The organism is Oculatella sp. LEGE 06141 (assembly GCF_015207605.1).
Classification (GTDB): Bacteria; Cyanobacteriota; Cyanobacteriia; order Elainellales; family Elainellaceae; genus Oculatella.
The window spans coordinates 1-57,671 of sequence record NZ_JADEWO010000036.1; the positions used below are offsets into that span (position 1 = coordinate 1).

At 51.4% G+C, this 57,671-nt stretch carries 50 protein-coding genes (1 of these 50 running past the window's edge); 28 read left to right on the forward strand and 22 right to left on the reverse strand.

Going from position 1 to position 57,671, the window contains the following annotated elements; all coding sequences use genetic code 11:
* A partial coding sequence (gene carB / locus IQ268_RS21125; RefSeq protein WP_193883441.1) for a carbamoyl-phosphate synthase large subunit occupies positions 1-2,154 on the forward strand: 2,154 nt, incomplete at its 5' end.
* A 121-nt stretch (positions 2,155-2,275) separates the two neighbouring features.
* Here the strand turns inward: carB and IQ268_RS21130 are convergent.
* Together IQ268_RS21130 and IQ268_RS21135 are read right to left on the reverse strand one after the other, a co-directional pair.
* On the reverse strand, positions 2,276-2,785 hold the full coding sequence (locus IQ268_RS21130; protein WP_193883443.1) for a hypothetical protein: 510 nt from the start codon (positions 2,783-2,785) through the stop codon (positions 2,276-2,278).
* 94 nt (positions 2,786-2,879) lie between these two features.
* Entirely contained in the window at positions 2,880-3,035 is a 156-nt protein-coding gene (locus IQ268_RS21135) for a hypothetical protein (protein ID WP_193883545.1), read from the reverse strand.
* Positions 3,036-3,079: 44 nt separating this feature from the next.
* Here IQ268_RS21135 and aat point away from each other — a divergent pair, with 44 nt between their 5' ends.
* The gene (gene aat, locus IQ268_RS21140) at positions 3,080-3,655 is read left to right on the forward strand and encodes a leucyl/phenylalanyl-tRNA--protein transferase (RefSeq protein ID WP_228035595.1); all 576 of its coding nucleotides are present in this window, start codon (positions 3,080-3,082) and stop codon (positions 3,653-3,655) included.
* 93 nt (positions 3,656-3,748) lie between these two features.
* Here the strand turns inward: aat and IQ268_RS21145 are convergent, their stop codons facing one another.
* A complete protein-coding gene (locus IQ268_RS21145) occupies positions 3,749-4,651 on the reverse strand; it encodes an ABC transporter permease (RefSeq protein ID WP_193883446.1) in 903 nt (300 codons plus the stop codon).
* A gap of 279 nt (positions 4,652-4,930) precedes the next feature.
* Between IQ268_RS21145 and def the strand changes: the two genes are divergently transcribed.
* The 3 genes from def (at position 4,931) to IQ268_RS21160 (ending at position 7,239) form a co-directional block, all read left to right on the forward strand.
* Positions 4,931-5,491, forward strand: coding sequence for a peptide deformylase (def, locus tag IQ268_RS21150; protein ID WP_193883448.1), 561 nt, complete (start codon positions 4,931-4,933; stop codon positions 5,489-5,491).
* A gap of 18 nt (positions 5,492-5,509) precedes the next feature.
* Positions 5,510-5,704 (forward strand): hypothetical protein, encoded by a 195-nt coding sequence (locus IQ268_RS21155; protein ID WP_193883450.1) that lies wholly within the window; start codon positions 5,510-5,512, stop codon positions 5,702-5,704.
* Positions 5,705-5,862: 158 nt separating this feature from the next.
* Positions 5,863-7,239 (forward strand): PrsW family glutamic-type intramembrane protease, encoded by a 1,377-nt coding sequence (locus IQ268_RS21160; protein ID WP_193883451.1) that lies wholly within the window; start codon positions 5,863-5,865, stop codon positions 7,237-7,239.
* A 46-nt stretch (positions 7,240-7,285) separates the two neighbouring features.
* Here IQ268_RS21160 and IQ268_RS21165 read toward each other — a convergent pair whose 3' ends face one another.
* The 4 genes from IQ268_RS21165 to IQ268_RS21180 form a co-directional block, all read right to left on the reverse strand.
* On the reverse strand, positions 7,286-7,915 hold the full coding sequence (locus IQ268_RS21165; protein ID WP_193883452.1) for a hypothetical protein: 630 nt from the start codon (positions 7,913-7,915) through the stop codon (positions 7,286-7,288).
* A gap of 106 nt (positions 7,916-8,021) precedes the next feature.
* Entirely contained in the window at positions 8,022-9,623 is a 1,602-nt protein-coding gene (locus IQ268_RS21170; protein ID WP_193883453.1) for a CHAT domain-containing protein, read from the reverse strand.
* A 115-nt stretch (positions 9,624-9,738) separates the two neighbouring features.
* A complete protein-coding gene (locus IQ268_RS21175) occupies positions 9,739-12,210 on the reverse strand; it encodes a protein phosphatase 2C domain-containing protein (RefSeq protein ID WP_228035596.1) in 2,472 nt (823 codons plus the stop codon).
* A gap of 277 nt (positions 12,211-12,487) precedes the next feature.
* The gene (locus tag IQ268_RS21180; RefSeq protein ID WP_193883455.1) at positions 12,488-12,832 is read right to left on the reverse strand and encodes an NAD(P)H-quinone oxidoreductase subunit M; all 345 of its coding nucleotides are present in this window, start codon (positions 12,830-12,832) and stop codon (positions 12,488-12,490) included.
* Between the two features lie 244 nt (positions 12,833-13,076).
* On the opposite strand from IQ268_RS21180, the gene IQ268_RS21185 reads away from it, so the two are divergent.
* The 4 genes from IQ268_RS21185 (at position 13,077) to IQ268_RS21200 (ending at position 19,201) form a co-directional block, all read left to right on the forward strand.
* The gene (locus tag IQ268_RS21185; RefSeq protein WP_193883457.1) at positions 13,077-13,301 is read left to right on the forward strand and encodes a hypothetical protein; all 225 of its coding nucleotides are present in this window, start codon (positions 13,077-13,079) and stop codon (positions 13,299-13,301) included.
* A 296-nt stretch (positions 13,302-13,597) separates the two neighbouring features.
* On the forward strand, positions 13,598-14,332 hold the full coding sequence (locus tag IQ268_RS21190) for a DUF4230 domain-containing protein (RefSeq protein WP_193883459.1): 735 nt from the start codon (positions 13,598-13,600) through the stop codon (positions 14,330-14,332).
* Positions 14,333-15,190: 858 nt separating this feature from the next.
* Complete coding sequence (locus tag IQ268_RS21195) at positions 15,191-18,133, forward strand: ELWxxDGT repeat protein (RefSeq protein ID WP_193883461.1); 2,943 nt, start codon at positions 15,191-15,193, stop codon at positions 18,131-18,133.
* Positions 18,134-18,415: 282 nt separating this feature from the next.
* Positions 18,416-19,201 (forward strand): CAP domain-containing protein, encoded by a 786-nt coding sequence (locus tag IQ268_RS21200; protein ID WP_193883463.1) that lies wholly within the window; start codon positions 18,416-18,418, stop codon positions 19,199-19,201.
* A 68-nt stretch (positions 19,202-19,269) separates the two neighbouring features.
* On the opposite strand, the gene IQ268_RS21205 is transcribed toward IQ268_RS21200, so the two are convergent.
* Positions 19,270-21,063 (reverse strand): hypothetical protein, encoded by a 1,794-nt coding sequence (locus IQ268_RS21205; RefSeq protein ID WP_193883465.1) that lies wholly within the window; start codon positions 21,061-21,063, stop codon positions 19,270-19,272.
* 492 nt (positions 21,064-21,555) lie between these two features.
* Positions 21,556-22,596 carry a polysaccharide pyruvyl transferase CsaB gene (gene csaB, locus IQ268_RS21210; RefSeq protein WP_193883467.1) on the reverse strand — a complete coding sequence of 347 codons (1,041 nt, stop codon included), beginning with the start codon at positions 22,594-22,596 and terminating at the stop codon, positions 21,556-21,558.
* A 202-nt stretch (positions 22,597-22,798) separates the two neighbouring features.
* Here csaB and IQ268_RS21215 point away from each other — a divergent pair, with 202 nt between their 5' ends.
* From IQ268_RS21215 to IQ268_RS21255, 9 genes are all read left to right on the forward strand, one after another.
* Complete coding sequence (locus IQ268_RS21215) at positions 22,799-23,152, forward strand: DUF2499 domain-containing protein (protein ID WP_193883469.1); 354 nt, start codon at positions 22,799-22,801, stop codon at positions 23,150-23,152.
* Between the two features lie 101 nt (positions 23,153-23,253).
* Positions 23,254-23,565 carry a DUF3593 domain-containing protein gene (locus IQ268_RS21220; RefSeq protein WP_193883471.1) on the forward strand — a complete coding sequence of 104 codons (312 nt, stop codon included), beginning with the start codon at positions 23,254-23,256 and terminating at the stop codon, positions 23,563-23,565.
* Positions 23,566-24,120: 555 nt separating this feature from the next.
* Positions 24,121-26,130 carry a serine/threonine-protein kinase gene (locus IQ268_RS21225; RefSeq protein ID WP_193883473.1) on the forward strand — a complete coding sequence of 670 codons (2,010 nt, stop codon included), beginning with the start codon at positions 24,121-24,123 and terminating at the stop codon, positions 26,128-26,130.
* Between the two features lie 120 nt (positions 26,131-26,250).
* The gene (locus IQ268_RS21230; protein WP_193883475.1) at positions 26,251-27,408 is read left to right on the forward strand and encodes a DUF58 domain-containing protein; all 1,158 of its coding nucleotides are present in this window, start codon (positions 26,251-26,253) and stop codon (positions 27,406-27,408) included.
* 52 nt (positions 27,409-27,460) lie between these two features.
* Positions 27,461-27,889 (forward strand): DUF309 domain-containing protein, encoded by a 429-nt coding sequence (locus tag IQ268_RS21235; RefSeq protein ID WP_193883477.1) that lies wholly within the window; start codon positions 27,461-27,463, stop codon positions 27,887-27,889.
* Positions 27,890-28,119: 230 nt separating this feature from the next.
* On the forward strand, positions 28,120-28,668 hold the full coding sequence (locus IQ268_RS21240; RefSeq protein ID WP_193883539.1) for an LptA/OstA family protein: 549 nt from the start codon (positions 28,120-28,122) through the stop codon (positions 28,666-28,668).
* Positions 28,669-28,808: 140 nt separating this feature from the next.
* A complete protein-coding gene (gene lptB / locus IQ268_RS21245) occupies positions 28,809-29,537 on the forward strand; it encodes an LPS export ABC transporter ATP-binding protein (protein WP_193883479.1) in 729 nt (242 codons plus the stop codon).
* Positions 29,538-29,627: 90 nt separating this feature from the next.
* Positions 29,628-30,743: an LptF/LptG family permease gene (locus IQ268_RS21250; RefSeq protein ID WP_228035599.1), complete on the forward strand. Its 1,116-nt coding sequence runs from the start codon at positions 29,628-29,630 to the stop codon at positions 30,741-30,743.
* Between the two features lie 123 nt (positions 30,744-30,866).
* Positions 30,867-32,027, forward strand: coding sequence for a hypothetical protein (locus IQ268_RS21255; protein WP_193883481.1), 1,161 nt, complete (start codon positions 30,867-30,869; stop codon positions 32,025-32,027).
* A 117-nt stretch (positions 32,028-32,144) separates the two neighbouring features.
* Here the strand turns inward: IQ268_RS21255 and IQ268_RS21260 are convergent, their stop codons facing one another.
* A complete protein-coding gene (locus tag IQ268_RS21260; protein WP_193883482.1) occupies positions 32,145-33,563 on the reverse strand; it encodes an NADP-dependent isocitrate dehydrogenase in 1,419 nt (472 codons plus the stop codon).
* 562 nt (positions 33,564-34,125) lie between these two features.
* On the opposite strand from IQ268_RS21260, the gene IQ268_RS21265 reads away from it, so the two are divergent.
* The 3 genes from IQ268_RS21265 (at position 34,126) to IQ268_RS21275 (ending at position 36,352) form a co-directional block, all read left to right on the forward strand.
* Positions 34,126-34,794, forward strand: a complete 669-nt coding sequence (locus IQ268_RS21265; RefSeq protein WP_193883483.1) for a response regulator transcription factor — start codon at positions 34,126-34,128, stop codon at positions 34,792-34,794.
* Between the two features lie 146 nt (positions 34,795-34,940).
* Positions 34,941-35,504 carry an adenylyltransferase/cytidyltransferase family protein gene (locus IQ268_RS21270; RefSeq protein ID WP_193883484.1) on the forward strand — a complete coding sequence of 188 codons (564 nt, stop codon included), beginning with the start codon at positions 34,941-34,943 and terminating at the stop codon, positions 35,502-35,504.
* A 143-nt stretch (positions 35,505-35,647) separates the two neighbouring features.
* A complete protein-coding gene (locus tag IQ268_RS21275; protein WP_193883541.1) occupies positions 35,648-36,352 on the forward strand; it encodes a GUN4 domain-containing protein in 705 nt (234 codons plus the stop codon).
* Here the strand turns inward: IQ268_RS21275 and dtd are convergent.
* Together dtd and IQ268_RS21285 are read right to left on the reverse strand one after the other, a co-directional pair.
* Positions 36,349-36,801 carry a D-aminoacyl-tRNA deacylase gene (dtd, locus tag IQ268_RS21280; protein ID WP_193883485.1) on the reverse strand — a complete coding sequence of 151 codons (453 nt, stop codon included), beginning with the start codon at positions 36,799-36,801 and terminating at the stop codon, positions 36,349-36,351. The genes IQ268_RS21275 and dtd overlap by 4 nt on opposite strands.
* A gap of 168 nt (positions 36,802-36,969) precedes the next feature.
* Positions 36,970-38,124, reverse strand: a complete 1,155-nt coding sequence (locus tag IQ268_RS21285) for a GTP-binding protein (RefSeq protein ID WP_193883486.1) — start codon at positions 38,122-38,124, stop codon at positions 36,970-36,972.
* A gap of 287 nt (positions 38,125-38,411) precedes the next feature.
* Between IQ268_RS21285 and cysS the strand changes: the two genes are divergently transcribed.
* The gene (cysS, locus tag IQ268_RS21290) at positions 38,412-39,893 is read left to right on the forward strand and encodes a cysteine--tRNA ligase (RefSeq protein ID WP_193883488.1); all 1,482 of its coding nucleotides are present in this window, start codon (positions 38,412-38,414) and stop codon (positions 39,891-39,893) included.
* A 73-nt stretch (positions 39,894-39,966) separates the two neighbouring features.
* On the opposite strand, the gene IQ268_RS21295 is transcribed toward cysS, so the two are convergent.
* Positions 39,967-40,107 carry a hypothetical protein gene (locus IQ268_RS21295; RefSeq protein WP_193883489.1) on the reverse strand — a complete coding sequence of 47 codons (141 nt, stop codon included), beginning with the start codon at positions 40,105-40,107 and terminating at the stop codon, positions 39,967-39,969.
* 74 nt (positions 40,108-40,181) lie between these two features.
* Here IQ268_RS21295 and IQ268_RS21300 point away from each other — a divergent pair, with 74 nt between their 5' ends.
* The gene (locus tag IQ268_RS21300) at positions 40,182-40,460 is read left to right on the forward strand and encodes a Precorrin-3B methylase (RefSeq protein ID WP_193883490.1); all 279 of its coding nucleotides are present in this window, start codon (positions 40,182-40,184) and stop codon (positions 40,458-40,460) included.
* On the opposite strand, the gene IQ268_RS21305 is transcribed toward IQ268_RS21300, so the two are convergent.
* Positions 40,457-41,203 (reverse strand): sulfite exporter TauE/SafE family protein, encoded by a 747-nt coding sequence (locus IQ268_RS21305; RefSeq protein ID WP_193883491.1) that lies wholly within the window; start codon positions 41,201-41,203, stop codon positions 40,457-40,459. The genes IQ268_RS21300 and IQ268_RS21305 overlap by 4 nt on opposite strands.
* A gap of 240 nt (positions 41,204-41,443) precedes the next feature.
* Here IQ268_RS21305 and IQ268_RS21310 point away from each other — a divergent pair, with 240 nt between their 5' ends.
* Positions 41,444-41,965, forward strand: a complete 522-nt coding sequence (locus IQ268_RS21310) for a universal stress protein (protein ID WP_193883492.1) — start codon at positions 41,444-41,446, stop codon at positions 41,963-41,965.
* Between the two features lie 247 nt (positions 41,966-42,212).
* Positions 42,213-43,127: a DUF4142 domain-containing protein gene (locus IQ268_RS21315; protein WP_193883493.1), complete on the forward strand. Its 915-nt coding sequence runs from the start codon at positions 42,213-42,215 to the stop codon at positions 43,125-43,127.
* A gap of 151 nt (positions 43,128-43,278) precedes the next feature.
* On the opposite strand, the gene IQ268_RS21320 is transcribed toward IQ268_RS21315, so the two are convergent.
* From IQ268_RS21320 to IQ268_RS21330, 3 genes are all read right to left on the reverse strand, one after another.
* Positions 43,279-45,669, reverse strand: a complete 2,391-nt coding sequence (locus tag IQ268_RS21320) for a tetratricopeptide repeat protein (protein ID WP_228035601.1) — start codon at positions 45,667-45,669, stop codon at positions 43,279-43,281.
* 378 nt (positions 45,670-46,047) lie between these two features.
* Entirely contained in the window at positions 46,048-46,218 is a 171-nt protein-coding gene (gene psb34 / locus IQ268_RS21325) for a photosystem II assembly protein Psb34 (protein WP_193883495.1), read from the reverse strand.
* 618 nt (positions 46,219-46,836) lie between these two features.
* On the reverse strand, positions 46,837-47,229 hold the full coding sequence (locus IQ268_RS21330; protein WP_193883496.1) for an AbrB family transcriptional regulator: 393 nt from the start codon (positions 47,227-47,229) through the stop codon (positions 46,837-46,839).
* A gap of 444 nt (positions 47,230-47,673) precedes the next feature.
* Here IQ268_RS21330 and IQ268_RS21335 point away from each other — a divergent pair, with 444 nt between their 5' ends.
* The 3 genes from IQ268_RS21335 to rpmA all read left to right on the forward strand — a co-directional run bounded on the left by IQ268_RS21335 (position 47,674) and on the right by rpmA (position 49,418).
* Positions 47,674-48,117: an Rrf2 family transcriptional regulator gene (locus IQ268_RS21335; RefSeq protein WP_193883497.1), complete on the forward strand. Its 444-nt coding sequence runs from the start codon at positions 47,674-47,676 to the stop codon at positions 48,115-48,117.
* A gap of 574 nt (positions 48,118-48,691) precedes the next feature.
* A complete protein-coding gene (rplU, locus tag IQ268_RS21340; RefSeq protein ID WP_193883498.1) occupies positions 48,692-49,093 on the forward strand; it encodes a 50S ribosomal protein L21 in 402 nt (133 codons plus the stop codon).
* A 49-nt stretch (positions 49,094-49,142) separates the two neighbouring features.
* Positions 49,143-49,418, forward strand: a complete 276-nt coding sequence (rpmA, locus tag IQ268_RS21345; RefSeq protein ID WP_193883499.1) for a 50S ribosomal protein L27 — start codon at positions 49,143-49,145, stop codon at positions 49,416-49,418.
* Between the two features lie 112 nt (positions 49,419-49,530).
* On the opposite strand, the gene IQ268_RS21350 is transcribed toward rpmA, so the two are convergent.
* The 5 genes from IQ268_RS21350 to pfkB form a co-directional block, all read right to left on the reverse strand.
* A complete protein-coding gene (locus tag IQ268_RS21350; RefSeq protein ID WP_193883500.1) occupies positions 49,531-51,753 on the reverse strand; it encodes a BamA/TamA family outer membrane protein in 2,223 nt (740 codons plus the stop codon).
* Between the two features lie 326 nt (positions 51,754-52,079).
* Positions 52,080-53,294, reverse strand: a complete 1,215-nt coding sequence (locus tag IQ268_RS21355) for a glycosyltransferase (RefSeq protein ID WP_193883501.1) — start codon at positions 53,292-53,294, stop codon at positions 52,080-52,082.
* Between the two features lie 102 nt (positions 53,295-53,396).
* Positions 53,397-54,824 (reverse strand): 1-acyl-sn-glycerol-3-phosphate acyltransferase, encoded by a 1,428-nt coding sequence (locus IQ268_RS21360; protein ID WP_193883502.1) that lies wholly within the window; start codon positions 54,822-54,824, stop codon positions 53,397-53,399.
* Positions 54,825-55,019: 195 nt separating this feature from the next.
* Positions 55,020-56,825 carry a PTS fructose-like transporter subunit IIB gene (locus tag IQ268_RS21365; RefSeq protein ID WP_193883503.1) on the reverse strand — a complete coding sequence of 602 codons (1,806 nt, stop codon included), beginning with the start codon at positions 56,823-56,825 and terminating at the stop codon, positions 55,020-55,022.
* 90 nt (positions 56,826-56,915) lie between these two features.
* Positions 56,916-57,671: the 3' portion of a 1-phosphofructokinase gene (gene pfkB / locus IQ268_RS21370; protein ID WP_193883504.1), read on the reverse strand. It continues 216 nt past the right edge of the window; 756 of the gene's 972 nt are visible here — the last part of the coding sequence; the start codon falls outside the window, past its right edge — the gene reads right to left on this strand; the stop codon is at positions 56,916-56,918.

Genomic DNA, 57,671 nt, shown 5'->3' on the forward strand with positions numbered 1-57,671 from the left:
GGCTGGGGCTGTGACCGAGCCGAAAAGTTGCCCAGCCTGGAGCAAATCCGCTCCGGGCTGCGTACTGCTAATCCAGAGCGGATCTTTATGATTCGCCATGCTTTCCAGATGGGAATGGGAGTCGAGGAAGTGTACGAACTGACTTCGATCGACCCGTGGTTTCTGGACAAACTGGTTGAACTGATTGAAACCGAAAAGCTACTGAAACGGACTCCCCTGAAGAACCTGACCCAGGCACAGTTGATGATGGTAAAGCAGCAAGGGTTCAGCGATCGCCAAATTGCCTATGCTACAAAAACTCCCGAAGACGAGGTTCGTATCTACCGCAAACAGTTGGGTGTGTTGCCCAGCTACAAAACAGTCGATACCTGCGCCGCTGAGTTTGAAGCTTTCACGCCATACTACTATTCCACCTACGAGAGCAGCTTTGAATGCCTGCCGCTGGAACAAACCAGTTCGGCCAACCCGCTCCCGCCAGAACTGACGACTGAATCGGAAGTGCTGCCGTCTGAGAAGCGCAAGGTGATGATTTTAGGCGGTGGCCCTAACCGCATCGGGCAGGGGATTGAGTTTGACTATTGCTGTTGTCATGCGTCGTATGCGCTGCAAGCACAGGGGTATGAAACCATCATGGTCAACTCCAACCCGGAAACCGTATCGACCGATTATGATACAAGCGATCGCCTCTACTTTGAACCATTGACCAAAGAGGACGTGCTAAATATTCTGGAAGCTGAACAGCCAGAAGGGGTGATCATTCAATTTGGTGGGCAAACGCCGCTCAAGCTGGCTGTGCCGCTGCAAGAATATCTTGAACATCTGCAAAAGGAAGCAGGGATTAGAGATTGCCAGGACCAACCGCCCAATCTCCAATCCGCAGCCTCCACAACCCAGATTTGGGGTACCTCACCTGATTCGATTGACATCGCCGAGGATCGGGAACGATTTGAAAAAATTCTGCGCCAGTTAGAGATTCAACAGCCGCCCAACGGCCTTGCCCGCAGCTACGAAGAAGCGCTGCGCGTGGCTCAGCGCATCAGCTATCCGGTGGTGGTGCGTCCTAGCTACGTGCTGGGGGGGAGAGCGATGGAAATTGTCTATTCCGATGCCGATCTGGAACGCTATATGACCTATGCCGTTCAGGTTGAACCCGACCATCCAATTTTGATTGACAAGTTTCTAGAAGAAGCGATCGAAGTGGATGTCGATGCGATCGCTGACCATTCAGGACAGGTTGTAATTGGTGGCATCATGGAACACATCGAGCAAGCGGGAATTCACTCCGGCGACTCGGCCTGTTCCATTCCCACCATTTCTTTGACCACCTCGGCGCTAGACACCATTCGCATGTGGACAGTTCAACTGGCGAAAGCGCTCAAGGTTATCGGCTTGATGAACATTCAGTTTGCCGTTCAGGGGGAACAGGTCTACATCCTGGAGGCTAACCCGCGCGCCTCCCGAACGGTGCCCTTTGTCTCTAAAGCAACGGGGGTTGCCTTAGCCAAGATTGCGGCACGGGTCATGTCGGGCGAAACCCTGGAAGCGCTGGGGTTCACGCAGGAAATCATTCCCACCCATATCTCGGTCAAAGAAGCGGTCTTACCGTTTGAAAAGTTTCCCGGCACAGACACCATTTTGGGGCCAGAAATGCGCTCTACTGGGGAAGTAATGGGAATGGACACGGACTTTGGCAAAGCCTTTGCCAAGGCCGAGCTAGCCGCCTCTCAACGGCTGCCGCTAGAAGGAACGGTCTTCGTTTCCATGAACGATCGCGACAAAAAAGCGGCGGTTCCTGTGGTCAAAGACTTGATGGAGTTAGGTTTAAAGGTTGTTGCCACCTCTGGAACTCGCCAAACCTTGCGAGAACATGGGGTCGATGTTGAACTGGTGCTGAAACTACATGAAGGCCGCCCCCACATTGGCGACTGGATCAAGAATCAACGGATTCAACTGATTCTAAATACGCCCGTTGGTGCTGCTGCCCAGGTGGACGATCGCTCCATTCGACGGTTGGCGCTATCCTACAAAATTCCAACCATCACCACGATCGCAGGAGCCAAAGCAACGGCTGCCGCTATTCGATCGCTGCAATCCGAGCCGTTGGATGTAAAAGCCCTGCAAGACTACATCAAAGAAGCCGATTCGCCTGCTTAACCAGGCTTGCTGTAGTCGCAGGCAATGTCCTGTGTCAGCCAGAGCCTATAGCCAGGGTTGAGCCAGTCAAACGCAAGAGAAAAAAGCAGGGATGAGCATTCATCCCTGCCTGGTCTACCAGCTAACTAAAACAAACCTGTTTAAGAATGAAGGGCGCATTGGACTCAAACACAATCCGCATGATGCCGTCAGCAAATAGCTCTACCGGATGCTGGGGCAATAGGTTACTAACGGTTTTCTGGCTCAGCGTCGGTTGATGGCTACCTGCCATGCAACGGGTTAGCGGTCGGTGGTGGCGATCGCACGCTGTTATTTTGATCTGTCGTGCCCCCACAACAACAGCACCCACCCGGCGGCGCGGCTGACAAAAATACGCATGGATAGACGATCGGCCTGCCATCGGCATGACCACTAACGGACTGCACTCCTCAGCAAAGGCAGGATGAGACGGCTGCAAGGCGATCGCCCCGTCAAACCGAATGCCTAGCCCTCGATATTGGTCTCGAACATGCTCAAATGCAGTCAGGGTCGCAAAATCGGGGTAGATCAGCTCAGAGGAATCTGGCCGAAACGATAGCGCCTTTAAGACATTGGGCTGAGGTTCGCGCACTGATTCGCGCATCGGCAACATAGGGTGAACTCTCAACTCTCTATGTGGCTCTACAGGAAGCTTTTATTGATTTCCGCATTGACCACTACGATACCGGACACTTTTGTAAGTGGTCTCACTGGTTTGGGTGAATTGCAGGTTGTTTTACTTCATACCATTGCCAAAAGCGATGAGCAATTGGGCTTACAGGTTTTGCCGGAGTAATGCGGTAGGGTGATGATGGCAAGAACACCTGGCTCAATAGGGCGATGTTGCCCATTGGAAAAATCATCTACTCCTGAACCACAAATTCGCAACGGTGACCTCCATAAGCGTATGCAGTTTGATATTTCTACCATCGTGCAGGGGTATGCTCAAGGCTTTTTTTTGATGGCCGATGAGGATAGCAAAACCCTCAACTGGTACTCCAGCCGAGAACGAGCATTAATTCCGCTGGATGAACGGTTTCGCTATCCGCGATCGCTGCAACGGGTGTTAAACCAAAATCAGTTTGAAGTCGCGGTCAATCGAGACTTTGATGCCGTGGTAGCTGGATGTGCCGATCGCGAAACCACCTGGATCTCGCCAGAGCTAAAGGAGGTGTATAGCGCCTTGCATCACGCTGGCTATGCCTACAGTTTCGAAACCTGGCAGGGCGATCAACTGGCAGGCGGCATTTTGGGGCTGGTAATTGGCGCAGCCTTCATTGGCGAGTCGATGTTTTACCGCATTCCCGAAGGGTCGAAGGTGGCAATGGTGAAGCTGGTAGAACGGTTGCGATCGCGCCAATTTTTGTTCTTTGATGCTCAGCTCACCAATCCTCACCTGGAACGCTTTGGCGCTTACATTGTGTCCGATCGCGAGTATCGATCGCTGCTAAAACAAGCCCTGCGGCGATCCTGCTCCCTGTAGCCTATCCTGCTGCGACTGGCACAGGTCGCTGAATCAGTGAGAATTGGGTCAGATCCCGAGCGGTCGATTTGAGGATGAAATGGGCTGCAATTCCTAACGGGTGGCAAAGCGACGAACCGCGAACAAGCTGCCCATCAACCCAACTGAACTGCCCAGCAGCAGCAGTGTCAGGGGCAATAGGATCATTCGTTGGGTCGTCAATTGCATTCCAGTCGCCAAAAACTGAATAAAGTCGGGCTGCTGCGCGACCAGGCTGCCCATAAACTGCTGAATTCCAGTAATCAAGCCCCAGGAAATCAATGCACCTGCAATCCCAAAGGCAATCCCTTGCAGAATGAACGGCAGGTAAATCCAGGTGGTGGTTGCGCCAACCAGTTGCATCACTTCAATCTCGCGCCGCCGAGCCATCACAATCAAGCGGATGGTTGTTGTAATGACAGCAGTGGCGGTCAGCGTTAACACCGTCGTAATTCCAAAGCTAACCTGTTTCAAGCCCCGATTGAGTTGCGAAATGCGACGAACCGCTTCATCCACGTATTGCACTTCGTCAATACCCTGCACTGTTAAAAGTTTCTGCGCTAACGTCGGCACTTGCTCGGAAGAGGCCGCCTTGACCTTCAATTCATCGACCAGGGGATTGCCGTTTAGCTGCTCAGTCGCTCCCTGAATATCCGAAATACCCATATCGCGAACGAGTGCAGCCCATGCAGCTTCCTTTGTGACTGCCGTAACCGTTGTGACTCCAGGCATCGCCGTTATCATCGGTTGAAGGCTGCTGGCCTGTACGCCAGTATCAAGATAGACCGATACTTCTAGCTGGTTGCCAAACTGGGTCAGTAAACCCTCCATCTGCCAGGAGGCTTGCAGGCTGATGCCAAACAAAAACAGCAGCACGGTCACCGTACTCACGGCAGCCCAATTCATCCACCCACCCCGACGCAGACCTAGAAGGGTTTCTCGCAACAAATAATCTAGTTTTGTCAAGAATTGCAACATGTCACCCTCGCCCATCCAGCTTCTCGACATGCTAGCATCGGCGGCGGCATTCCGTAACAGACTCAGTGATTAGCCGCGATCGAGTTGTTGTAGCGCACGATTTCTGTCGTTTAAGCGGGCAGACCAAACGGACAGATCGAGCAGGTAGATAACAGGCAGATTAGAAGCAAGGGTTAATTTTACTGCACCAGTTTTGCGTTCTCGCAACGAAGATGGGCATGTTTTATTAAGATAGAAGTAGAGAAAGCGTAAGCTTAGCTGTCATTAGGATTACAGTCCATGCCCTCCCAAGTCGTAGTTGAGAAGAAAAAATTAGCGAAACCGCCGTTAAATCTGCATTATTTGGGCGATCGCGTGTTGCGCCAGCCTGCTAAACGGGTTGCCAAAGTAGATGAGGACATCCGGCAACTGGTGCGGAATATGCTGCAAACGATGTATAGCGAAGATGGGATTGGCTTAGCGGCTCCACAGGTGGGCATCCATAAACAGCTATTGGTGATTGATTGCGAGCCAGACAACGCCGCCACCCCACCGCTTGTGCTCATCAACCCCACTCTTTCCAATCCCAGCCGCGACCTGTGCGTAATCCAGGAAGGTTGCCTTAGCATTCCCGGCGTGTTTTTAGATGTAACTCGTCCTGAAGTGATCCAGGTTTCCTACAAGGATGAACAGGGTCGTCCCCAAAAAATGAGTGCCCAGGGGTTGCTTGCCCGTGTGATTCAGCATGAGGTTGACCACTTAAACGGTATTATGTTTGTCGATCGCGTTGACAACGCGCTGGCGCTCAATCAAGAGTTATCAAAGCATGGCTTCTCGGCTCAGGCCGTCAAACCCGTTTAGTAAAAAGCGAGATTAGACGTGACCCCAAAAAGTGGTGCTTTGTTGGGCGGTTCTTGTGTAACCGCGATCGCAGCCGTTGGCTCAATCTTTGAACTCTCGTCGGGCACGCCCCAGTTAGGAGGAACGCTGACTGGCGTTATCTTAGCGCTCAGCATCCCGCTGACGGCCATTCTCTTTTTTGCTGCCATTCAGGTTGCCAAAGCAGAGCAATAGCTCAAATCAATCGTCATTAACTCACCTGTTTGTGCAAACAGGTAGAGTAGTCTGTTTTTGGCAACTGTCTTCAGGAGTATTTGTCGCGGCTTAGGGTAACCGCCCCTTATAGTGGATGGAAGAGCTATTTCTGACCGTCTCACCACTGTGTCTTATTGATGACTGGGTCATTGCCTCGAATCGCATTTCTTCGGCAGGTTCCGCTGAATGACGCAGTTCAGCCAACTCTTCCCCCTTATCGCCTCACGACACAAACAGAGGTTCTAATTGGGCGTGACCCGTGTTGCCACATTCTGTTGGACTCTGACACCTACGGTCGCGTTTCACGGCAACACGCAAAAGTTTGCCCCATACCCACATCGGTGCTGGGTTGGCAGGTGTGCGATCTCAACAGTTCGAACGGCACCTATGTGAACGGACGACGCTTGCAGGGATGCCGCAGTTTGCAATCGGGCGATCGCATCATGCTAGCGCAAGACGGTCCCCAGTTTGTGTTTGAATGGCAATCCAGCACTCCTTATGCCGTTAGTGAAGCACCCTATGCCGCTTCCTCGGTCAATCCCAGGTCAACAGACTACTCGCAGTCGTTCAACCAGTCCAGATCGGCTGACGACATTACCCTGAGTCAGTTGTTTCCCATCCTGTCTACCGGCAGAGACCTGACGCGTAAGGCATACCTTGTGCCCGCCATCTTTACAGTGGCCTTTGTCGTGTCTATGTTCTTTGCCGTAGGCAATACGATTTTCTTTAATGTGCTGCTAGCAACTTACATTGCTGGAGCCGCTTACTATTTCGTTTACCAGCTCTGCGGTAAGCGAAAACCCTGGTGGATTTTGGTCAGTGCTGCTTTAGTCAGCGTATTGGTGCTAACCAGCCCATTGCTCAACGTCTTTTTGTTTGTTTTTCGAGACCTGCTGCCAGGAGCGGTGCCGCAAAAACAGGTTGACGTTAGCTTTCCCGTTTTGCTGATGCAAATGTTTTTTGGTGCTGGGTTGATGGAGGAGTTGCTCAAGGCTTTGCCCGTATTGCTGGCCTATGGCATTGGCACCCTGTTGCGATCGCCCTACCGCGAAATCATTGGAGTTTGGGAACCGTTAGACGGCATCTTGTTGGGCACCGCGTCGGCGGTTGGGTTTACCTTGCTCGAAACACTAGGACAATATGTTCCCAGCATTGTGAGCGATACAACCCTGCAAGCAGGCGAAGGGGCAGGAGAACTTGCCGGACTGCAACTATTAATTCCGCGTATTTTAGGCTCTATTGCAGGTCATATGGCCTATAGCGGGTATCTGGGATATTTCATTGGGCTGAGCGTACTAAAACCAGCAAAGCGATGGCGTATCTTGGGCATCGGTTATCTGACTTCAGCGAGCCTACATGCCCTCTGGAACGCGACTGGAATTTTGAGTTTTCTGGTATTAGCGGTCGTTGGGGTTCTATCCTACGCTTTCCTGGCGGCTGCCATCCTGAAAGCGAGAGCTTTATCGCCCACTCGTTCGCAAAACTTTGCAACTCGGTTTTCAAGGTTATCGTAACGGTGGCCTTTGATGACTAGAATCTACTGGCTAACATCTACCGGGTTTAGTCTACTGATTCAGAAGGCATTTGGGCCAGTGCGTAACGAGCGATCGCCAGGCTAAGGCGCGCCTGCTCAATTCCTGATAGCTCTGTCCAGGCTGCACATCGAACCGATCGCAGCGCCACTTCTAGCATTTCAGTTTCAGCACCGCGCATCGCGTAGGCAAATGGGCGAGCCAGTACCTGTAAATCGTCTTCACCCCAATTGGGTAAAGCATCTTGAACGCACCGCACCAGTTTGTCTGCCATCGTCAGATTTTCAGCAATCAACTGACGAGCACGCTGCACGATGCCATCCAGAAAGGGTTGTGGGACTTGAACCAAAAACTGTTCAAATAGGTCGGCACTCAACGCCTCTTTAACAGAATGTTCAACTGTAACTGTTGGCAGTACGGTAGCCCACAGGTTATCAAACTGTTGTGCCAATATCTGGCCTTGTTCCGTTAGTTCTCCCTCCGACCAGCCCGCTGCTATCACCTCCTGCTCTAAAGCAGCAAAGTAAGCGCTGGATTCCGGCTCGGCTGGATTCCAGGGATAGGGTTCAGGCTCTTGCTGAATAATGAGTTGCAACATTTCTAGTTCAGCCTGAGCCTGGAAATGGGAATGGGAAGAACGGATCGGATCGCTTGCCATCGATTTAGCTCCTGAGTGCACTGATAGACCTTGCTTGACATCGATAGCTACACTAGCGCGTCAGCCAGTTCCGCAATTGGTTTAAATTTACGTTCATTATCATGGTTTAACTCGACACAGTCGAACCGTCGATTACAAACTCTAACGCCTGACTGCGAGGATTGCCAAATTTAATCTGGGTTTTCGATCGCAGTGGCACTTCTTGATGATGCACCTTGTGCCATCCCCCTGGCCCCAAAATCCACGTGCCATAGCGAGATCGATCTCTCAGGAGATACATCGGTTCACTGTCTGCTTCAACGGAGGAGGCTCGGTAAAAGATTTCGGCATGTTCGCGAGATACGCCCGGTTCTCGCAACACCAGGTCATTGCCTTCTCGGCTGCCTACTCGCATCATGCCGCCACGAATCGACCAAATCTGATTGGGGGCGGCCATGGTTCGTAGAGAAGCGGCAGGGGTTTGATGTTCCAACCAGCTCGGCGAGATATCTGGAATTTCGGTGACTCCTTCTGTAATGGGTTTGATCAGCTCACCGTTGAATTCTGGATGCATGTAGAGGACGGGCAGCGTCCAGGCGGGTTGGTTGAATTTGTAGACCGTGAGCAGATGCTGCCGAGCGATCGCCACCGCTTCGTCAATGGGCGATCGCTCCGCCAGAGCCTGCACAAACACCTGAATAAAGTCGAGCGCTTCCTGGTCGGCGATCGTATCCCGCATAGCCAAAACGGAAGGCACACCGTGATGGATCAGCACTTCCGCCAAACTGCTGCGGGGAATGGCACGATGCTCTTGCTGCTCAGGTTGTGCCCCCCAACAGGCATTGAACACCGCCAGCTTTACCTGGCAACGGGTCAACACCTGCGCTAGCTCCGTTCCGTTTAACGCGGCATCGGGTCGAAGAAAGAGCAAGCCCCCATCCGGGGCTGGTTCCCCATGGCCGGCATAGAACATGACGTTATAGTTACCGCGTTCCAGTTCCGCTATTAGCTGAGCGGGTGTAGGCTGCACCAGCGTTTCCACCTGGCACATGACTGGCGTTAGTAAGCTGTTGCGACTGTTGGTGGCAGCTCGTTCTAGCGTTTGGGCAATGGCGATCGCCTCCTGCTCTAGCTTCAGCAGGGGTTTGGTTAATGTCTCTGAATCGTTGCCTAGCACCAGCAAGATTTTTAACGATTGTTCTTGCCGTTGCGGTGGTAGAGGGCCAACATAGCTCGTTGTTCGACTGAATAAAATTTGCTGGCTCAGGGAAACCGCCTGCATCCCCGACTGAAGCTGCATCACTTCCCAGGGCACAGCAATTAAGTCGGGATCACGAACCTCCAGCCGAAACCGCAACGGTTTAGATTGACCGATCGCAATCCCCTGGCTGCGATCGAAGCTGCTTTGAATAGGCCCATCTAGCAACCATTGCCAAAGGCTAACGCCCAGGTGCTGCATCAAACGGCTGCTGTGGCTGCCCCCCTGGTTGCCCCCCGGAGGAATCGTAAATTCAAATTCAGGATCAAAGGTGGGCGGCAAGTCTCGTAGCGAAAACAAGTTCTGCCAGGCTTGCCAGGTCTGGGTCAAAGACTGTGGCCACCGACGGTCATGGTGAACATACCCCCCCGGGTAAGGAGCTTGCAATACCCAAATGGCATAATGTTCTGGCTCAGCAGCCGTCAGACGGGCGATCGCCAAACTCAGGCAAGGACTGTCAAACAAAGGCATGTGAGACTGCTGATTTCAAAACCTGAAATAGTCTACTTTTTCTACCAGTCTATATGGTCTAGAGAACACTTGAACGTAGAGATACGTCCAAAATTGAGCCATTAGACGACTCGCTTTATGGAGTCGTGGGAGAATTTGCCGGGGATGGAACTGCACCAGCAGGGCTGGCCGTTGGCTCGGGCGCTGTATTCCCAACCGAGCAACTGCCCCGTTGGGCAGTAGGCACCGATGCGGCGGGTAACACTAGTGGCAAAATCTCGGATTCTCGAATCCACCCCGTTTGTCCCTGCTTCAGCCGTTTGGTAAATGTTGGTGATGCGGCTGGATCGGCCTCAGAGAGAGACTCGGCGCTCGATGCGACTGGAGGGTTGCCAGCACCTTCGCTGGTTGCGCTCCCCGTTGGTGCAACGGCTCCGGCGGATGGAACAGTGCAAACTTGCAGAAACACCCAGCGCTCTTGCTGAGTCGTTTGCTGCCTCATCACTTGCAAAATGCTCCCAGGCGGTAGCGATCCTGCGGTGGCCGTTGCTGGGTCGGTGGCCTCAGTTGGCGGCTCTCGTTCTAGCTGAGATCGCAACACGAGAACCGCGTCATCACCTGCTCCAGCTTGAGCATCCGCTTGACTGAGTCGAACGAATGACCCAGCGGATAAAGATGGAATTGTGCCATTAGTACCAGATACAGCAGGGCTGGGTAGCTCAACTGGTTCTGGTTCTGGATCGGAAATCGGTTCCGAATTCAGCCCAATTAACGAATCGATGCGATCGCTAAAAGCGGGTACCAAAAAATAGATGAGCAAACTCCCCAGTCCGGACAGCAGCAAAATTCCCAGCAACAGCGAAAACGGGCTGGGCTTGCGTTCGGTTTGTGCGCGCGGGGCAACCAGTTGCGTCTTTAATGTTGACGGGCTAACGGCGGCTCCATCCGATACCGGAGCAGATACGTTGGCTTGTTCCGATTGCAAAACCGTTGGAACAGCAGAATCTAGCTGAGTTTTAGCAGTCGCCGTACTTGAATCGATCGGAGCCATCGACTGAGCCACTGTGTCGGCCTGGTAGTACACGATGCCGACGGTTACGTTGTCGTACCCGTTGCGCGTGTTGGCAATCTCCACCAGCCGTTGCCCCACTCTCTCCAGATCCGTCTTGCCCTGCAACAACGGTAGGATTTCGGTTTCCCAACATTCTTCAATCCGATCGTTATCACTTAATCCATCCGAGCAAAGCAGGAAAATACCGTCTTCATCTAAGATAAATCGCTGCACCGTTGGATGAAGCGTTTTGGAACTTCCCATTCCCAGCGCCTGAACCAACGAGCCAGAGCTGGGTTGCTGCAAAGCTTGCCGATAGGAACTGTATCCCAGGCGCACTTCACGCGAGGCCACGTCGTCGTCTTGGGTTACTTGCCGACACCCCCAGCGGGTGATCCAATAGGCACGGCTGTCGCCCACATGGGTAATGTAGAGTTCGTAGCTGCGAACTAGCCCCATGACCAGGGTGGTTCCCATCCGCTGCCGATCGAATCGTTGCTCGTTGTCATTGCGCTGGCTGATGCTATCGTTGGCGATGCAAACGGCGTTCTCCAATTCAACCGTAAGCGTTACAGGGTCTAACGTTTCAGGATGCAACGGTTGAACGCGTTGCCCAACCGCTTCGATCGCCAAATTGGATGCAACATCGCCCCCCTGATGCCCTCCTATTCCATCACAGACAATCACTAATGCTGTAGACGACTCGGAGGATGAATTGGCGGTTATCGTCTTGGTGTGAAGCGTGCCATCGGGTGGATAGCAAGCATCCTCATTGCGCTGACGGCTAGGGCCGCGATCGGTTCGAGTGGCAATTTGAATCTGCCGAGAGCGGCCTCGTCCGATTGAGGCCAACCCTTCATCGAGTTGATACACCAGCAGTTCTGCATTCTTGACCTGTCCTTGCATCAGTTGCTGGCTGATCTGCTGTAGTAAGGACGCAATTTCAGGGCTTGCCGTAGTAGACAGTTCTGCCCAAAAATGCCCTAACTGGGGAAAGGACGGTGCGGCTTTTCCTGGGCGATCGGCTTGCAGTTCTAGCACCCGCAGCAGAGGGCCTTCAGTCCGTAACAGTTCTGGCTCTAACAGTGTTGACACAACTCGCTCACTGCTGAGTGGCTGCCACAACTGTGCCAGTTGCCATAACCAGTTCAGTTGGCGTAGTGGAGTAGCCGTTGACCAGGTCTGGAGCAAGGTTGGCAGCAGGCGTATGTCCGCTCCCTCTCCCGCCTGGTCAAACTGCGCCAGGTCTATTCCATAGCTGGCAAAGTCATCAGGACTATAGACGGCTGCTTGATCAAGCAGCAAAATATCTCCCTTAGCGCCAGAACTGTTTGTCTGTAGCAAATCGTAAATTTGCGGTAGATGAAGTTGATAGGGCGATAGCCGTAAATAGGCTGAAAATCGCTCTGGAATACCGCTTGAAATGGTGGGAACCAGCCCTGGCTTGGTGTCTAGAAAGATTCTAGGAGCCTTACAGAGATAACGGTCTGCAAGACTGTCTCCAGGATGAAACGCTGTTACTCCTTCACCAATGGCCCACAAGAAATGTCTTGGCAATGGCGTTCGACATTTTTGACAAAACTTGTAGGTGTCCGGATTTGGAGTCTGACAGTTGAAATTGGGGCAGTAAAGCATTGCCTTGGCGTTTTGCATGAAGCCAGGAATACAGAAGTCTTACCAGCATATCTCAGACTTTCCTAGCACGATCGCGTCTCGATCGCGGCAATGATCACAACCTCTTTACATATGAACGGGTTCAACCCCCACTCAAAACAACATGAAGCCGCAAATTTTGCGGCTTCATGTCGTCTGCAAAGCGGGCTAGCGGCTGAGGCTATACGCTTTTATCTTCTGCCACGCGAGGCATTCCGAGACTATAGTTGAGGACGCGGCTTTTGAGGTTGTAGGAAACTTTGCCGTCATACAACAGCGATCGCACAAAGTGTTCCAGGTCTGAACCAATCCGGCGCAGGTTGTAGTCGGTTAGTTCGGCTCCGTCGTAGGAAGCCACGATCTCATCAAATTTTCGGTAAACCTGCTGGAGCGCTTCGTCATCCCAATTCAGCTCGTTATCAGGATCGACATCCAGAGTCAACGTATCCGTACTGGGATACAGATCGTTATCTTCAACCGAAGCAGCAAAAATACGGATGTGGCGAGTAGTAGACTTGAGCAGCATAAGAAACAGTTAGAAACACTGGACTCAATCGCCATTGTACAGGGGCTTGAGGAAGTGGCACAGCCAATCTGTGAATATCTTTGATTCGCTGCAACGGATTGGGAACAGCCTGAAAACGAGCAGATTCAGTCACACTGGACGATTATAGGCTGCGTGGCTAACTCGGCACAGCACGAAAGGGTGAGAAATCGTACTGCACCAAACCCACATCACACTTGAGTTGGCGATCGCTAGGAATAGGCAAATGGTTATCTTAGGACTGATTTTACTGGCTGCTGCGTGGGGATGTTTGTGTTTGTGTCTTCAAACCCGTGACGAAATATGGGCCGTTATCGCCGGGGTCGCCGCTGTAGGCTGCTTTATTTTGGGGTTGGTGATATCGCCCTTACTAATTCAAGTGATGCTCTTAGTTGCAGCGCTGTACATCGAAAAATTCATTCCATTGCTGCCTTCCAATTCAAAGTTTTGAGTTTTCAAGGTTTTGAGTTCTCTGTCCCCTGGCTCCTGTCAGAGTGTGGTTGAGTCTGGACAACGTTCTGATTAAGATCTGATGACTTCAAAATCAAGATCAGAGACTCTCATAAAGTTTGTTTGAGCATTGTTACAAGACATGTTGTGCTTTGTGGGCAGTCATAGAACCATGCCAAACCTCTTGCAAAGCGTAACCATGTTGCCAAAAACAATACAACCAATCCGGCTCCAGCATTGTGTTGGCAAATCTATTGTGTAGACTGGTCAGAGTAATTCACTGGCCGGGAGAAGAACATGGGCAGCCGTGAGTCTCATAAACGACGGGATATCGGCGTGGGTAAGGTGTTTAGAACTCTGCTGTTTGCAATTGCCGGGAGCGCAGCGTTAGCCTCCTCTTTTGTTCTTCTCGATGCCTGGAAAGCTGGCGATCGCTTCGTTGGTTTCATCCGCAGCATGGTCATCCCGGCTCAGTCTGAGCCAACGATCGACCCTCGCGCTGTGGTGGTTCGTCAAATTCGGGGAGCCAGCGAACTCACAACCGCCATTTTTGCAATGGAAACGGTAGTTCCAGCCAGTCGCGATCGCACTCTAGGGGGATACACGATCGGCAAAACCACCTTGCTTTATATTGCCTATGGCGAAGTGCGAGCCGGGGTTGATCTCAGCGAACTTCGACCAGAAGATGTGCAGATAACAGGCGATACAATCAGCTTGCGTCTGCCACCTCCCCACATTCTGGATAGCAAGATTGATGTCACTCGTTCCAAGGTGTATGACTACGATCGAGGCTTTCTAGGGTTAGGTCCTGATGCCGCTCCGGAACTGCAAGAATTGGCTCAGCGAGAAACACTCAAGCGAATTGTTGACACAGCTTGCAATGAAGGCGTATTGCAGGAAGCGAGCGATCGGGCAGAGCTGGCCGTCAGCCAACTACTCGCTACAGCAGGCTATGTTGATTCCATAGTGGACATTCAACCTCCTGCATCCACCGCATGTACGTTACCAACTGCTGAACTACAGACCTTATAAATCAACTAAATCAACTCATGAGCTGGCGTTGCTGAAAGCAGACATGATCCACGGGCATCGATCCCTTCTGTAGGGGCACAGCAATGCCATCCTCCTACGAAATCCAGCCATTCAATAGCAACGCCCGTAATCAGTCGAGTCAGTTTTAGAGGCGGCGATCGAGCTACTTCAAAGCATTAATGTCTTCACCCGGTTTCGCAACCTTGGTGCTGTTGGCACTCGAACTCCATGAATCTGGTTGTTCAAACTCATGGATTTCAACATGTTTGAGGCTTGCTGAACCGTAGTACAAATTTGCCCCTACTGCCCAACGATAGGGAACGTCCGCACCTCCAAAGTCCCTCAGAATTGGGGGAGATAGGAGCGAATGCAGCACATTGCATATCTTATAAAACGATCTCTCATATTTTTTCTTCCTACTTTGCCATTTGGCTCAGCAGAAACACTCAAGGGTTTTTCGCCTCATTGTTTGCTTCATTCTTAACAGAAACAATAGACAAACTATAGCCGGCTCTTAGCTAGATGCTACGAAACCAAAATTGTTACACTACAACATTTTCCTAAAGTTTTTTTAGATTCATATCAGTAGTGCCGCCACTCAAATCACCGAAGGATTACTGACAGGAATTCTACTTAATTTAAGTAGATCTCAGCAGCCAACTCTGCAAAAATTGAGAGATCAAGCATTTATCTGAAAAACAACAGTGTAAATGACAGTGTAAATTCAGGGCTGCATTTTCAGCACAATTACAGTGCTTACATAACAAATAAAGTTCGTGCAAACTTGAAGAATTTATGACTATCTTTAATGAGAAAATGGGAATCCTGAAGTATGAAAATAGCTAGGAAAATAAAGCTATGGTGGTAGATAGGGCGGGCAATACACTTAAAAAAGCGAAGAAGCTAGGCAACTTTGATGCTGGAAACGCTTCCCTCAAAGATTTTGTGGAAGTCGGCGATAAAAACGATCTCTACACCTTTAATGTTAGCGGTCGCAGTAGTTTTGATCTGAGTCTTTCAGGTCTCAAAGGTGCAAATGCAGATGTTGAATTGTTTCAACTTGCAGGTAAGAAAGCGGCCGTTCTAAAGAGCATCGGGGCGATCGACTTTAGCAAGCTTAAGCGTGCAGATATCAAGAAAAACATTCGGACACTAGCAAAATCGAGTCGGGGTGGCACCAGTAGTGAAGCAATTAACTTAAATCTTAATCCAGGCGAGTACTACGTCCGCGTTTATCAACGAACTGGTAACAGCAAATACACGTTAAATCTATCTGGTAATCTGGACAACGCTGGGGAAAGTCTGGCATCTGCTCGCAATATCACGGTTAATGAAACCAGTAGCTCCTATTCCGACTATGTTGGTAAGGCTGATCCTAGCGATGTCTATAGCTTCTCCCTCACCGATACTCGCAACGTCAACTTAGCTTTAAACAACCTCAGTGCAGACGCAAACTTATTCCTGCTGAATAGTGCTGGTAATGTGTTGGCTAGCTCAAGCAACAGCGGTGCAACACCAGAAGCCATTGCTCAGCAGCTTAATGCAGGGAAATATTTCGTCCAAGTTTCATCCAACGGTGGCAACACGCGATATAACCTCAACGCCACTGCAACATTAGTCCCCGGTGTTATCCCACCTGTGGATAACCCACCTGTGGATAACCCGCCTGTGGATAACCCGCCTGTGGATAACCCGCCAGCCCCGCTTGGAGATTCGCTAGCTACTGCGGTTGCCGTTACTCTTCCGCTCGCGTCGCCACTAAGAGGGTCGGTTAGCGATAGCAGTATTCATGACTATTACAAGTTCAGTGTTGCAGCCGACAGCGACCTGAGCTTATTGATGAGCGAATTGACAGCAAATGCCAACATCCAGTTACTAGATGCAAGCGGCACCGTTTTACAGACTTCCGCGTTACCGGGAACACTTAACGAAAGCATTCACTATCCACTAGCGGGTAACACGCCCTACTATCTTCGCGTCTTTCAGGCTGGTGCTGGCAGCAACACCAATTACGCTATCAACCTCGCATTGCCTGCCGATCTGTATGCAGACAGCGAAGCCGAGGCCACTAATTTCACCTCAATTAGCAACGATGTAAATAATCCCAGCACCTTCTCAGATTACGCTGGCGGCATCTTAAAAAGTTCGGGAGGATTCTCTGAAGAAGATTACTTCAAAATCCAGATTACCGAACGGAGTCAATTTACCCTGGTGCTAGACGGGCTGTCGGGCAATCTAGACGTTGAACTGTATCAACCGGGTGCCTCTCTAGAGAATCGTCTCTTCTCGACCCGGGCAGGTACATCTAAGGAAGAAGTGCGAGGCAACTTAAATCCAGGTACCTACTTTGTGCGGATCTATCCTGGAGCATCAGGAGCGGGTTCCACCTACACGCTACAGATGTCTGCTGACCCAACAGCAAATGCCCCTGCCATCACTAGAGATATTTACTTCGGTCCTGATAGTTCCAACGTCAAGAACGTGACCAACGTCAGCGGTACTGTTTACTTCGAGGCCACGGATGAGCTGGGTTCAGCGCTCTGGAAGAGCAATGGCACACTAGACGGAACTGTGAAGATTAAAGCGCTCAGTAGCCTTGGCAACTTCATTAGCGTTGGTGGCACGCTCTACTTTACGGCAAACGATGGGATTAATGGGGTTGAACTCTGGAAGAGCGACGGTACTGAAACGGGAACAATTCGAGTTACCGATTTAGCGCCTGGTAGTGGAGATGCCAACCCAGAGCAACTGACGGCTGTCGGCAATAACCTGTATTTCTGGGCAGCAATTAATCCGAACCAGAAGGATGAAAAGGTGTTGCATCGCGGTACCGTCGATCCCAACACGGGTGAAATGACGGTTGAAACCCTGACAAATGCAGGTGTGTTTACAGGGGATTCGAATCAGTTTACCAACGTCAACGGGACACTGTATTACAGAGCTGCAACGCCTACCCAGGGTAATGAACTCTATCGAATCACCAATGCAGGAACCGCTACCCCATCCACTCCTGAAATCATTGATGTTCGTTCTGGTAATACTGGATCTAATCCATCCAATCTGACAGCGGTAGGCGATAGCCTGTTCTTTGTTGCAGGAACATTTGCAGAAGGAATTGAGCTTCGTAGAATCACCAATGGAAGCAACGACATAGCGGTCTTTGATGCCACCGAGGGATCTACCAGGTCTATTCGCAACAATACTACTGCGGGTTGGAGGATTGCTGCTGTTGGTTCTACTGTGTACTTTGCTGCCGATGGTGGGGACTCTGGTGAAGAGTTATGGAAGATTGTTAACGCAGAAACCGCTGATAGCAACTCGCAAACCCTGGTTAAAGAGATCCAAACCACGCCTGGCATCGGTTCAGACCCGCTAAATCTGACGAGCTATAACAACAAGCTGTACTTTACAGCCAATGACGGTATCAATGGCCGGGAATTGTGGGTCAGTGACGGCACCTCCGCCGGAACCAAGATGGTGAAGAACATCAACATGGGTGACAACCTGGGTTCCGATCCAGGTGAACTAACGGTCTTCAACGGGTTGCTCTATTTCTCGGCGACCGATGGTGAGTCTTCAACTAACGGTGGCACCACTGGCAGAGAATTATGGGCTAGCGACGGTACATTAGACGGTACCTCGCTTGTGTTAGATATTAACTCAGGCGGCATATTTGATGAAGGCATCTATACTCCAGAAGGGTCAAATCCGAGAAATTTGACGGTGGCAAGCGGTCAACTGTACTTCGTTGCGAATAATGGGGACAGCCTGAACGGAGTAGAACTCTGGTCTATTCCTTAAGCACTTAGTTCACTCTTCAACACTTAGTTTAAAAAAGCACATTGCCTTTGTCTTGGTGGGTCTTGTCTGCTCACTGAAGAACCAAAGACATATGGCTAAAAGTTGACAAAAACCAGGCGCGATCGCACTCTGTATGGGGGCGATCGCTTTTTTATTGTGCTGACGTGTTAGGTGCAAACACTGCTCTACCTATTTAGATTGTATGAATTTAGACAGAAATACCGACCACTTTAAACTGGCAAAAAAGCAAGATGATGATGTGCCAACTTATGGAGCATCATCATGGTAAACAACTCTATAAAGCAGGGAATAGATAACCTCAAACTCGTTGATTTGAAGCAAGGTAGAAGGGTCTTTAAAGACAGCCTGACGAATACAAATCCAGACGATTACTATCAGATCCGTTTAAGCCAACGCAGTACGCTCAACATCAACCTCAAAGGGCTTCAAGCCGATGCCGATCTGGCTTTACTGGGTAGCAAAGGCAACACGATTAGTCAATCGGTTAGTAGCGGCGCACAGAGTGATGCAATCAACCGTGATCTCAATCCTGGGACATATCATGTGCGAGTGGCTCGTGGCGAGGGCAACACTGAGTACCGTTTGAACATCTCCGCTGCATCTTCAGAACGCACTCAAAAAGTTCGCAAAGCCAAAAAAGTTGGGTTTGCTCAGCAAGTTTTTCAGTTAATTAATATTGAACGCCGCAACGCTGGACTGTTACCGTTGAAAACCAATCCAAAATTGGTTGCAGCCGCCAAGAATCATAGTTGGGATATGGCCACCAATGATTTCTTTGCCCATATTGGCTCGAATGGTTCTTCACCGCTCGATCGCATTCGGGCGTCAGGGTACAAGTTTTCGTTGGCAGCAGAAAACGTGGCAGCCGGACAATCCACACCTGAAGCGGTAGTTCAGGCATGGATGAACAGTCCAGGACACCGGGCGAATATCCTTAATGCTCAAGTCCGCGAAATGGGAATTGGCTACTATTTTTTGGCCAACGATGCAGGCAACTTAACGTTTCAGCATTATTGGACGCAGGATTTTGCCAAACCAATGGCTTAAGGTCGCCATCAACGGACGACAACTGCTCCTTGATGTTTGACGTAGTTTCTTGATGAAAGCCGATCGCCCTAGCGAGGAAAGGTTGGTAAATCAACAGCCGCCAGCGAGGATCTCTTCTTTGGAGGACGCAGCGGATAAACGATGGGTGAAGGCCAGGCTGAACTTCCAGTCAACACGCCCAGGTCTTGAGGAGCCTTTTCTGCCTGGGGTAGAGGCGATCGCGCCGCTACGCGCTCAGTCTCTTTGGAACTGCTCATTGCCGGTAAATGAAGAGGGTGCTGTTGAAGATCAGCATCCTGGGGTGCATTTGCCGTAGAAACCGCATCTGAATCAATACTGATCGTTGAATCAATCTGCTTGTCTACCGGGCTTGCCTCTGTCGCCTCGGGCTTAGATTCATCGGGCTGGGTTGCCTCAAACTCAGCAAAACTACAGGCTGCACTAACTTTGGCGATGTCATCCGCAGAGGCATCGATGAGTTTTGCCAAATCTTTCCAAAGTGCGTCTTCGGCAGCGGTGATTTCCGAACTTGATAATTTCCCAGAGGCCAATGCATTCAACATCGACTGTAAATCGGCAGCATCCAGGGAAACATCCGCGTCCGTTGTTTCTTCTGCCCAAGGCTCTGCATCCGGCCAGCCGGGTTGCGGTTGAGCCGACGCTGCGGTATCTGAGTTGGCCTGCATCAGTTGACCAATGGTCGGTGTTGTTGCAGGAACAATAGCTCCATCCACCAGATCAATTGGCTTCTGCTTTGAAGTAGAAGCCGTTGAAGTAGAAGCATCCGTATCCACAGACTCTGTAGAATCACCGTCTGCTGCTTCAACCGAGTGATGAGCCAGGGTCGATCGCAGCTTGTTGCTAAACCCAGAGGATACGTCAGATGGCGTGGCAAAACTCTCAACGCTAGCGGCAGCAGATGCTTGCACACCCGCTTCGTGAGATGACCACGGCTGAATACGCTGCACTTTGGGTAAAAAGGACTGAGGCAAATTGCTTTGCCCCTCTGCCCATACTGGGGCAGCAGGTTGGGCAGAGGGTTCTGCATTCGACTCGTAGCTAGGTGCTGGCACTTCTAAACACTTTTCTAGTGCGGCTTTGAACTGAAGCGTATACCGTTGCTGGCGCTGTAACCGCGATTGCAAGTCGCGGCAGATATTTTCAGTTTGGGTTAATAAATGAGACTGCTCATCACATCGCTGTTGCACCAGCGCGGCTTCTCGTTCTAACCGTGCCACCCGTTCCTGACTGCCTTCTAACTGAGCGGTTAGGGTTTCGATGCGAATTTGCTGCCGCTGACTGGTTTGTTGAGCAAACTCAAGCTGATAAGACAGTTGCACGATCTGCTCTTGCGCTACGGCAACGTCTTGAGGTGATGGGGTTTCAGGTTGAGGTGCGTCGGGCGATCGCTCCCGTTCGATGAGAGCAACCTGGCTGCGTTCCAGCGCTTCTTCTAGCTGCGATACCCGATCGAGCAGAATGTTGTTGCATTGATTTAACTCTTGAATCAGACTGACCAGATCCGCTACATCGGGTTGGGCTGCCGCCGAGGCATCGGAATAAAGAGACGAAGCATCGATCGCATCGGCACTTAGCGCATTGGGAAAATCCACCGTTTGCCAGTCTTGCCACTCGTCTGGCGAGGTTGAAGAGTCAGCGTGATTAGCAGCGGCAAACTGGTTAAACTCCAGTGAGTCTACCGACGCGTCTGGTAAACCCTTTAGCACATCTGACTCAAATGCGTCGTCCGTAGCTTCCCCTCCATTCGAGTCATCACCATGAGCGTCTTCCCATGCTGAATGAGTTAAATCGACTGATTCAGGTAAACCTTGCTCGTTGAACGGGGTGTTCGCTTCACTCATGGCTCTAAATTTGAATGGCTAAAGGACGCGCTGAGACTAAGCTGAGACTAACACTAGGGGTAGACCACCGCTGACGATTACTCTAGTGGAGCATCTTCCCAATCTTGCCCCTAAATATACGGAAGAGTAACGCTTACTTCAAAATTTTTTTATTCTGCACCGTTGTTGAAACAACCGGACACTTAACTTAGTAGCATAGAAAGCTTATTTGACAGCATTCTTTAAGTTAAATGTGGAGATTTTGAGACAGTTTGGATTGAGATTGGCTCACTGATAAAGTGAAATGGTCAGTATGTCAATCCTTTTGCCATTGCTGTTAACAAACTATTCATTAAACGCAATTGGCATTGATCATTTACATCGATTAGTCCTATCGCAAGTTATCAAGCCTTGCTGTAAACCTGGTTACGGTACTATTAGCAGTACAAGCCGTTCCGCTCCGTTCCAGGTTGCGGAAGTTAGGTTGCGGAATGTTAGGTTGCGAAAGTGAAGTCACGCCCTCAACACGTCTTTGAGTAGTTCTCGATGCATTAAAGCCCGATCGACCAGCGAGCGGATCTGATCGGTGGAGAGCGACTCGCCATTAGCGTAGTGTTCTAGCCAGGTCTGGCTCACCTGATTGGGCTGCTCTGGAATTTGCTCTAGTGTCCAGCCTGGAATGGCAAGGTCTTGCATTAACTGGCTAACTTTGGGGTCGTAGCTCAGGGCAAAGCAACGACACTCATCGGCGGCAGCCATGATTAACCCGTGATAGCGCATCGCGATCGCCATTTCAACGCCACGAAACACCCCTTTCAACTGCTGGGGATGACTCAGCGTTAGAATTTGAGTCGCGCCCGGAAGATGGGGTTGAATGGCCTTAGCGATCGCCAAATCTCGTTCAGGTTGGAATGGAATCAGCAAAATACAGGTTTGGGTTGCGGCTTGGAAGGCAGCAAGAGCCTGGATAAGAACCTGAAGACGGGCTGGGGTTAGTAATGGATGAGACCGGAGCGCCACAGCAACTCGTGGTGCAGGCAGATCCCACAGGCCGGGTACTGGCTCAGACTCCAATGCCCAAACTGGATCAGGCGCTAATGTAAACGGAATCTTCCATTCAGCGAGTAAGGCAGCAGAGGCGCGATCGCGGACACTGACAGCAGTGCAGCCCTGGAAGGCTCGTTGGGCGACCTGACGGGTGATGGTGCGATGAAGCGGGCCAATTCCTTGTGCCCAAGCGATCGTCTTTAGCCCCATCCGCTGTGCCAACCCCATCAACCCGGCGTAGTAAAAGGGGCTAATGGCACTGGTTGAGTCCTGAATGAGGCTGCCGCCTCCCCAAATAAAGACATCTGACTGGCGCAAGGCTTTCAAGACCGCAAAGGTGGACATGCGATCGCAGGCGGCAACTCCATAGCGCTCTTGCGTTTCAGCCGGATTACCGGACAACACCAGCGGCGTTACCTGATCGGGCAGCATTTGCAGCAACGCAGCAAGTAGGGCTTCATCGCCTCCATTCCCTTTGCCGTAATAACCACACAACACTGCTTGCATCTGCGCCCCACGTTATCTCCAGTACCATACCCCTTACAATACCGGAGTAGGGAAAGAGTTTTGAACTAGAGGGCTTGAGTTTTGGCTTGCTCCGGTCGAATGCAGCACCAGATGCATCCCCCTCCTCAATTCCCTCACTTTCACTGAAAAACAACATTGAAAATAGCGCTGAACGTAGTCAGATAAAGAGTTACATAAAGTAATGCACGCCCTTTCTATTCCCACCTGGATTATTCACGTCTCTAGCGTCATTGAGTGGATTGCAGCCATCTGGCTGATTTGGGTGTACGGCGAGACGACGCAAAATTCGGCGTGGCGATCGCTATCGCTGGCGATGCTTCCGGCGTTAGTGAGCGCCATGTGTGCCTGCACCTGGCATTTTTTCGACAACCCGGCTTCGCTGGACTGGCTGGTAACGCTACAGGCCGCCATGACGGTAGTGGGCAACGTTACCCTTTGCGCTGCGGGTTGGTGGATTTGGCGATCGTCCAGGTTGAGCAACCCTACAACACATCGGGCGCAGTCGGAGCCGTCTGAACAGACGGAGTTTGAGTAGGTTTCTAGCAGTGTCAACCTTCTGAGGCTGAATGCCCCGGACAGCTTTGCTATCCCCGCTGCTTCGGTTCTGTAATGTGTCTCCTGCATCAATCGCTGCCTATGTTTCCCATTTCCAAAGAAGCTCTGTTTGCTGTGTCCCTGTTCCCGTATTTAGGTTTTTTGTGGTTTGTCACGCGATCGGGACAACTGCCGCGCCTGGCGCTCATTGGGTTTTATATGACTCTGGTGTTTGTTGCGGTAACCATTCCAGTTGGAATTTATGCTCAGGTGGTTTACAACGAATCACTCGCTAATGTTGATTTTCTCCACGGTGGTGCCGAGTTTTTCTTGACGCTGTCCAATATTCTGGTTGTCTTGGGATTTCGGCAAGCTATTTTGCAACGTCGGCAGCCGTCGGAACCAGAGGCTTAGCAAATTTAGAACCTGAACGAAATACGTTGGCACAGTTCTGTCAGGAAATCTTTAACAACCTGATTCTATGACCGTCCATTGACGGACTGGGCGATCGCTCAAAAGGCATCTCGTCAAATTCGTTCGCTTTGATACACATTTCCTGGCAAAGATTTGCGTTGCCGTGCCGATCGCTTCTTTTGCTTTCTCCAGGCTGTACTCCTGTTTAAGAAGTGAGATAAGCTTTATCATTAATGCCATTTGTCAGGGAAAGTTAGATTTCAACCGCGTCACGTTTGATCTCAAATTAAGCTGAGAAGAGTTAGCTCTTATTTGGCTCAGCCAATGCCCCAGTAACAAAAATCTTAATCGTTTGGGTTCTTGCTTTAAGTTACTAAATGTCAGCTTATACAACCTCAAACACTGCTATTTGCATCTATATCAGCGCCAGGATTGCATCCCCCTGCTCCATTGGTTTTAGTTCCAATCCCCGTCCGTCTCTGCCATATCTCAGACAGGCTACAGTGCTGTGTCAGAGAAGGTTCAAGTTCCTAACAGCCTGAGTGCACTACCGCCATGATTTGCTGTCTAAACCCCCGCTGCCCGCACCCCCAAAACTCTGATGATGCAATTGCGTGCCAGAGCTGCGGAGCCGGATTGATTATCTCCCTTAGGGGACGGTATCGGGCAGTGGAGCCGTTGGGGCAGGGGGGGTTTGGTAAAACCTATTTAGCGTTGGATCAGGATCGCCTGGATGCCCGCTGTGTGATTAAGCAGTTTTCACCCCAAGTTCAGGGAACGAAATCGCTTGAAAAAGCAGTTCGGCTATTTAACCAGGAGGCTGTACGGCTGCATGAATTAGGAGAGCATTCTCAAATTCCAACATTGCTGGCCTATTTTGAACACGATGGGTATCTCTATTTAGTCCAGCAGTTCATTGAAGGCCAAAGCCTGTTGCAACAAATGCGGCAGCAAGGTGCTTTCAACGAACGGCAAGTTCGGGATGTGCTGTCTGATATTTTGCCGGTTCTACGCTTTGTCCATCAGCATCAAGTTATTCACCGGGACATCACACCGATGAATATTTTGCGGCGCAATACGGACGATCGCCTCATGCTGATTGATTTTGGGGTGGCAAAGCGGTTGAGCGAAGAATCGGTGGCTGAACCGGGTACTCGAATTGGCACCGAGGGCTATGCTCCAATGGAACAGTTTCGGGGCGGAAAAGCTTATCCCGCTAGCGATATCTATAGCCTGGGAGCCACTTGCCTGCATCTGTTAACGCAGGCGAAACCAGACACCTTATATGACCCGTTAAACGGTCGCTGGATGTGGCGCGAATATTTACTGGAGCGCAAAACAGTCGTTAGCGATCAGTTTGCGGACATTTTGAACAAGATGCTGAAGGATCTGGTGAACGAGCGCTACCAGTCAGCAGATGAAGTCATGCGTGACTTAAATGCCGATTCCTTTTCTCCTGCTGCGCGTGGCGTTAAGGCGAGTGCGCCTGTGTCTACTAGCCGAACGGCAGCGCTGTCCAAGTCTGCCGTTTCTAACCCGGCGGCGCAGAGGCAAACTCCCCTTAGCCAAAATCCGTCCAGGCCGCCTACTTCTACCCCCCCTACTTCTAAACCCCCCACATCAAATCAGCCTGTTTCTAAACCCGGTCTTTCAAGACCACCGCTGATGAGAGCCGCGAGTAGTGCCTGTATTCATACCTTTGCTGGACATTCTTCCTGGGTTACCTGTGTTGCGATCAGTCCAGTTGCGCCACTGTTGGTAAGCAGTAGCCTGGATGACACGATCAAAATCTGGAACTTCAAGACGGGAGAACTTTTGTCTACCCTGAAGGGGCATGTCAAAGCGGTGAATACGATCGCCATCAGCCCAGACGGCAAGCTGTTGATTAGCGGCAGTGACGACTACACTCTGAAACTCTGGAACCTGCACACGGGCGCGTTGCTTCGCACGTTGACCGGGCATTCGAGAGATGTCAATACGGTAGCCATTACTCCCGATGGAAAACTGCTGGCAAGCGGTGGTGAAGATCGGACGATTCGTCTGTGGCAACTCAATAGCGGGGTGCCGCTCAAAACGCTGGTGGGGGTGGCCGGAATGGTGAAGGCGATCGCCATCAGCTCCGATGGTAAATTGCTGGCAAGCGGCGGACTAGACAACAAAATTAAACTGTGGAGCCTGCAAAGCGGCGACCGACTCAACACCTGGCAAGGCCATTTAAATTCAGTTAACGCAGTGGCGATCGCGCCTGACAACCAACTGATGGCAACTGGCAGTAAAGATAAGACAGTCAAGCTCTGGAATTTGCGGACGGGCGAGTTGCTTCGTACCCTGTCGGCTCATTCACGCGATGTCAACACACTGGCGATTACGCCCAACGGCAAGGCGTTAATTAGCGGCAGCAGCGACACCACAATTAAGGTATGGAATTTGAGCAGCGGCGACGTAATAGAGACCTGGACCGATCACTTAGATAGCGTCAACGCGATCGCCGTTACCCCAGATAGCAAGATGCTAGTGAGCGGCAGTTCCGACCAGACCATCAAACTTTGGCACCTGCCCGGTTAAATGTTCGGTAGGTTTGACGTTTGGTGTTTCAACGGGTCAGGTCTACGATGAAGCAGTGCTTTAAAAAACGGCCTGGTTAACTGCAACCGTTGCATTAAACCAGCCTCCACAGTTTCACCCATGTTGCATCGACACATTACTCACTGGCTAGAAACCCGCTGGATAACCCCTGCTTATAGCGGCTGGTTAATGACGGGGCTTGCCCTATTCTTCTTCGGAGCCGCCACTAATACTATGGCTGGCTGGCTGTACGTGATGAGCGGTGTGATGCTGGCGCTATTGGCGATCGCCGCCGTATTAACCGAGCGATCGCTGCGACAAATTCAGATCAGCCGTCCCCCAATTCTGCCCGTTAGCGTCGGTGAACCACTGGCCGTTGAGCTGGCGATCGCCAATCGCAGCAACCAGCCCAAGCCGCTGTTTCAGGTCTACGATCTGTTGCCGCCGGGGTTGACCCAACCGGCTCCCCAATCCATCGACGTGATTCCGGCACAGGGAGTTTACAACTGGAGATACAGTCAACCCACTCAGCGACGAGGAGTCTACCGCTGGCAAACGGTTCAACTGAGAACTGGCGCGCCTTTGGGGCTATTTTGGTGTCGCCGTCAGCAAACAGTCAAGGCGATCGCCATCGTTTATCCCACCGTTCTACCCTTAACGCAGTGTCCTATTATTGATGACCTTGGCAAAGACAATAACTACCGGGTACAGCATGATTACCGTGCCACTGCTGCCACCGAGGGTTTAACTCGCACCGTTCGCCCCTACCGCTGGGGTGACTCAACCCGGTTGATCCACTGGCGCAGCAGTGCCCGCTACGGAGAATTGAGAGTGCGAGAACTGGAAAACTATACGGGTGGACAAGAACTGGTGGTCTGTCTCGACAGCGCGATCGCCTGGTATGCAGAAGCCTTTGAGCAAGCCGTCACCGCTGCCGCATCGCTTTACTTTTACGCCGTTCAGCGTGGCTTACAGGTTTGTTTGTGGACTGCCGGGTCTGGATTAGTTCGCGGCGATCGTGCTGTCTTAGAAACGCTGGCGGCCATTCAAGCGCAAGAAGAACCCACAGCAGACGATTTGCCAAACCTGCCGCTGCTCTGGCTCACTCCCAATCTCAACAGCGTTGGCACGTTGCCCCACGGCAGCCGCTGGTTACTGTGGTCAGCCCCAACTCCACCGTTTCGCTCCAGCCCACCAGCCGATCCGCTTCATCCCGGATTAATGATTCAACCGAACGAATCGCTGCAATTGCAGCTTCAAGCGCATCCAACAGGATAAACTTACCGGAGTTGAGGGGAAACTTGATGTTCCTATTCGACCTACACACCCCATGACTGAAGCCGTACCGCCCGCCTTTTGGCACGGGGTCGAGCAATTTAACCAGCAACAGTACTACGATTGCCACGACACGCTAGAAGCGCTCTGGATGGAAGCGTTAGAACCTGAGAGAACCTTTTACCAGGGCATCTTACAAATTGCAGTGGCGCTTTATCACCTGGGCAACCGCAACTATCGCGGAGCAATGATTTTGCTGGGTGAGGGCGTGAATCGGCTCCGGCGTTACAGCCCTGACTACGCCAACTTGAATGTGGATGCGTTGATTGACGAAAGTATCGACTTGCTCAGCCAGTTGCAGCAGGCAGATGCGACACAAGCTGAAGCGATCGCTGCCCGTGTGCTCGGCGATCGCCCCACCGATTCTGCCATCAGTTCCACTGCGTTGCCCACAATTCAACTCGTCTCCAGCATGGACGAGTAATTTGTTACAGGCAGTAGACGTTCGATAAAGCTCTGTGACAGTATGGAAACCTCACCGGTATTCGCACGGTCATTAGAACTGAAACGGTAGAAGATATAAAGGTATTGGTACCATAACGCTAGCTTGACCTGAACTAGAGTCAAGCGGCCTGAGTGACCCATTGACAGTTGCCAACCGTTACAGCGGCTCTACCCAGTTCTCTTAACTCTTTTCTGGACCCATACACCGTTATGTCGCTTGCTCCTCACTTACCCACCAAAACCCTGCGCCGTTTGAGCCTGGCTGTGTTATCGACAGCCACTCTGGTCGGCGCGATCGCTCCACCCACGGCATTCAATTCTGCCGCTGCTCAGGCCACTGGCGAGGCTCCAGGGCAAGCTTTAACCCTGCGCTCAGATATCCAAGAAGCCAACTCTGTTACAGGAGTGATTACGGCACGGGGCAACGTTCAAATCAACTATCCAGCCCGCCAAATTCAAGCAACCTCCATTCAGGCGCAATACTACAGCCGCGAACGCCGCATTGTTTTAAGTGGCGATGTATACGTCTTGCAAGAAGGCAATAGTCTACGGGGCGAAACGATTACCTATCTGGTAGATGAGGGTCGGTTTGTGGCGCTACCCGATTCAGGACGACAGGTTGAGTCCATTTATATTGTTCCTGACCCTAACGCCCCAGTCGCAACGACCGCCTCAACAACCTCATCAACAACCGCCACACCCGTGCCGGAAGCAGACTACAATCCAAAGCCAGAGTTCAAAACCCCGATCAGCCCATAGGCAATTCACAGGAGCCTGGGTCAGGCTCTTCTGGGGTTTCTATTTTGTCTTAAGCTTCTCTAGTCGTCTGACTCTGATAGAATCAAGACCGATTTATTCCTGCATTGGCATCCGCAGAATCAGCTTGTGAGAGTACGCCGTTGAAAATCGTGCTGGAGAATATTCATAAGCAGTATAGTCGGCGCGTTGTGGTCAATCGCGTCAGTCTTTCGGTCGGTAGAGGCGAAGTCGTTGGCTTACTGGGGCCAAACGGAGCGGGTAAAACTACCACATTTTATATAGCCACTGGTCGCGAAAAGCCCGATCAGGGTCGGGTTTGGCTAAACGATGCCGATATCACCCGGTTGCCCATGTATGAGCGGGCAAGATTAGGAGTTGGTTATCTGGCGCAAGAACCAAGCATTTTTCGCCATCTCAGCGTTCAAGACAACATTTTGCTGGTGTTGCAGCAAACCGATGTGCCCCGGCACGAACGAAAAGAACGGCTGCACGACCTGCTTAAGGAGTTTCGCCTGGAAAAAATAGCGGCCACTGCCGGAAACCGCGTATCGGGTGGAGAACGTCGCCGAACCGAGATTGCCAGGGCGCTTGCTGCCGGACAAAACGGCCCCCAGTTTTTGCTGCTAGATGAACCGTTTGCCGGAATTGACCCGATCGCCGTTAACGAGATTCAGGCGATTATTGCCCGCTTGCGCGATCGCCAGATGGGCATCCTGATCACCGACCACAACGTGCGCGAAACATTGTCGATTACGGATCGAGCCTATATCATGCGAGATGGTCAGATCCTGGCATCTGGTAGTTCCGAGGAGCTTTATAGCAACCCGTTAGTGCGTGAGTACTACCTAGGAAACAGTTTCCAGCCGTAGCCCATACCTTAACTTCTTATGACGATTGGTGTTTCAAACTCTTCCAGCCCGCAGTTCTCATCCTGGAGCTGGTGGCCAAAGCTGTCGATCATGGATCGATATATCGTCACAGAACTGGCGTTGCCGTTTTTGTTTGGTGTCGGGGCGTTTTCGTCAATTGGGGTCTCGGTTGGGGCGCTGTTTGACCTGATCCGCCGGGTGACTGACTCAGGAGTACCCATTTCGATCGCCGCAGAAGTCCTGGTGTTGAAGCTGCCGCAATTTGTGGTTTATTCCTTCCCCATGTCCACGCTGCTGGCGACGCTGATGACCTTCAGTCGGTTTTCCAGCGATAGCGAACTGACCGCGCTGAAGGGATGCGGTGTTAGCGTCTATCGCATGATTTTGCCCGCCATTATCTTTTGTTTCATGGTCACAGGCTTAACCTTTGCCTTTAATGAAATGATTGTGCCTGCGGCAAATTACCAGGCGGCGATTACCCTGGAAAAAGCGCTCGACGAAGAAAGGCTGCCTTTCCAGGAACGAAATATTCTTTACCAAGAATTTGAACGAGTGGTCGAAGAAGATGGAGACAAGCACGACATGTTGTCTCGCCTGTTCTATGCCAGAGAATTTAATGGCGAACGCATGAAAGGGCTGACGATTCTGGATTTTTCGCGGGAAGGGCTGAATCAGATTGTCAGTGCCCAGTCAGCGGTATGGAGTCCGTCTGAAAATGTATGGGATTTTTCGGATGGCACGATCTATATTGTGTCGGCTGACGGTTCATTTCGGAATATCGTCCGGTTTGATAATCAAAAACTGAGGCTACCTCGTGCGCCGCTCGACTTAGCCTCTCGACGGCGCGACTACGAAGAGATGAATATTGTCGAATCGTTGCAATACATTGACCTCCTCAAACAGAGCGGGAACGAAGGGAGAATCCGCAAGCTAAGAATTCGGCTGCATCAACAGAAATTAGCGTTGCCTTTTGTTTGCGTTGTGTTTGGCCTGGTCGGAGCCGCTCTGGGGGCACGTCTGGAGCGAACGGGAAGAGCCACTGGGTTTGCGATTAGTATCGTGATTATCTTTGGGTATTACTTACTATTGTTCATTTGTGGGGCGATCGCCCAGGGGGGAGCCATTTCGCCTTTCCTGGGTGGGTGGATTCCTAATATTGTCGGCTTAGCGGCTGGAGGGTTTCTCTTGTATCGCTCGGCTCATTAAGGTGACGCTTTTTGGGGGCTACCTGCTTTGCCTGATGCCTATACCTAAAGACGTTGGGCAGTCTGAATTGAGCAGTTAGAATTAAGTAGTTTCTAAACCATGAGCTGGAGAGGCATCAGAATTATGTCGAGGTCTGAGCGGTTTCCTGTCTCCTTGCGTTACATCAAAGCGCGTCTGCGCGTTCTTAAGCGCCGCCCAGCGGTATGGGGTTCAGCAGCCGGGCTGTTGGCGATTGCGATCGCCTCGGTTTACTGGGTAACGAGCGACCAAGGCAGTACCTATAGCTCAAATGCGTCTGGTGCATCGGGTGTAACCAGTCTGGACGGGCTGACACCCGGCCAAAGAAGCACTGGTTCGTTGCTATCTGATGAAGAGCGGGCGATCGGTGCTGATATCGACAATTTGCCGCTGTTGCTCGATGAGATGGATAATTTCAACCAGTCGTCTTCACTGGGGTTAACAGGTGAACCGTCTCAGGCCACTGCGCCTCCTGAGTTACCTCAACAGGCGATTTTGTCTGGACTCGATGCCGATGTTCCTCTGCTGAACGACAATTTAGGTAGAGGGCTTGAACGCCAGCAATCGAGCCAAAGCAACTCGTTGACCAACCAGAGCCGCCCTTCTAACTCTACCCTTTCAGATCCAGTTGAGTTTGATAGCAATAACAGCCGTTCTAACGGTTCTGGACTCTCGGCGGCTGAAGCACAAAGCCCTCCTGGCACTGGCTCCTTTGGCGTGGCTCCTGCCACTGGTGTCAACGGGTACAACGCCCCAACTACATCCGACCAATCCAGTTCAACGTCTAGCCCGCTGCAATCGGCGATCGAAAGTTCTACCCCCAACTCGGCGATCGCTCCTGCTGCCCCGGCAGCGGGAATGACAACAGGGCAATTCAACCAAAATTTGCCCCAAACCTCACCTCCACCAGGCACAACAGGATACGTTATACCGCCCAGCTTGAGAGCGCCTAATCCTGTGATTCCTAATTCAGGTGTGCCCAATAGCGGCGGCTACTCAAACTTTAACGGTTATCCATCAGTACCGGGGCTTCAACCCGCCCCACAACTAGCGCCCACAATACCGCAACCGCAATATAACCCGCCCCAATCCTATATCACGCCAAACTACGGAACTAATCAGACTTCCGTTTCGCCCTACGGCTATTCTGCGCCTGTTCCTCAGCCTCAAGTAACACAGCCAGAACTACAAGAGGCTCCATTACGCCGTCCTGGTATTGGTCGTCCGATTGGTGGCGGAGAAATTAACACCTTTTCCAATCCTTAGATATTTCTGAATAATCCCGACTCGTTCCCTAACTCGTTCTCTGTAGGACAGGGACATCCTATGGGATGTCCCTGTCTTAATCTGACGGCAGCCGTGGTTGCTGAGGGCACATCACCCCTAGAAGTGGTTGATAATCGCCTCAGCGAATTCTGAACACTTCAACGGCGGAACAGGAGGTTCCAGCATTCGAGCCAGGTCATAGGTCACTTCTTGGCTAGAAATTGCCGTACCCAAGCCGGTTTTAATCAAATCGGCGGCTTCAGTCCACCCCATATATTCCAGCATCATTACCCCGGACAGAATCAGTGAACCGGGGTTAATTCGATCCAATCCGGCATGTTTTGGAGCGGTGCCGTGCGTCGCTTCAAAAATGGCACAGGTATCGCCGATGTTGGCTCCTGGCCCCATACCTAAGCCACCGACGATCGCCGCTGCCGCATCGGACAAGTAATCGCCGTTCAGGTTCATCGTAGCCAGAATGGAATACTCGTCTGGACGGGTCTGAATTTGCTGAAAAATGCTGTCTGCGATGCGATCGTTCACCATAATCTTTTCCTGCCACTGACCGTTGCCGTGGGTAGACCAGATGGAGTCTAATACCGCTGTTACTTCATCACAGACTTCTGCCTGCTTTGCAGGTGTGAGGGCATCGTACCCCGGTTCTACCAGGCGAGCGTTGTCTTCGACGCTGAGATCGGGCTGTTTTTCTTTGTTGCCCAAAATCCAGGACTCGCGTTCGGTGACACATTCAGCGCGAAACTCCGTTGTGGCGAGTTCATATCCCCAGTCTCGAAACGCGCCTTCGGTGTATTTCATAATGTTGCCCTTATGCACCAACGTCACCATTTGCTTGTGCTGGGGCAACCGCAGGGCGTGTTTCATGGCACGGCGCACTAACCGTTGCGATCCAGTCTTGCTGATGGGTTTAATTCCAATGCCTGAATCGAGCGGAATTTGCTTCTTGCCATGTTCGGGGGTGGCCGGAATCAGATCAGTATTGAGCAATTTGATCAGGCGATCGCCAATCTCACTTCCTTGCTTCCACTCAATCCCCAGGTAAATATCTTCTGTGTTTTCCCGATAAACAATCACATCCAGTTTTTCTGGAGATTTATGGGGCGAGGGGGTTCCTGCATAATATTTGCATGGCCGCACACAGGCGTAGAGATCGTTGATCTGGCGCAACGCCACGTTTAAGGAACGAATGCCGCCGCCAATCGGAGTGGTGAGCGGCCCTTTGATCGCAATCCCATAGTCTTTAATCGCCGTGAGAGTGTCATCCGGCAAATACTGATATGTGCCGTAAACATCGCACGCTTCATCTCCAGCGTAAATTTTGAACCAGGTAATTTGACGCTGATTGCCATACGCTTTGTGGATCGCCGCATCAATCACCCGTTGAGTAGCAGGCCAAATATCGACTCCTGTTCCGTCTCCGCGAATGAAGGGAATAATGGGATTATCTGGCACAACTGGTTCACCGTTTTCAAACGTGATACGCGATCCAGTTGTAGGGGGAATAATCTTTTCGTACATAACTGGGACGGTTCCTCATGGCTAGCGGTGCTGATATTCAGTCAAAAGATTACCGGATCTTAAAGCTAAAATCGGTAAATTTCTCACATAAGCTGTCTTGGCTCGCGAGCCTCCCCGATTGGTTTCTCGTTCAGGATTCATCGCCTGTATAGGTTGATATTAATAATATTGATTTATAGGTTCGGGTTTAATTAGATTTGAATGAGTGCAGATAGACTAGCAGCAAAATACTGACAACCGAACGACTTTGCAGCTTTTTAGGAACGATATGCTGCTTAAGTCATCCTTAAAGCGTGTCCTAAACTCCTCCATATCATTAAGTAATCGACAGGGCAATGAGTATTAGAATAAATCGACATCTAGTGCTTTCCCAATTCGGCTTGTGAGCTTTCTAATGGTCAGCACGCTCATCATTTATAGTTGGGCCAATCGTTAGAGTCCTGCATTTTACTAGGTTTCGTTTTTATCACCCTATGCTCAAGCATCCAATGGTCAAAACCAATCCGTTACAGTTAATTTCAGTATCACTTCATAACCGCCTTTCTGGTGTAGGTGGGATGGAATGAAAAAGATTCTGATTGTGGATGATGATATTACGTTGCGAACGGCGCTAATTCGCTATCTCCAAAATCGGGGCTATTCCGTTCAAGACGCTAGCTCTGGAACAGAAGCTCTGACCCTGTTTGAACACCATCCTCCCGACCTGGTTGTCTCAGACGTGATGATGCCCGAAATGGACGGCATGGAGTTTTGTCGGCGGTTACGCGCCATGCGCTCAGGGCAACTGGTGCCGTTTATCTTCCTCTCCAGCCGCAAGGAAGTGGACGATCGCATCCAGGGGCATCAGATCGGGGCAGACGATTATTTAATCAAGCCGTTTGAGCCACGGGAACTGGTTGCCAAAATTGAATCTCAGTTAGAGCGATCGCGCCGCATCCACTCTGAAATTGTGCGGCTGATGCAGCATTCTAACCCCAAAGAGTCAGAAGCGCCTGCGCCTGCACGGCAGCCGTTACCGTTAACCCCGGCAGAGGAAAAAGTGTTTTGGGAAGTGATTCAGGGCTTTACCAATAAGCAAATTGGCGATCGCCTGTTTGTTAGCCCTCGCACGGTTCAAACGCATCTCAGCAATATTTTGAGCAAACTTCAGCTTGAGAATCGCTCTCAGCTCATTCGCTTTGCCTTTGAACGGGGCTATCGCCCCCAGGCTGAATCAGGCACCAGGGAATAGAGCAACGGGGCAAGAAGCTGGAGAATGGTTGAGCGTGACCCTGGAAATGGTAGACTGCTTACGCTTGAGGCATTGTTGAGGCGGTTCCCTCTGTCATGCTTCATAGTTGATGTGTTGCATCCTGGTTCCGTACATCTTAGCTCTGCATGATTTCTGGTGTTTATACGCTCTCTGAATTGCAGCACGCGATCGCAGCCTGCCCAGAGCAATGGCGACCGTTAGTGTTTACCAATGGTTGTTTTGATTTGCTGCACGCTGGGCATGTGCGCTATCTGCAAACAGCAAAAACGCTGGGGCGATCGCTAGTGGTTGGGTTAAACAGCGATCGATCGGTTCGCAGCATCAAGCCTCCCTCTGCTGGAAAACCGCCCCGTCCGATTGTGCCAGAGGAACAGCGTGCCGAAGTTTTAGCGGCACTCAAGCCAGTGGATGCGGTGATCGTGTTCTCGGAAGCTACGGCGACAAGCCTGATTCAAGCCCTGCAACCCGACATCTACGCCAAAGGGGGCGACTACGATTTAGAAACGCTGCCAGAAGCGCCAACCGTTGCGGCCTATGGTGGTCGCATTGAACTCGTTCAAATTGAAGTCCCCAGTTCAACAACCGCTATTGTTAGCCAGATTTTAAGCTCCAGGACGGTGAATGGGCTGAGCAATAGCGACGCTTCAAAACGAGAGAACCGCAAGGAACCGCTCCCCCCCCCTTCGTAACGGAGCCATCTACCGTTAAAGTGAAGATTGAACGGGTTGAATTCGATCTCACTAAATCTCACCAACAGTGTTGTCGTTGACTCATGCTTGCCATGCAGCACCCTCAGACAAGTAGCTCTACCTTTAATTCCAGTTCTGCCACGATGCAAAACGTTCCTGATGCAATGACTAACCTGTTATCCCAACTCCAATCTGCATCTGGCAAAAATCAATTGCAACTCGTTGAAGAGCTAGCCAGCAAAGGCGAGACCGGGCTAGAAGCGCTCATGAGTTTTTTACTGGAACGCCAGAGCAAGCCAATCGAACTGATCGACGGCAAAATTTACCAAGCATTAATCGCGGCGGATACCGCCCAAACCAGAGAATTTTTGCAAGCTCATTTTCCCCAGGGCGTTGTGTCGTTGCGCTCGGAGCGGGGAGTAGATTATTTACCCCTACAGCGGCTGTTGGCAACGCAGGACTTTGAAGCCGCCGATCGCGCCACCATAGAAAAGCTGTGCGAATTGGCAGGAGAGGTTGCTGTGCAGCGCCGATGGCTCTACTTTACTGAGGTCGAAAGCTTCCCCATTACCGATTTGCAGACCATCAACTCACTCTGGTTACTTCATTCTGAGGGTAAGTTTGGCTTTTCGGTACAGCGGGAACTGTGGCTTGGGGTTGGCAAAGATTGGGATAAACTCTGGGAGCAGATCGGTTGGAAACGAGGCAATGCCTGGACGCGCTACCCTGGCGAATTTACCTGGAACTTGAGTGCGCCACGAGGACACTTGCCGCTTTCCAATCAACTGCGGGGCGTTCGAGTCATTTCAGCCATACTGGCTCATCCGGCCTGGACAACCGAGCTTTAGCGATCGCCCTCTCGTTCTAAGATCAGCGTTACCGGGCCATCGTTTTCAATCGAAACCTGCATCATGGCACCAAAGCGCCCTGTTTCGATTCGCAGTCCGCTTTGCCTCAGGTTGGCGACAAACTGCTCGTACATTGCCTCAGCCACCTGAGGCACAGCAGCACGGTCAAACGATGACCGTCGCCCTTTGCGGCAGTCGCCATAGAGCGTAAACTGGCTCACCACCAGTATCTCTCCCTTAATGTCCTGCACGGAACGGTCGAAGCGATCGCCTTCTTCGGCGGGAAATAGCCGCAAGTCCAGGCATTTTCGTGCCATCCATTCTACTTCCGCGTCGGTATCAGTAGCCGCGATCCCCACTAACAAGTTTAGCCCCCGGCCAATGTGGCCAACGACTTCGCCATCAACAACGACTTGAGACGAAGTGACACGCTGAAGGACAACTCGCATTCTGGGTAAATTTAGACAATATGACAGCGTTTGTGCTTCGCATCGGCAACCTGATTAGGATCGGGTGGTTCAACAGCAGCCAGATGGCCTGTAACGTCCAATCCTAATCAGTAGAGCTTGACGTTAATCGCTGACGGTAGGGCACGCAAAGCAGGGTAATTTCATGCTTTAGCGACCGAACCCCTTGCCGCGATTAGCAGAGGGCAAGCACACACAGTGCTGCAATTGTGCCCGGAGCTTATCGTGCTCCAGGTTTTGTCCAATTAACACCAGTTGGTTCTTGGGTTGACCTTGCCACTCGCTGTCATCGAGCGAGAACCGTTTGCCGCTGAGGTGGAAAATGTGGCGCTTTGGACTCTCTTCAAACCAGAGAATGCCCTTGGCGCGGAACACCGTAGAAGGAAGCTGGTTGTCCAGGAAGTGCTGGAACCGCTTGATGGCAAAGGGACGATCGCTCTGGAACGAAATGGAAGTGAACCCATCGATCGCTAAATGATCGGAATGGTGATGATGCTCATGAGCATGGTCGTGGTCGCAATGCCCGTGATCGTGATCGCAGTTCGTATGATCATCGTGGTCGTGAGCATGGTCATGCTCATGATGGTCGTGAGCATGATGGTCATGATCGTGCCCATGCGCTTTATCTTCAGCACCAAAATAGTTGTCTGATTCAAACAAACCAACGCTGAGAATCAGCGGCAGTGGCACTTGTGAGTGGTTGGTTCGCAGGATTCTAGCACCCTCTTTGATGTCGCGAATTTTGAGTTCTAGAGAGTCGAGGTCGGCTTCATCTACCAGATCCGTTTTGTTCAGTAAGATGATGTCGCCGTAGGCAATTTGGTTGTAGGCGGCCTGACTGTTGAACAAGTCGAGGCTGTAGTTTTCCGAGTCTACCAGGGTGACAATGGAATCGAGACGGGTCAGGTCGCGCAGTTCGGTTCCTAAGAAGGTGAGGGCGATCGGTAATGGATCGGCCAGTCCAGTCGTCTCTACCACCAGATAATCGATCTGGTCTTCTCGCTCCAATACCTTATAAACCGCTTCCATTAAGTCATTGTTAATGGTGCAGCAAATGCAGCCATTGCTCAACTCCACCATGTTGTTATCGCTATTTTCAGTGGTGATGAGCAGATCGTTATCGATGCCAATTTCACCAAACTCGTTTACCAATACGGCAGTGCGAAGACCTTCCTGGTTGCTCAAAATGTGGTTCAGCAGGGTTGTCTTGCCGCTACCCAGAAATCCTGTGATGATGGTGACCGGAAGCCCATGTTTGGCATCATCCATGAGCGAAGACTGATTGGGGGAGACTGCTGATTGCATAGTGCAGAGGCTAAAAACGTCAGAATATTAACTGTAAAGGGTGGCAGAAGCAAAGGGTGGCAGAAGCGTCCGACTGGTTCTAGGGGGCATCGCTTCTGTGCTTGATTATCACTCCCATTATTGCTGATTTGCCGGACGTTGTTTCAGGGCGACGGCAAAACTAGCAGCCCGAGGAGTGATAAGTTTTTGAAGGACATCCCTGGAGTAAGCCTGACCTCTTCTGGAGTAGGCTAACTTCCTCCCTTCCACCTCTATCCTAATTCGTCGCTTCTAAATACTCGCAAACCATGACTTTGACACTCTACAACACCCTCACCCGCCGGAAGGAATCCTTTGAACCGCTAGAGCCGGGTAAGGTGCTGATGTATTACTGCGGCGTAACAGTCTATGACTACTGCCATTTGGGTCATGCCAGGGCGTGTGTAATTTGGGATGTGGTGCGTCGCTATCTACGCTGGCGCGGCTATGACGTGCGTTATGTGCAAAACTTCACCGATATTGATGACAAAATCCTCAACCGTGCTCGTCAGGAAGGTTCCTCGATGCAGGAGGTGGCTGAACGCTTTATTCAAGCCTATTTTGAGGATATGACGCGGCTGAACGTCATGGAAGCCGATGACTATCCCCGTGCCACGCATACGATCGACGGCATCCAGCGTTTGATTCATGAGCTAGAACAAAAGGGCTATGCTTACCCTGCCGATGGCGATGTTTATTATGCGGTGCGGGCGTTTGCTGAGTATGGCAAGTTGTCGGGTCGCAAGCTAGAAGACATGCAGGTGGGTGCCAGCGGACGGGTGGATACTGACGATCCAGATGCACAAAGGAAGCGTGATCCTGTTGATTTTGCCCTGTGGAAAGCCGCTAAACCAGGAGAACCAGCCTGGTCATCAACCTGGGGAGAAGGCCGTCCCGGCTGGCACATCGAATGCTCAGCGATGGTGCGCGATCGCCTGGGAGACACCATCGATATTCACGCTGGCGGGAACGACTTAGTTTTTCCCCACCATGAAAATGAAATTGCTCAATCTGAGGCGGTAACGGGCAAGCCCTTAGCCCGCTACTGGATGCACAACGGCATGGTAACCGTGGGCGGCGAAAAGATGTCGAAGTCATTGGGCAACTTCACCACAATTCGCCAACTGCTCGATTCAGGCGTTGAGCCAATGGTGCTGCGGCTATTTATTTTGCAGGCGCAATACCGCAAGCCGATCGACTTTACCGATGAGGCGATCGCTTCTATCCACAACGGTTGGGAGACGCTCAAAGAAGGGCTGCTGTTTGGCTATAAACACGGCAAACCATTGGGCTGGACGGATACTGAGGATACGTCTTTTGGCGATCCGGCGGCGATGCGAATTTCAGAGAATAGCGATACCGTTCAGCGCTTTCAGGCGGCCATGGATGATGACTTCAACACTTCGGGTGGGCTGGCCGTCTTGTTTGAGTTGGCGAAGGAATTGCAGAAGGAGGGCAATCGCCTGACCCACGAAGGCAAAGCGGCGATCGATCCACACACCCTGCGACAGGAGTGGCAAACGCTGGTCGTTTTGGCGCAGGTTTTGGGACTGGAAGCCACTTTAGCAGCAGAATCTCCTGATGAAGGAACCGTATCGGACTCTGATATTGAGGGACAAATTGAACAACGGCGAGTGGCAAAAGCGGCCAAAAACTTTGCAGAGGCCGATCGCATTCGCAATGAACTGAGCGCCCAGGGCATCATTTTGATTGACAAGCCCGGTGGCATCACTACATGGCGGCGTGAATAATTCGATCTAAGGACAGTCTCACTTGCAAAGTTGCCCTATCGGGTGAATGAAAGCAAGTTGGAACAAGATATAGTCAACGGATGTCGAAAAGCGATCGCTTCATTTTTCCCGGCTTCTGAACAGCCGTCCATCCCAAGTTTTGAAAGTTTGCATCTACCAACGCGATCGCCCCAGGGTTTATGCCAAAGGCGATCGCGGTTTTTAATTGCAGCAAAAGGGCAGCCTACCGCAAGCATGGATGCTAGTAGACCACCCTAGAATAGGAAGTGTCATATCCAACGCAACACGGTGAAGGACGATACTCCACTCGCAGGAGACGCTTTAATCAAAGAAGTGTGTCGCCGCATTCGGGTAGCACGCTCCTATTGGGATGCCCACAATAATTCTGCCTGCCGCCGAGAGCGCGATCGGGCTTTGCAACTCTACAACACGCTCACCAAAGAACAGAAAGAGAAGATTCCACAAGTTCTGCGGGTGTGGCTACGCTATCGCAGCGAAAAATATTTTGGCGCAGACCGCACCCCACCTGGCGGCCATACGAAACGCAAGAAGAAACGCAACCGCTAGGGCAACAGCGAGGACTGCTGCCACAGCATTAAAATGCCGCTAACGGCAACAAAGGCAAAGACCGTTTGCTGAAACTGGTCGCCGCTCATTTTATCGAGTACTCGTTTACCGAGCCAGTTAGCAGGAATGGCCGCCAGTCCGATGATTAACCCACAGGTCAAATCAGGTACGGTTAGCGTGCCCAACACGGCATAGGTCATCAGTTTAACGATGTGAATCACCACAACATGCACTGATTTAGTGGCAATCATGCGTTCTTTAACCAACCCATAGCTGAGATAAACTGGGTTCAAAATTGGCCCCATGCTGCCAATTAATCCCGAGCCAAACGCATTGCAAAAGGCCAGCGGCAGAAAGTACCACGGCTTGATTGGCAGGGGAGCCTTGGGTTGGCTCAGCACTTTGCCTAGCCCATAGTTGGCAACCATAAGCAACAGCGCAATCCCAACCAGGGTTGGCAGCCAATCTACATGAATTTGCGTCAGCGTGTATGCTCCCAGAATGGCTCCGGCGATCGCCCCAGGCAGATACCACCGGGTAATGTCCCAATCAATTTCCTGCCAAAAGTACAGCGTTCGCTGCGCGTTTCCCACCAGCATCCCGGTAGTAATGACCGGAGCGATCGCATCGGAACCAAACAAAAAACTGACCAGCGGAATCAGAATCAGGGGGCTACCCCCGCCAGCGATCATGCTGATAAACCACGCCACAAAACTGACAAGTCCCAATAAGATGAGGGGCATAGGACTTCAATCGCACATGAGCAGCATCTCATCCTAACCTGTTGGTTACAAGTTATAAGCAAAGCCACATCTTTTCAGCATCGATGTAGATGGGCATTTTCATACAATGAAGGCAACCGCATGGGTTAACCGGAGCAGCATCGGTGCGGCATTTGCTAGACGTTCGGGAGATGGCTGTCGTGGTGGTGGCTTCTGCTGGAATGTCAGTTGAAATGTCATTGCAGATTGCAAGAGGTCTGTATGATTCAAAAAATCCTGGTTGCTATTGATCAATCCACTGCTAATCGGCGTGTGGTGCAGGAAGCGATCGCGCTATCGGCCGCCATTCAAGCTGAATTAAACTTCGTCCATGTTTTGTCGTTTGAAGACGAAGGCAGTTCAGACGCACCAGCTTACTACCGCACTGGGTTCTTTCCTGTGCCCAATGTGGCAACGTTTGAACGGTATCAGCACCGCTGGGAAATGCATAAACAGCAGGGGCTAGAACTGTTGCAATTCCAGATTCAACACTCCACTGAGGCGGGTGTAAGAGCCACGTTCACTCAAGTAGCCGGAGATCCCGGACGAGCCATTTGCAGATTAGCGCTGGAGTGGGAAGCAGACTTGATCGTCATGGGACGACGCGGACTATCCGGGTTAAGCGAAATTCTGATTGGCAGCGTTAGCAACTATGTCTTACACCATGCCCCGTGTTCAGTCTTGACGGTGCAAACGCCTCAGCGAGGCATAAGGGTAGCAAAACCGGAAGCTGATGCTCGGTGATCGGGGTTAGTAGAGCGGTTGGGACTTTTATTTTCTGCGGGCTACCTGCTTAAGAGCTACCTACTAAGGCATAGCTCTGATTTTTGGTGTCTCTAAACACCGTCCCTTTGGGTAGAGGTTAAGCAAAACTGTAGCTTTTACGCTTCATAGGTAATGTCTTGAGCGCTGCTGGTCTACCCCGTTCAGCAGTGACACGGACTCAATCCATCCACTCAACTTGAGTTTTAACATCACGAGTTTAAGCACGATGAAAGAACTAAATTACATCAAGAAGGCCACAACTGTTGCAGGGGCAGCCGCGATCGCCTCGTTGTTGGGGCTTCCTGCCTTAGCGCAGGTGAACCCTAACCCTAGCATCTTCAATGAACCGTCCTACGACGGCAACGTTCAAACCTTTGAGTCGAACCCTTCAACGCCAGGATTGAGCCAGACTAACCCCAACCCTAGCGTGCTAAACGAGTCTCGGTATGATGGTGTTCCTGGAACAACCCAGGCTATTCCGGCAACCACTCCCGGACAAGCACAGGTTAACCCTGAACCTGGCATTCTTAATGAGGCTCCTTACAACCAGCAGGGACAGGCACAGCAGGCAAATCCTGGCCCCAGTGTCTTCAATGAGGCTCCTTACAACGGTTCCGGCACTCCTGGCACGGCTCCAACGGGGGCAACCTCTAGCCCGTCCATCAATGCGGCGGCATCGATTACTGCTTTAGACCGAGAATTCGCTCTGATGGCCGCTCAGGGGAATCAAGCTGAAATTCGTACCTCGCAACTGGCACTGCAACGCGCAACCAGTGACGATGTAAGAGCGTTTGCCCAGCAGATGATTCAGGAACACACGCAAGCCAACCAGCAGTTGCAGCAGATTGCGTCTCAACGGGGGATCAACCTGCCTGCTGATCCAGGCCCATTGAACACCGCGATCGAGCAGCAGTTAGCGCAGTTGTCGGGTGAAGAGTTCGATCGCGCTTACATGGAAGCGCAGACGAATGCTCATATGCGAACCGTAGCGCTGTTCCGTACCCAAATCGGTCAGGGGCAAGACGAAGGGCTAAGAGCCTACGCGTCTCAACTGTTGCCCAACATCGAGCAACACTATCAAATGGCTAGCCAGATGACTCCAAACTACAGAGCAGACGATATCTTACAGCCGCTCCAGTAGAAACACCTGTTAAAACCAGTTGAATCGGTGCATCCTGCTTATGCCAAAGTGCGATCGTTCCTTGAGGGCGATCGCACTTTGGCGCTCTGGGGTGATGATTTGGGGCAATGATCCAAGGGCTAAGCTTCCAGTCCGCCATCGCATCTACGGGCTACAAACTGGGTAGAATTTCCGGCAGCAAATATCCTGGAATACTGGAAAGAGCAAGGTTCTGCCCCGAAATTCCACATTGGCTGTAGAAAGAGCGAACCGTTTGCAGAATGCAGTTGAGTGCCGTTTGCCGGAACTCAGCCTTGTGTTGCCATCCATCTAATGCTTGTAAATGATGGTTGAGTGCTGCTTCCAGGTGGGTCGATTGCTCTGCCGTACTGAGGGCAATACGCGGATCGGTTGCCACTTGATGATGAGCCAGCCCCAGGTTGTTGTGCGTAGCAAACAGGTCAAACCCCAGCGGTTGCAAGCTGGAGGTAGTTTGCTCGGCTAAACTGGCGGCAGCGCTAAGAGCTGATTCATAGGCAGCGATCGCCTGTTGTAAATAGCCTAACCGTTCATTCGCATCCTCTTTGGAATGGTTGGCTAGATGCCAGTAGGCGGTACCCAGGTTGTTCTGCGTAGCCGCAAAGGCGGTTGGGTTTACGGCCTGAGTACGGTAGCGCAACGCCATGCGATAGGCTCCCAGAGCCAGCATCAGCCAATCTTTGGGGCGTTCGTGCTGTGCCAGGTTCCAGTAGGCAGTGCCTAAGTTATTTTGAATCATGGCGTAGTTAAGCGGTTCTTGTTCGGGGTTGTAATACCGTAACGCTTCTGAATAAGCCCCGATCGCCTGCTTGAGATGAACCACAGGCTGAGTATGTTGTGCCAGATTCCAATAGGTCGTGCCCAGGTTGTTTTGGGTAGAGGCGTAGCGCTGCGGCTCCTCTTCAGCTTTGCGGTAACGCAATGCCTGTTGATAGGAATTAACCGATCGCTGCAAGTTACCCGCAGGATCATCGTAGCGAGCTAAATCGGCGTAGGCCGCCCCCAAGTTGTTTTGCACCATCGACAGCATGTGAGGCTGCGTCTGCGGGTTGAGCTTGGTAATGGCCGTTTGATAGGACTGAGCCGCCTTATGTAACGCCGACAACGCCTGCTCCAGCGTACTTACCGAGCGAGCCAACATCCAGTACAAATTACCCACATCATTCAGCACATCAACCCACAGCGGTGAATCACCATGCATCCACTGCAAGGTTTGCTCATAGGCATCGATCGCGATCGACAGATTTTGCAACGACACATCCCCTTGTTCAACCCGATCGCGGTAAAGGTTCCCCAACGTACGATAAGCGTTAGCCAGCAATCCGGGGGGAGCTTTTTGCTGGTGCAGTTGTTCAATTTGTTGTTGTAACGTAGCCGCAGAGAGGTCCTTTGTTTCTGGAGGAGCAGCGGGGACAAACGGTAGCGCCGGGGCTTCGGTTGGCTCATGTGCTGCCGTTTCCGCAGCAGGGTCAACGGGCTGGTTCGCTGGGGGTGGCTGAACTAAGAAGACGGGCTTGGGGGCTTGCCGGGTGGTTGCTGGGTTCGCCGTCGATGCTGGGCGATCGCGCTGAGACGCACCGTTTTGAGAAATAGTGGAGCCTGAAACCGGGGGCTTTGGAGGATTAACCAGGCGATCAGGCAAAGGTAGTTTAGATTGAGCCGTTACTGGAGCGGCAGTTGGGCGATCGTCTGGATACAGTTCATCTAACCGATCCAGGTCATCCAGAAGGCTTGTCCAGTCGTCTTGAATGCCAGCCGACTGAGCGGCTTGAGCACTCACCGTCTCGCTTTGAACCGGGGTTCCTGGTTGCACACTCTTGTGGCGCGAAACAATTGGAGCTTTGTGAACCGGGGCTTTGTGAACCGGGGCTTTATGTGACGGTTTGGAAGACGTTAATGCATGATCGGATGGTTCGCGAACGTTCTCTGGAGGCAGTGGCGTGGGATCACCAACAAACTCGAAGATCCCCGTGCGGCAACGCCAAAACTCTGGCGCAGATTGCGGTAACGCTCGAAACCACGGTTGAGGCAGCCACAGCAGCAAGCTGGATTCCAACATGGGTAAGCTGCGTTCAATGCCCTGTAGATGGGTAAAGAACAGCCGCTGAATCGCCGCAGGTTGTCGAGTGAGGTGTTCGATACCTAACAGTTGAAATGCGGGCATGGGTGCCCGACGGTTGCCAATTTGAGGGGGTGGGAATTGAGCTAGCCACCGCGCCATTTGGGCAACCGGGTTTGGATCGCTGTGGCTAAGGTGCAAACTAATTAAACGCGGATAGCGTCGCAGCGTTGTAAATGTTTCGGTTCCTTCTGCAAGCTGATATTGCTCGGCTTGAGAGGCCGATGAAAGCTGCATCAGTTCCGCTTCTAATTGTGCTGCCAGACGATCGCGCAGGGGCAAGTCGTCGCACACCGCTACAAAGATTTGACGACGCAACCCTAACCCAAGCGCCAGTTTCAGACGCTGATAGGTCTGCTGATTAAGCCCTAAAATTCTACGAGAAGGAGTATCTGTCACAAACACAGGACAAGGGCGGATAGATAGGACTAGTTAACAAAACCAAACCCACAACCTAGAGCATCAAATGCTTGAAATCCACAGATTAGTGAATAAACCGCTGGCCACCCTATTCTCGTTCAAATAGCTTTTTTAGGCCGTGGCAGTCTACATAACTGGATTCTAGCTTCTGATGCCCTAACAGGAATCCCCAAGACTAAGCATTGTTGTTTAATTTCGGTATCACCTTTTTCAAACCATTTGTGCCAATCTCAGGATAAGAACATAAAATTACACCCTATAAAAAACAGGCTCCGGTTACCGGAGCCTGTTTCGCTCATTCTGGAATTGCGTATGAAACTAACTTCTTAACGACAATTTTTCTGTAGAGTGTATTTAGTATTTCTACGAAACTGATGCGGCTACAGCAAGCAACCCACCGACTAGAGCGGTCGCTACCACACCTAGAATCAGATAGCTCTTCTTTTGCTTGTTATCGGGCGGCTCGGCTGTATACATCTTGGGTTCTGCCGCAAAGTTGTTGAGACGACCGCCTTCTTCAGAAATATAGGGCATAAAAAGTCCTCGCATCAGTTTCGCCAATTGTAACAAAAGATTACGGTTTTGTCCAAACAGAGTGGTCTGGGAGTAAAAAATCCTCCTATGTGGGTAGCAAACAGCTATAGCGTTGGGACTATCCTGTGCCTCAAAAAATCCTACAGCGGGGTGAAGGACTAATAACCAATGACGGAGCAGGAAGTATGTTCACTTCCGCCCCAGCGTACTCGCCTTATTGTTCTCTCTACAGCAACTCTTCTGGAATAAGGCTGGCACGAATGCAATAGTCCTGTTCCCTCCCAGGGTCATTTGCTCTCCCAAACGTCCTTCCCCCAGCTCAACTCAGATGCCTGCGGTATCCATCAGATAAACCGAGCATTTTCTTCAGTTGCTCAGCAAAAAAATAAGGCTTCTCAGATTTGGGACAGTTGCCAACCATTACTAACCCATACAAAGTGCAAAGTCTGAGAGCCTTATTCTCAAAATATCTATTGTGGATGTCTTGGGTGATTTATCTAAGACTATCTAACTCAATTTGCTGAACCTAGCCGTTGAGGAGGTTGACTAGCGCGGCAATCAATTTGTTGGCAAATTAGTTGACAAAATACACCATACTAGCAATGGCATTAGGCAAATCTATTCGTCTTCAAAATCGTCACCGTCAATTTGCTTCAGGCGAATGTGTTTACGACCCAACGAAATTTCAAACTCATCCCCCGGCTTTAGATCCATTTGCTTTGTGTAAGCCGAGCCAATCAGCAAGTTCCCGTTGGATTGAACGCTGATTCGGTAGCTTGCACTGCGCCCGCCCCGACCGTTGTTGCTCTGCTTGCCGTCTAACTGAATTCCTTCTGCATCAATTAGAGCATTCAAAAATTTCATCATGTTGACGCGTTCTATACCATTTTTAGTAACGGTATAGTATCCACATTCTTTTGCTTTTTCTTCTTTACCAAGATGCTCTAGTTCCTTGACCTTGGTCAAAAGTGTATCGCCTGTTAACGGTTCGATCTTTTTCTTCTTAGTCATCAGCTTGGATTTGAATCGATTCAGTTCAGAGTATGTGCCGTACTATGTCTGCTGACTGGCGCTAAAGTTCTATCACTTTAGCTTTTTATCAGCTTTTCAAACTATAGTACACTGGCAAAGTCAACTTTTTTCATTCGTTATTGTATTAAAATTCTATCTTTTTGGTTTAGTTTGCGTAAATTAAGATAAATGCCTTCAATTCACGATCGAGTGTCATTAATTCCTGATTTGTCCTTGCCCGATCAACAGGCTTGTTGGCAAATTAAAAAATCTGCCTGAAGGGAATACAGGCTATTCTGCTAACACAAGCCGATGAAGAAACAAACTCAATTGGATCTGAACTTCCATTCCGTCAATAGACTTAGTCCATTCAGCACACTAGCTGTTGACAGCAACTTCGTTCTCTACTTACTTGATGATAAAAATGCTGGTAAATCTGGATAGATGAAGTTAACTACTCGTGGGCATTACAGCGTTAAAGCGATGCTCGATCTGAGCTTGCAGCCTGGAGGCGAGCCAACGTCTGTAAGGGCGATCGCAAAACGGCAAGACCTGCCTCCCCCTTACTTAGAAAAGTTACTAATTGAACTGCGTCGAGCGGGATTGGTCAAATCGATTCGCGGTGCCCAGGGAGGATATCAACTGGCGCGATCGCCATCCCAAATTTCGTTAGGGCACATTCTTGAAGCAGTCGGTGAAACCATTGAACCACTACCTCGATATGCGCCAGATGGCGAACAAGCAGCCGATTGGGTAACCTACAGTTTGTGGAACCGATTGCATCAAAAACTGAAAGAAGCGCTCTACAGTATTTCGCTGGAAGACCTTTACTACGACACTCGCAGTCGGCAAGCGGCTCAGGGTGAGTCAACCAGTTTTGTTGTCTAACGCCAACCTGTATTGATGCTGTCCTTAAGATGCTGTCCTTAAATGTATAGCTCGCATCATCTAACTATACGGTTTCATTCCTCGCGATCGGCTTCAGCCATCTAGAACGCAATTACTAACGTTCTGCATTTGCCCCACCTGCGAAACCTGGGCGCTTCTAACCATTCTTCTAAGAGAATGTCTTAAAAGTGCTAAGCTCCAACTCGAACCGCCCCCTAATTCCCCAATTTTGGCTTCGACGTGAGCGCTCAGCCGAACGGGGACTTCCGAATCAATTCTGTTTCAAAGTCCCCCAAAATTGGGGGATTTAGGGGGCTAATTTAGAATGTTGAGCCATTCTCAGATACCCTCTAAGCCATCGTTCCATTCGGCGGAACGCTCGTCGAAACCCAGCATTGCAGGCTTAAAGCAAACAGGATGCAACCGTTGACTTGACACTTCTGTTGTTTATTCGTCATTATGGTTAACTGGTTGTTTACTTGCTCGGATCAGGTTGTTCAGCACCAAACGCTGATGTCCTCGCTTTTTGGAAGGCACTCCAGCTACCTGTACGGCAACATTAGGATATAAAGTCATGACTTACGCAATTATTGAAGCTGGCGGCAAGCAACTGCGAGTAGAGCCAGGTCGCTTTTACGATGTTGATCGGCTTGCCGTTGACGTTGACGGTCAGGTGACGATCGACCGAGTGCTATACATCGAAAACGACGGTGAAATCTCGATTGGGCAGCCCTTTGTGGGAGGAGCCAGCGTTGAAGGCACCGTATTGCGTCACCTGAGAGGGCGTAAAATCATCGTCTACAAAATGCGTCCTAAGAAAAAGACGCGTAAGAAGCAAGGTCACCGTCAAGATCTGACTCGGCTGATGATCGATTCAATTACCTTAAACGGATCGTCTATTGGTTCTGGCAAACAAGAATCCAAGGCATCCAAAGCGGCTGAATCGTCTGATGCTGACAGTGCTGACTCCGAATAGACGGATTCCTGGTTAAGCTTAACGTTAGGGAAAGACAGCAGAGGCAATTATGGCTCATAAGAAAGGAACTGGAAGTACTCGTAACGGACGCGACTCAAACGCCCAACGGCTTGGTGTGAAGCGCTATGGTGGTCAAGTTGTCAGAGCCGGAAACATTCTGGTACGGCAACGGGGAACCAAGTTTCACCCTGGTTCAAACGTGGGTCGCGGTAGTGATGACACGTTGTTTGCGCTCGTCGATGGTATTGTAACCTTTGAGCGGCGCGGCAAAGGACGTAAGAAAATCAGCGTTTACCCAGCCGTCACCGAAACTGTATCGGCATAGCTCAGGTACGGTATTCCGACACGACAGCAATTACGGCAAAAGCGGGGGCGGTGTACACCGTCCCCGCTGCTGTTTTAAAGCCCCCAAGCGCAGAATAGGGATCGACTCCGGGTTAGAACCGTTGCCCAATGCCAAAGTGGAAGCTGCTTTCCCCCTGATCGTTAAAGCCATAGTCTGCTCGAAGCAATCCCAGAGGAGACTGCACTCTAACCCCCAGACCATAGCCAAAGCCAGTTCCGGGCTTATCTCGAACGTTGGCAGGTTCGCCTAATACCGTATCTCCAGACCCTAAATCGGTGGCAAAGTCGGCAAAGACAACACCGCCAAGGGGCGAGAAGATCGGAAAGCGATATTCGGCAGAGGCAAGAAGGTAGCTGCGCCCGGTGCCCACCTGTCCTTCGCCATAGCCCCGGACTGAGTTGATGCCACCCAGGTCAAACGCGTTGTAGCCCGGTGCATCTCCGATGATGGTGCCGCCTTGCAAATTGAACGCCAGCACTTCAGGATTTTCAGGATTGGTTTCGGTGTCTGAAGTCAGCAAATCTAGCGGAACATACTGCACATAATTTGCCCGCAGGCGATTCATGAGAATGTTGCCGTTCCCAATGGGAATCGACTGTTCGCTGCTCAAGCTGAGGATAGAACCTTCACTGGGGTTAACCGGATTGTTGCGGCGATCGCGCGATGCTTGAAAGGCCAGCGTTGTCAGGTCGTCAATCCCCGTATCGCTAAAGGTCAACGGGTTGCCTTGTTCATCTTCTGAAAAGACGTTCCCATCGCCATCGCGAGCGCTAATGCGGGTATAGTTGAGTCCCAAATCAGCATCCCATTCTCCCAGAGGACGGTTAACGGCTACACCGCCACCAAATCGTCCCAACCGGACGCGATCGCCATTGGGTAAATCGACTTCATCACTAAAGGTAGACGAGGTGTTGCGACGACGAAAGGCATTGGCACTGTATCCTAACCGATCGGGATCGCTGGGACGATAGGGACTGGTGAAGTTGCCGCCAAACTGAAAGTCACGGGTGCCAATTTGCAGATCGCCTCCTAAGCGATCGCCCACCCCCCCGACATTTTGATCTTGATAGTTCAGCGTTCCAAACAGCCCTGCATTGTCGCTGTAACCACCGCCCACGTTAAACGAGCGCGATAGTCTTTCCGTCAAGCTGTAAGTTACCACTACGTTCTGCGGATCGCCCGATAGCGCAATGTCGGCATTATCAAACAGCCCTAAATTGTAGAGGTTACGTAAATCCTGCTGCGCGACGCTCTGGTCGAAGGCTTGCCCCGGTTGTAGCTGTAACTGACGGCGAATAAACGCTTCATCGGTTCGCCCCTGGATGGGCTGCCCGTCCTCATCGACGGTGCTACCTTCTTCGTTAACAAAGCGAATATCGATCTGGCTAACGGTGCCCTCAGCCACGTCGAGCGTAACGACTCCATTTGAACTCGGTATCAGAGTCAGCACTTGCGCCAGCGTGTAACCGTTGTCGGCATACCACTGGTTCACTTGCTGTACGCCTTGACGAAATGCCGCCAGGTTCACAGGTTGACCAATCTGAGGCGCAAAAATCTCGTTAACCACGGTTTCTGGCAGCACGCGTGCCCCCGAAAGTTGGAGCGATCGCACCACAATTGGCTCAACCTGAAAGACAACGCTAACCCCTTCAGGCTGGACAGAGGTTGCCACCCGAGCATCGGTAAAAAATCCGGTGTCGAGAATAGCATTAATATCCTGTTGCAGTCGGCTTGCCGTTGTCGCGCCACCGGGTTGTGTTTGAATCGTGTTGCGGACAAGCTGCTGCAACTCTGCATCTGCACCGATGATCTGTACATCAGTGGCCGTAACGGCCACATCTCCAAGTTCAACCGGAGTTGCGGCAGGCAACGGGGCAACAGGCGATTGCTGAAGCGGAATAGGGGTTGCGTTTGGCTGAATGGGAACAGGAGCCGCTTGAGCCGTTGCCGGGGGTGCCGCTGATGCATTTTGAGCGGTGAGGGCATTGGGCGGTGAGGGCAGGTTGGCGGCTGGAGGGGATTGAGAAGCTGGAGGGGGAGTGCCTTGATAGTCCTGGTAGTAGGGCACCTGCCCGGCGGCATTAATTTCAGCCTGAGTTTGGCTGGGGCTGAATTGTGTCAGCAGCATAGAGGGGGGCGCGATCGCTTCAACCTCAACCGCATTCGGAATTACAACATCATGCCGGGTGCTGAAATGCTCAGCGTTGGGGGAAGAGGACGGGGAGGCAGGTACGGCCAGAGCCGAGTCCCCCAAGCCAACTGCAACCAGCGTCGAGAGTGCAAATGTAGACAGTGCAAAAGCAGAGACACGCATAACCGTTGCTCATCAAATCATGACATTGCTTTAGATCCAGAGCGATCGCTTCAACGTGTATCACTCTAAATCATGGAATAAATTCAGTAATCGAATTTGCCTAGTAGATGGGGTTTCAAGCCGATTTTTGTTCTGCAACGATCGACTATGCAAAACTGCTCAAACACAAGTAAAAAAGGAGGAGCGGGACACACGTTAACGCCATGTGCAGCTTTCTAGATTGGCAAACCGAGGCACATAACGGAAGTTGACCACACTATAAACTACTGGCAAGCAATCTATAAGTATTGATGAAAATTAGTCACCGTTTGTGCCCGATGGGTAATCTATCGCATTTCGATGGGGGTAGGGCGGTCGAGCCATTCTGGCTGCATGGATGGCTCAACCTTGCTCAAAATTTTGGCAATTCGGTTTTCCCAGGAAAACTGTTGTACAAAGCTAGAACCAGCCGTGTAGCCCTCTGGTTGATACGGAAAGTGTTCTAAAACCTGCTGAAGGCATTGAGCAAATGCCTGGGGATGATCGGGTTCGCACCAGCCTGCGATCGCTCCCGTGGGTTTGAACTCCATCAAGGTTGGAATTTCGGTGGCAACAATGGGAGTGGCTGAGGCCATATAGTCGAACAGCTTGAGCGGTGAGGTAAAGCTAGCTTCGCTGCCAGCACAATGGGGATGCGCCAACACATTCGCCGCTTGCAGCAACACGGCCAACTCATCCTGGGGCAGGAAGCCAAGCAATATGACGTTATCCAGGTGTTTGCTCCGAACAAGGTGCTGATACTCTGTGACCTGTGTTGCGTTTCCGCCTGCTAACACAAACTGCACCTGTGGCAACGCCTGAGCCACATCGATTAACAAATCAACCCCTTTAAAGCGATGCAATCCCCCTGAATAAACGACCAGAAATTGGCGACCCGACAATAGCTGTTGCCGCACTGTATTGGCTCGATCGGGTTGTTTAAGCAGAAAGTGTTGGTTGAATCCATTGTGCAGCCAGATGACTTTGTCGGGCGGCATCCCGTTGGCAATCATGCTGTCTCGCACGTTGTCGGCTACCGTCACCGCCAGTTGAAACAGAGGATTGCGAACAATGTCGGATTCAAACCGTTTGTTTTCGTGATGGTGATGCTCATAAATCGCCGGAACCCCTTGCTGCACCGCTGTTTTAACAAAATTCCAGTCTCGACTGTGAACGAGTTGGGTATGCGGCAAAATGTGAAATGGGAAGTAATATCGAGAAATAAGAGTGCTAACAGCAGTCCATTTTCCATACCAGCGATCGACTGGGTAGGGACGCGGCAATTGAGCCACTTTCAGCTTGTCCTGCAAGTTATAAAACTTGGCAAAGGCCGGGTCGGGCGATCGCGGTTGGAATGGCTGAGCAAAAGCCACCGGATTAAAGCGTGTCTTCTCTTGCAGGTGCAGCAGAACGGCAGAATATCCCAAATTAGCGGCAGCGTTGGCCGAATGAGCAACCTGTACCGAAAATGCCGCTGACTGCGGCAACACGTGGCGCGTAAAGAAAAGATAGTGTTTTGTCATAGGAAGGTCGCACGATCAACGGCAAAATCCTCTATTGCATGGGTCAATCCCTGGCCGCAAGGATTTCCCTGGCTCAGGCATTCAAACCGAGGGGGTTTAGCGCTATAAAATCATCTTCTCCAGGGAGGTTTGCAAATCGTGGGTGAGGGTAGCCACCGCTTGACGACGATTGGCCTGGTAGGTTTCCCAGCGATCGCTCACTGAAATAGGGTCGCCCACGGTGATACAGGCGTGTAGCCGTCCCAGTTTAGGGCGAGGGAACGGAAACTTGCCCTTGAGTCGAGTCTCCATATCCCACAACAGCAGCAGGGTTTCGCCAAAGCGATCGACCGTTGGCTTCTCAAGCACATAGCGCCCTGTGACGCTGACAAAGGTTTCGACCAAACGCATATGCCACAGCCGCAGGTTAGCTTCTTCGGCAATGCGATCGGCTAAGCCCCGTTCCACCGGAGAAAGCGTTTCGGGCTGTTTGAGGTCTTCCCGATAAATTCTGTCCCATCCGGCCTGTTCCAACCGACGGCAGCGATCGGTCACGGTGCCTTTTGCGGGAAGGTTGAAATACTGTTCGGCCACTTTCAGCACCGTATCCAGCAAGGTCTGAAGGCGAGTGGCTAATCGTTGATTCACTTCTTCAACGCTTTCAATTGTTGCCGAGGTGGAATCCGACACAGGTTTGGTTAGCGGTTGCTGATAAAACTTGCTGTAAAACTGCTCGATCAACGTCAGCAGATGTTCTCCTAAACGCAGCAGCCGTTGATAAAGCACCGCCTCTTGCTCATGGGTTAAATCAACGTTGTCAACCAGGTGTAGCGACTGGGATGCTCCGTTGGTGGTTAAGCCGCTATCGGCTTCGAGTTGCAGCAGCAGCGCTTCGATTGCCCGCCACGGTTGCCCGACCAAGCGATATTGAATGCCAACTGGCACAATCGCCACGGGTTCGGTTCGGTTGGCTTTGTGTAAGTCTTCAATGCACCAGAAGCCAAACTGAGCAATGCCCGGTTCAATAGGGCTGACAATTTCGTTATGCCCGTTGGTTGCGCCTTCAGGAGCTGCCGCCATTGGAAACTGCCCGTCTGTAAACAGTTGCCGGATCGATCGCAGTCCCATCAGGTCTACCTTGCCGCGACGAATAGGGGTGCCTCCCAGTTGCGAATAGAGCCAACCGACGAGCTTACCTGCCCACAGGGGAATGCCGCGATCGTAGATAAAGTGGGCATGGGGCGTTGCTTTCAACCGGATTCCCTTTTGTAGCGCCAGCTTGGGCACAGCTTGCCACAACAATGCCGCCATGCAAAATGGATCGTTCGTGCTGGGATGACGAAACGCCAGCATGAAGCGCAGCTTGCCCGCCTGAAACTGCTGATATAAATCAACCAGCACATCTGCATTGTTGACGTGAACTTCAACCACCTGGGCACGCCATCGTCGCCAGGGTGGCACAAGCCATCGGGCAACACCAGTGACCACGGGATTGTAGGCAGGTGGAATGAACTCTAGCGGGGGCTGAACCTGAGTGATGGAATTGGGCAAGGTGCTGTTCTCTCAGATTGAAGAGTAATGCTGACTTCAGATTACCCGCTTCATTCTGGATTTTCACCAGATCGTGGTGCAGTTAGCAATGCGATCGCCCCTGGGGTTGACCAGACGCTTGACCAGACGCTTGACCGGATGTCTCGCATCCCAACCGATTTGTACCGACATCTGAGCGACTTATGCCCGATCGACTTATGCCTGAGCGACAGTGGATTCACTTGCGGCCTCAGCCACCAACGGACGACGACGCTTGAGCAGCAAAAGGGCGGCTGTTGTAACCACGGTGCCAATGGCGATCGCCACAATGTACAGCAGTAAGTTGCTCACCGCACCGGGAATTGCTAAGACAAAAATGCCGCCGTGGGGCGCACGCAGGGTACAGCCAAACAGCATCGATAAACCGCCTGTGATGGCGGAACCAACAATACAAGCGGGTAAAACCCGAATCGGGTCATTAGCCGCAAAGGGAATTGCCCCTTCTGTAATAAAGGAAATGCCAAGAACCGCCGCCACCTTCCCCGCTTCCTGCTCGTCTCGGGTAAATCGGTCTTTTGCCAAAAATGTGGCTAACGATGCCCCCAGCGGTGGAGTCATTCCGGCGGCCATCACGGCAGCCATAGGGCCAAAGATTTGACTCGACAACAGACCCACCGCAAAGGTGTAGGCTACTTTGTTGACCGGGCCACCCATGTCGATCGCCATCATGCCACCTAAGATCAGCCCTAAAAATAGAGCATTCGCGTCGGTCATGTTTTGCAAAAAGCCCGTTAGCCCATCTGAAATGGCCTTAACTGGAGTGCCAAACACATAGATCATCAGCAACCCCACGACCAGCGTTGAAAGCAGAGGAATCACCAATACGGGTTTCAACCCTTCAAAGTTGCGCGGTAACTGAAGTTTGTCACGGATAAACAGAGCCACATATCCTGCCAAAAAGCCCGAAATAATGCCGCCCAAAAAGCCCATTCCTAAGTTGACTGCCAGCACACCGCCAATTAATCCAGGGGCTAAACCGGGGCGATCGGCGATCGAATAGGCGATGTAACCCGACAACACGGGCACAATTAAGCTAAATGCGGCTGCACCGCCAATTTGACTGAGCGCCGCCCCAAACGTGCCTTCCTCTGGATTAATGCCAAAGGCAAACGAGAGCGCAATGATTAACCCACCCGCCACAATGATGGGCAGCATGTAAGACACCCCCGTCAGCAAATGCTTGTAGGGACCTGTGCGCTTAGCGCTGCGCTGCTCCTTGGCCTGGTTTACATATTGGAGATAGTCACCCTGCTGCGGTGGCGGCATCTCCAGGGCAGAGCGAATAGCTGATTTGCCATCCTTCAGGGCTTTCTGCGTCGAGGTTTCATACACCCTTTTGCCGCGAAAGCGAGATAAATCCACATGGGTATCGGCTGCAATCACTACGGCATCGGCTGCGGCTATATCTTCATCGGTGAGCTGGTTTTTAGACCCCACCGAGCCTTGCGTCTCCACCTTCATGCTGTAGCCTAAGTCGTGAGCCGCTTTTTTAAGGGCATCTGCCGCCATAAAGGTGTGGGCAATCCCGGTTGGGCAGGCCGTAATGCCCACCAGTCGGGTTGTCTGGTTGGGGCTGGTGGACGGTTGTTCAGCGATCGGTTGCGGGACTGGTGCTGACGCGGGAGTGCGATCGGGTTGGGTTGGAGCCACACCAGCAGAATGCTCGGCCAATGCTGCCGCAATGACTGACTTGGTTTCTCGAATGGCCTGACTGGTTGAGGTTTCGTAAACAGGCTTTCCGGCAAAGCGAGACAAATCCACATGGGTATCTGCCGCAATTACCACAGCATCGGCTGCCGCAATATCCTGATCGGACAATTGATTTTTAGTACCTTCCGAGCCTTGAGTTTCAACTTTAATGCTGCACTCCATGATTGGAGCCACTTTTTTAAGGGCTTCAGCCGCCATGTAGGTATGGGCAATCCCAGTTGGGCAGGCGGTTACCGCCACGATGCTTTTCATCGATGTCTATGCCTCTTGATTTGAAAGCAGATTAAAAATAGCGGTTGGGAATAACCAATTAAGGGTGGGTTCGTTCAACGCAGGTTGACATCAGTGGTTAATAGGTCGTATGGATACTTGATGGGTAAAGGATTCGATCGCCGCAACCGGGGGTAGGCGGGGGCCTACCTGAGTGAGCGCTCCCATCGAAAAGGCCGTGGCTAGACGGGCACAGTCGGCCAGTGCATAGCCTCGGGTTTTAGCGGTGACAATGCCCGCCACCATGGCATCCCCAGCCCCTACCGTGCTTTTCACCTGCACCGAGGGCGGAATGGCTAACACCGCTGCATCGGCCTCTACAAAAATGGCTCCCTGCGCCCCCATCGATACGGCAACCGTTTCAATGCCCCGATCAATAAGCTGATGAGCGGCTGTAGCGATCGCCTCTTGCGATTGAGGCCGTTCACCCAAGATGTGACTTAATTCATCCACGTTGGGTTTGATGATCGTAGGAGAGGCCGTTACAGCCAACCGCAACCCGGCTTCGCTGGCATCCAACACCACTCGCTTACCCGACTGCTTGAGTAACAGCACCAAGTCGCGGTAAATCTCAACTGGAACGCTGGCTGGAATACTGCCCGACAGCACAACCCAGTCGCACTGCGTCGCCAGTTCCGTTAGCGCATGGGTTAAAACCTGGACATCTTCAAGCGTTGCGGACTGTCCCGGAAAGTTGATATCCGTAACCTGATTCTGGATCTGATCCACAATCTTGACGTTGACTCGCGTTTTGCCCGGAATCTGCACGAACCGATCGCGAATCTCTTTCTGGGTAAACAGTTTACGAAACGGTTCTGCGTTCTCAGC

Coding starts and splice junctions, on each gene's coding strand:
- IQ268_RS21130 (WP_193883443.1), bottom strand. CDS start 2,785: ATGTTGCCGATGCGCGAATCAGTGCGCGAACCTCAGCCCAATGTCTTA.
- IQ268_RS21135 (WP_193883545.1), bottom strand. CDS start 3,035: ATGATTTTTCCAATGGGCAACATCGCCCTATTGAGCCAGGTGTTCTTG.
- aat (WP_228035595.1), top strand. CDS start 3,080: ATGCAGTTTGATATTTCTACCATCGTGCAGGGGTATGCTCAAGGCTTT.
- IQ268_RS21145 (WP_193883446.1), bottom strand. CDS start 4,651: ATGTTGCAATTCTTGACAAAACTAGATTATTTGTTGCGAGAAACCCTT.
- def (WP_193883448.1), top strand. CDS start 4,931: ATGCCCTCCCAAGTCGTAGTTGAGAAGAAAAAATTAGCGAAACCGCCG.
- IQ268_RS21160 (WP_193883451.1), top strand. CDS start 5,863: ATGACTGGGTCATTGCCTCGAATCGCATTTCTTCGGCAGGTTCCGCTG.
- IQ268_RS21165 (WP_193883452.1), bottom strand. CDS start 7,915: ATGGCAAGCGATCCGATCCGTTCTTCCCATTCCCATTTCCAGGCTCAG.
- IQ268_RS21170 (WP_193883453.1), bottom strand. CDS start 9,623: ATGCCTTTGTTTGACAGTCCTTGCCTGAGTTTGGCGATCGCCCGTCTG.
- IQ268_RS21180 (WP_193883455.1), bottom strand. CDS start 12,832: ATGCTGCTCAAGTCTACTACTCGCCACATCCGTATTTTTGCTGCTTCG.
- IQ268_RS21185 (WP_193883457.1), top strand. CDS start 13,077: ATGGTTATCTTAGGACTGATTTTACTGGCTGCTGCGTGGGGATGTTTG.
- IQ268_RS21190 (WP_193883459.1), top strand. CDS start 13,598: ATGGGCAGCCGTGAGTCTCATAAACGACGGGATATCGGCGTGGGTAAG.
- IQ268_RS21195 (WP_193883461.1), top strand. CDS start 15,191: ATGGTGGTAGATAGGGCGGGCAATACACTTAAAAAAGCGAAGAAGCTA.
- IQ268_RS21200 (WP_193883463.1), top strand. CDS start 18,416: ATGGTAAACAACTCTATAAAGCAGGGAATAGATAACCTCAAACTCGTT.
- IQ268_RS21205 (WP_193883465.1), bottom strand. CDS start 21,063: ATGAGTGAAGCGAACACCCCGTTCAACGAGCAAGGTTTACCTGAATCA.
- csaB (WP_193883467.1), bottom strand. CDS start 22,596: ATGCAAGCAGTGTTGTGTGGTTATTACGGCAAAGGGAATGGAGGCGAT.
- IQ268_RS21215 (WP_193883469.1), top strand. CDS start 22,799: ATGCACGCCCTTTCTATTCCCACCTGGATTATTCACGTCTCTAGCGTC.
- IQ268_RS21220 (WP_193883471.1), top strand. CDS start 23,254: ATGTTTCCCATTTCCAAAGAAGCTCTGTTTGCTGTGTCCCTGTTCCCG.
- IQ268_RS21225 (WP_193883473.1), top strand. CDS start 24,121: ATGATTTGCTGTCTAAACCCCCGCTGCCCGCACCCCCAAAACTCTGAT.
- IQ268_RS21230 (WP_193883475.1), top strand. CDS start 26,251: ATGTTGCATCGACACATTACTCACTGGCTAGAAACCCGCTGGATAACC.
- IQ268_RS21235 (WP_193883477.1), top strand. CDS start 27,461: ATGACTGAAGCCGTACCGCCCGCCTTTTGGCACGGGGTCGAGCAATTT.
- IQ268_RS21240 (WP_193883539.1), top strand. CDS start 28,120: ATGTCGCTTGCTCCTCACTTACCCACCAAAACCCTGCGCCGTTTGAGC.
- IQ268_RS21250 (WP_228035599.1), top strand. CDS start 29,628: ATGGATCGATATATCGTCACAGAACTGGCGTTGCCGTTTTTGTTTGGT.
- IQ268_RS21255 (WP_193883481.1), top strand. CDS start 30,867: ATGTCGAGGTCTGAGCGGTTTCCTGTCTCCTTGCGTTACATCAAAGCG.
- IQ268_RS21260 (WP_193883482.1), bottom strand. CDS start 33,563: ATGTACGAAAAGATTATTCCCCCTACAACTGGATCGCGTATCACGTTT.
- IQ268_RS21265 (WP_193883483.1), top strand. CDS start 34,126: ATGAAAAAGATTCTGATTGTGGATGATGATATTACGTTGCGAACGGCG.
- IQ268_RS21270 (WP_193883484.1), top strand. CDS start 34,941: ATGATTTCTGGTGTTTATACGCTCTCTGAATTGCAGCACGCGATCGCA.
- IQ268_RS21275 (WP_193883541.1), top strand. CDS start 35,648: ATGCAAAACGTTCCTGATGCAATGACTAACCTGTTATCCCAACTCCAA.
- dtd (WP_193883485.1), bottom strand. CDS start 36,801: ATGCGAGTTGTCCTTCAGCGTGTCACTTCGTCTCAAGTCGTTGTTGAT.
- IQ268_RS21285 (WP_193883486.1), bottom strand. CDS start 38,124: ATGCAATCAGCAGTCTCCCCCAATCAGTCTTCGCTCATGGATGATGCC.
- cysS (WP_193883488.1), top strand. CDS start 38,412: ATGACTTTGACACTCTACAACACCCTCACCCGCCGGAAGGAATCCTTT.
- IQ268_RS21305 (WP_193883491.1), bottom strand. CDS start 41,203: ATGCCCCTCATCTTATTGGGACTTGTCAGTTTTGTGGCGTGGTTTATC.
- IQ268_RS21310 (WP_193883492.1), top strand. CDS start 41,444: ATGATTCAAAAAATCCTGGTTGCTATTGATCAATCCACTGCTAATCGG.
- IQ268_RS21315 (WP_193883493.1), top strand. CDS start 42,213: ATGAAAGAACTAAATTACATCAAGAAGGCCACAACTGTTGCAGGGGCA.
- psb34 (WP_193883495.1), bottom strand. CDS start 46,218: ATGCCCTATATTTCTGAAGAAGGCGGTCGTCTCAACAACTTTGCGGCA.
- IQ268_RS21330 (WP_193883496.1), bottom strand. CDS start 47,229: ATGACTAAGAAGAAAAAGATCGAACCGTTAACAGGCGATACACTTTTG.
- IQ268_RS21335 (WP_193883497.1), top strand. CDS start 47,674: ATGAAGTTAACTACTCGTGGGCATTACAGCGTTAAAGCGATGCTCGAT.
- rplU (WP_193883498.1), top strand. CDS start 48,692: ATGACTTACGCAATTATTGAAGCTGGCGGCAAGCAACTGCGAGTAGAG.
- rpmA (WP_193883499.1), top strand. CDS start 49,143: ATGGCTCATAAGAAAGGAACTGGAAGTACTCGTAACGGACGCGACTCA.
- IQ268_RS21350 (WP_193883500.1), bottom strand. CDS start 51,753: ATGCGTGTCTCTGCTTTTGCACTGTCTACATTTGCACTCTCGACGCTG.
- IQ268_RS21355 (WP_193883501.1), bottom strand. CDS start 53,294: ATGACAAAACACTATCTTTTCTTTACGCGCCACGTGTTGCCGCAGTCA.
- IQ268_RS21365 (WP_193883503.1), bottom strand. CDS start 56,825: ATGAAAAGCATCGTGGCGGTAACCGCCTGCCCAACTGGGATTGCCCAT.